This is a genomic window from Variovorax sp. GW823-FHT02B07 (genome assembly GCF_058797695.1).
In genome coordinates this window covers 389641-443353 of sequence record NZ_JBXAJX010000002.1, presented here as the reverse complement: position 1 = coordinate 443353, position 53713 = coordinate 389641, and the positions used below count along the sequence as shown (strand labels likewise).

57 protein-coding genes (2 of these 57 running past the window's edge) are annotated in these 53713 nt (G+C 70.2%); 31 read left to right on the top strand and 26 right to left on the bottom strand.

The features are described 5' to 3' along the window. Window positions 1-530, bottom strand: partial view of a helix-turn-helix transcriptional regulator gene (locus AC1RGU_RS13305; protein ID WP_492696519.1) — the 5' portion only. 343 nt of this gene lie to the left of the window's left edge; the window shows 530 of its 873 coding nt (coding positions 1-530); its start codon is at window positions 528-530; its stop codon lies beyond the left edge, outside the window. Between the two features lie 92 nt (window positions 531-622). Here AC1RGU_RS13305 and AC1RGU_RS13300 point away from each other — a divergent pair, with 92 nt between their 5' ends. Beyond that, on the top strand, window positions 623-1282 hold the full coding sequence (locus AC1RGU_RS13300; RefSeq protein ID WP_492696518.1) for a glutathione S-transferase: 660 nt from the start codon (window positions 623-625) through the stop codon (window positions 1280-1282). Here AC1RGU_RS13300 and AC1RGU_RS13295 read toward each other — a convergent pair whose 3' ends face one another. Then, the gene (locus AC1RGU_RS13295) at window positions 1283-3676 is read right to left on the bottom strand and encodes a PepSY domain-containing protein (protein ID WP_492696517.1); all 2394 of its coding nucleotides are present in this window, start codon (window positions 3674-3676) and stop codon (window positions 1283-1285) included. 55 nt (window positions 3677-3731) lie between these two features. Beyond that, a complete protein-coding gene (locus AC1RGU_RS13290) occupies window positions 3732-5852 on the bottom strand; it encodes a TonB-dependent siderophore receptor (protein WP_492696516.1) in 2121 nt (706 codons plus the stop codon). A 219-nt stretch (window positions 5853-6071) separates the two neighbouring features. On the opposite strand from AC1RGU_RS13290, the gene AC1RGU_RS13285 reads away from it, so the two are divergent. From AC1RGU_RS13285 to AC1RGU_RS13275, 3 genes are all read left to right on the top strand, one after another. Continuing rightward, window positions 6072-6389, top strand: coding sequence for a hypothetical protein (locus AC1RGU_RS13285; RefSeq protein ID WP_492696515.1), 318 nt, complete (start codon window positions 6072-6074; stop codon window positions 6387-6389). 162 nt (window positions 6390-6551) lie between these two features. After that, window positions 6552-7097 carry a hypothetical protein gene (locus AC1RGU_RS13280; protein WP_492696514.1) on the top strand — a complete coding sequence of 182 codons (546 nt, stop codon included), beginning with the start codon at window positions 6552-6554 and terminating at the stop codon, window positions 7095-7097. Then, window positions 7094-7405 (top strand): hypothetical protein, encoded by a 312-nt coding sequence (locus AC1RGU_RS13275; protein WP_492696513.1) that lies wholly within the window; start codon window positions 7094-7096, stop codon window positions 7403-7405. Before AC1RGU_RS13280 ends, AC1RGU_RS13275 begins: the two co-directional genes overlap by 4 nt. Window positions 7406-7420: 15 nt before the next feature. Here AC1RGU_RS13275 and AC1RGU_RS13270 read toward each other — a convergent pair whose 3' ends face one another. Next, entirely contained in the window at window positions 7421-8308 is an 888-nt protein-coding gene (locus AC1RGU_RS13270) for a LysR substrate-binding domain-containing protein (RefSeq protein WP_492739323.1), read from the bottom strand. 143 nt (window positions 8309-8451) lie between these two features. Here AC1RGU_RS13270 and AC1RGU_RS13265 point away from each other — a divergent pair, with 143 nt between their 5' ends. Together AC1RGU_RS13265 and AC1RGU_RS13260 are read left to right on the top strand one after the other, a co-directional pair. Beyond that, entirely contained in the window at window positions 8452-9774 is a 1323-nt protein-coding gene (locus AC1RGU_RS13265) for an MFS transporter (RefSeq protein ID WP_492696511.1), read from the top strand. A gap of 46 nt (window positions 9775-9820) precedes the next feature. Beyond that, window positions 9821-10924 (top strand): M14 family metallopeptidase, encoded by a 1104-nt coding sequence (locus AC1RGU_RS13260; protein WP_492696510.1) that lies wholly within the window; start codon window positions 9821-9823, stop codon window positions 10922-10924. 16 nt (window positions 10925-10940) lie between these two features. Here the strand turns inward: AC1RGU_RS13260 and AC1RGU_RS13255 are convergent, their stop codons facing one another. Then, window positions 10941-11738 carry an enoyl-CoA hydratase/isomerase family protein gene (locus AC1RGU_RS13255; RefSeq protein ID WP_492696509.1) on the bottom strand — a complete coding sequence of 266 codons (798 nt, stop codon included), beginning with the start codon at window positions 11736-11738 and terminating at the stop codon, window positions 10941-10943. Window positions 11739-11817: 79 nt separating this feature from the next. Beyond that, a complete protein-coding gene (locus AC1RGU_RS13250; protein WP_223301410.1) occupies window positions 11818-12252 on the bottom strand; it encodes a hypothetical protein in 435 nt (144 codons plus the stop codon). A 136-nt stretch (window positions 12253-12388) separates the two neighbouring features. Between AC1RGU_RS13250 and AC1RGU_RS13245 the strand changes: the two genes are divergently transcribed. After that, window positions 12389-12604 (top strand): hypothetical protein, encoded by a 216-nt coding sequence (locus AC1RGU_RS13245; protein ID WP_390342497.1) that lies wholly within the window; start codon window positions 12389-12391, stop codon window positions 12602-12604. A gap of 26 nt (window positions 12605-12630) precedes the next feature. Here AC1RGU_RS13245 and AC1RGU_RS13240 read toward each other — a convergent pair whose 3' ends face one another. Next, window positions 12631-13548, bottom strand: a complete 918-nt coding sequence (locus AC1RGU_RS13240; protein ID WP_062477593.1) for a DUF808 domain-containing protein — start codon at window positions 13546-13548, stop codon at window positions 12631-12633. Between the two features lie 90 nt (window positions 13549-13638). Beyond that, a complete protein-coding gene (locus tag AC1RGU_RS13235; protein ID WP_062477596.1) occupies window positions 13639-14157 on the bottom strand; it encodes a GNAT family N-acetyltransferase in 519 nt (172 codons plus the stop codon). A gap of 86 nt (window positions 14158-14243) precedes the next feature. Between AC1RGU_RS13235 and AC1RGU_RS13230 the strand changes: the two genes are divergently transcribed. From AC1RGU_RS13230 to AC1RGU_RS13220, 3 genes are read left to right on the top strand one after another with little or no spacing between them, the layout of a single operon-like run. After that, window positions 14244-14390 (top strand): hypothetical protein, encoded by a 147-nt coding sequence (locus AC1RGU_RS13230; protein ID WP_167395057.1) that lies wholly within the window; start codon window positions 14244-14246, stop codon window positions 14388-14390. Between the two features lie 4 nt (window positions 14391-14394). Next, entirely contained in the window at window positions 14395-14685 is a 291-nt protein-coding gene (locus AC1RGU_RS13225) for a VF530 family protein (RefSeq protein WP_062477599.1), read from the top strand. Next, the gene (locus AC1RGU_RS13220) at window positions 14682-14966 is read left to right on the top strand and encodes a 2Fe-2S iron-sulfur cluster-binding protein (protein ID WP_070062545.1); all 285 of its coding nucleotides are present in this window, start codon (window positions 14682-14684) and stop codon (window positions 14964-14966) included. The genes AC1RGU_RS13225 and AC1RGU_RS13220 overlap by 4 nt, the downstream gene beginning before the upstream one ends. 3 nt (window positions 14967-14969) lie before the next feature. Here the strand turns inward: AC1RGU_RS13220 and AC1RGU_RS13215 are convergent, their stop codons facing one another. Then, a complete protein-coding gene (locus tag AC1RGU_RS13215; RefSeq protein WP_492697083.1) occupies window positions 14970-16166 on the bottom strand; it encodes an MFS transporter in 1197 nt (398 codons plus the stop codon). 128 nt (window positions 16167-16294) lie between these two features. Here AC1RGU_RS13215 and AC1RGU_RS13210 point away from each other — a divergent pair, with 128 nt between their 5' ends. Continuing rightward, entirely contained in the window at window positions 16295-16966 is a 672-nt protein-coding gene (locus AC1RGU_RS13210; protein ID WP_492696508.1) for an RluA family pseudouridine synthase, read from the top strand. Here the strand turns inward: AC1RGU_RS13210 and AC1RGU_RS13205 are convergent. The 4 genes from AC1RGU_RS13205 to AC1RGU_RS13190 form a co-directional block, all read right to left on the bottom strand. Continuing rightward, window positions 16953-17393: a universal stress protein gene (locus AC1RGU_RS13205; protein ID WP_056579296.1), complete on the bottom strand. Its 441-nt coding sequence runs from the start codon at window positions 17391-17393 to the stop codon at window positions 16953-16955. The two genes, AC1RGU_RS13210 and AC1RGU_RS13205, sit on opposite strands and share 14 nt — an antisense overlap. Window positions 17394-17523: 130 nt before the next feature. Beyond that, entirely contained in the window at window positions 17524-18273 is a 750-nt protein-coding gene (locus AC1RGU_RS13200) for a 2OG-Fe dioxygenase family protein (RefSeq protein ID WP_159270900.1), read from the bottom strand. Beyond that, window positions 18270-18554, bottom strand: a complete 285-nt coding sequence (locus AC1RGU_RS13195) for a DUF427 domain-containing protein (RefSeq protein WP_056579293.1) — start codon at window positions 18552-18554, stop codon at window positions 18270-18272. The genes AC1RGU_RS13200 and AC1RGU_RS13195 overlap by 4 nt, the downstream gene beginning before the upstream one ends. A 139-nt stretch (window positions 18555-18693) precedes the next feature. Then, window positions 18694-19620, bottom strand: coding sequence for a LysR family transcriptional regulator (locus AC1RGU_RS13190; RefSeq protein ID WP_070062541.1), 927 nt, complete (start codon window positions 19618-19620; stop codon window positions 18694-18696). Window positions 19621-19827: 207 nt separating this feature from the next. Between AC1RGU_RS13190 and AC1RGU_RS13185 the strand changes: the two genes are divergently transcribed. From AC1RGU_RS13185 to AC1RGU_RS13135, 11 genes are read left to right on the top strand one after another with little or no spacing between them, the layout of a single operon-like run. Further along, window positions 19828-20631: a 5-oxoprolinase subunit PxpA gene (locus tag AC1RGU_RS13185; RefSeq protein WP_492696507.1), complete on the top strand. Its 804-nt coding sequence runs from the start codon at window positions 19828-19830 to the stop codon at window positions 20629-20631. Window positions 20632-20672: 41 nt separating this feature from the next. After that, a complete protein-coding gene (locus AC1RGU_RS13180) occupies window positions 20673-20921 on the top strand; it encodes an acetyl-CoA carboxylase (RefSeq protein ID WP_095746198.1) in 249 nt (82 codons plus the stop codon). An 11-nt stretch (window positions 20922-20932) separates the two neighbouring features. Next, a complete protein-coding gene (locus tag AC1RGU_RS13175; RefSeq protein ID WP_492696506.1) occupies window positions 20933-22327 on the top strand; it encodes an acetyl-CoA carboxylase biotin carboxylase subunit in 1395 nt (464 codons plus the stop codon). Beyond that, window positions 22324-23223: a 5-oxoprolinase subunit B family protein gene (locus tag AC1RGU_RS13170; RefSeq protein WP_369629608.1), complete on the top strand. Its 900-nt coding sequence runs from the start codon at window positions 22324-22326 to the stop codon at window positions 23221-23223. Before AC1RGU_RS13175 ends, AC1RGU_RS13170 begins: the two co-directional genes overlap by 4 nt. Next, entirely contained in the window at window positions 23213-24190 is a 978-nt protein-coding gene (locus tag AC1RGU_RS13165) for a 5-oxoprolinase subunit C family protein (protein WP_492696505.1), read from the top strand. The genes AC1RGU_RS13170 and AC1RGU_RS13165 overlap by 11 nt, the downstream gene beginning before the upstream one ends. Before the next feature lie 52 nt (window positions 24191-24242). Beyond that, complete coding sequence (gene torT, locus AC1RGU_RS13160) at window positions 24243-25325, top strand: TMAO reductase system periplasmic protein TorT (RefSeq protein ID WP_492696504.1); 1083 nt, start codon at window positions 24243-24245, stop codon at window positions 25323-25325. Between the two features lie 7 nt (window positions 25326-25332). Then, complete coding sequence (locus tag AC1RGU_RS13155; protein ID WP_492696503.1) at window positions 25333-26841, top strand: sugar ABC transporter ATP-binding protein; 1509 nt, start codon at window positions 25333-25335, stop codon at window positions 26839-26841. Further along, the gene (locus tag AC1RGU_RS13150; protein WP_070062533.1) at window positions 26838-27884 is read left to right on the top strand and encodes an ABC transporter permease; all 1047 of its coding nucleotides are present in this window, start codon (window positions 26838-26840) and stop codon (window positions 27882-27884) included. Before AC1RGU_RS13155 ends, AC1RGU_RS13150 begins: the two co-directional genes overlap by 4 nt. Window positions 27885-27919: 35 nt before the next feature. Continuing rightward, complete coding sequence (gabT, locus tag AC1RGU_RS13145; RefSeq protein WP_492696502.1) at window positions 27920-29191, top strand: 4-aminobutyrate--2-oxoglutarate transaminase; 1272 nt, start codon at window positions 27920-27922, stop codon at window positions 29189-29191. A gap of 12 nt (window positions 29192-29203) precedes the next feature. After that, window positions 29204-30667 (top strand): NAD-dependent succinate-semialdehyde dehydrogenase, encoded by a 1464-nt coding sequence (locus AC1RGU_RS13140; RefSeq protein ID WP_492696501.1) that lies wholly within the window; start codon window positions 29204-29206, stop codon window positions 30665-30667. Window positions 30668-30688: 21 nt separating this feature from the next. Next, window positions 30689-31069 (top strand): GFA family protein, encoded by a 381-nt coding sequence (locus tag AC1RGU_RS13135; protein ID WP_492696500.1) that lies wholly within the window; start codon window positions 30689-30691, stop codon window positions 31067-31069. Between the two features lie 19 nt (window positions 31070-31088). Here the strand turns inward: AC1RGU_RS13135 and egtD are convergent, their stop codons facing one another. Beyond that, window positions 31089-32087 carry an L-histidine N(alpha)-methyltransferase gene (gene egtD / locus AC1RGU_RS13130; protein WP_492696499.1) on the bottom strand — a complete coding sequence of 333 codons (999 nt, stop codon included), beginning with the start codon at window positions 32085-32087 and terminating at the stop codon, window positions 31089-31091. A gap of 26 nt (window positions 32088-32113) precedes the next feature. After that, window positions 32114-33379 carry an ergothioneine biosynthesis protein EgtB gene (gene egtB / locus AC1RGU_RS13125; RefSeq protein WP_492696498.1) on the bottom strand — a complete coding sequence of 422 codons (1266 nt, stop codon included), beginning with the start codon at window positions 33377-33379 and terminating at the stop codon, window positions 32114-32116. A 148-nt stretch (window positions 33380-33527) separates the two neighbouring features. Between egtB and AC1RGU_RS13120 the strand changes: the two genes are divergently transcribed. Beyond that, window positions 33528-34874, top strand: coding sequence for an NAD(P)/FAD-dependent oxidoreductase (locus AC1RGU_RS13120; RefSeq protein ID WP_492696497.1), 1347 nt, complete (start codon window positions 33528-33530; stop codon window positions 34872-34874). A 19-nt stretch (window positions 34875-34893) separates the two neighbouring features. Further along, window positions 34894-35145 (top strand): hypothetical protein, encoded by a 252-nt coding sequence (locus tag AC1RGU_RS13115; protein WP_095948968.1) that lies wholly within the window; start codon window positions 34894-34896, stop codon window positions 35143-35145. Window positions 35146-35184: 39 nt separating this feature from the next. Here the strand turns inward: AC1RGU_RS13115 and AC1RGU_RS13110 are convergent, their stop codons facing one another. The 3 genes from AC1RGU_RS13110 to AC1RGU_RS13100 all read right to left on the bottom strand — a co-directional run bounded on the left by AC1RGU_RS13110 (window position 35185) and on the right by AC1RGU_RS13100 (window position 38871). Continuing rightward, window positions 35185-37107: a PhoX family protein gene (locus AC1RGU_RS13110; protein WP_492696496.1), complete on the bottom strand. Its 1923-nt coding sequence runs from the start codon at window positions 37105-37107 to the stop codon at window positions 35185-35187. Window positions 37108-37167: 60 nt separating this feature from the next. Further along, the gene (locus AC1RGU_RS13105) at window positions 37168-37743 is read right to left on the bottom strand and encodes a thermonuclease family protein (RefSeq protein WP_492696495.1); all 576 of its coding nucleotides are present in this window, start codon (window positions 37741-37743) and stop codon (window positions 37168-37170) included. Between the two features lie 96 nt (window positions 37744-37839). After that, window positions 37840-38871 (bottom strand): LacI family DNA-binding transcriptional regulator, encoded by a 1032-nt coding sequence (locus AC1RGU_RS13100; RefSeq protein WP_492696494.1) that lies wholly within the window; start codon window positions 38869-38871, stop codon window positions 37840-37842. Window positions 38872-39001: 130 nt separating this feature from the next. On the opposite strand from AC1RGU_RS13100, the gene AC1RGU_RS13095 reads away from it, so the two are divergent. The 6 genes from AC1RGU_RS13095 (at window position 39002) to AC1RGU_RS13070 (ending at window position 43982) form a co-directional block, all read left to right on the top strand. Then, window positions 39002-39868, top strand: coding sequence for a dioxygenase family protein (locus tag AC1RGU_RS13095; RefSeq protein WP_354343708.1), 867 nt, complete (start codon window positions 39002-39004; stop codon window positions 39866-39868). Between the two features lie 22 nt (window positions 39869-39890). Beyond that, window positions 39891-40658, top strand: a complete 768-nt coding sequence (locus AC1RGU_RS13090; RefSeq protein ID WP_139705694.1) for an SDR family NAD(P)-dependent oxidoreductase — start codon at window positions 39891-39893, stop codon at window positions 40656-40658. Next, window positions 40655-41563 carry a beta-keto acid cleavage family enzyme gene (locus AC1RGU_RS13085; protein WP_354343710.1) on the top strand — a complete coding sequence of 303 codons (909 nt, stop codon included), beginning with the start codon at window positions 40655-40657 and terminating at the stop codon, window positions 41561-41563. Before AC1RGU_RS13090 ends, AC1RGU_RS13085 begins: the two co-directional genes overlap by 4 nt. Then, on the top strand, window positions 41560-42555 hold the full coding sequence (locus tag AC1RGU_RS13080; RefSeq protein WP_492696493.1) for a quinone oxidoreductase family protein: 996 nt from the start codon (window positions 41560-41562) through the stop codon (window positions 42553-42555). The genes AC1RGU_RS13085 and AC1RGU_RS13080 overlap by 4 nt, the downstream gene beginning before the upstream one ends. Before the next feature lie 18 nt (window positions 42556-42573). Continuing rightward, window positions 42574-42930, top strand: a complete 357-nt coding sequence (locus tag AC1RGU_RS13075) for a cupin domain-containing protein (protein WP_489058245.1) — start codon at window positions 42574-42576, stop codon at window positions 42928-42930. Between the two features lie 62 nt (window positions 42931-42992). Beyond that, window positions 42993-43982 carry a Bug family tripartite tricarboxylate transporter substrate binding protein gene (locus AC1RGU_RS13070; RefSeq protein WP_492696492.1) on the top strand — a complete coding sequence of 330 codons (990 nt, stop codon included), beginning with the start codon at window positions 42993-42995 and terminating at the stop codon, window positions 43980-43982. 2 nt (window positions 43983-43984) lie between these two features. Here AC1RGU_RS13070 and AC1RGU_RS13065 read toward each other — a convergent pair whose 3' ends face one another. The 7 genes from AC1RGU_RS13065 to AC1RGU_RS13035 all read right to left on the bottom strand — a co-directional run bounded on the left by AC1RGU_RS13065 (window position 43985) and on the right by AC1RGU_RS13035 (window position 51406). Next, a complete protein-coding gene (locus tag AC1RGU_RS13065; protein WP_354343715.1) occupies window positions 43985-44347 on the bottom strand; it encodes a DUF3325 domain-containing protein in 363 nt (120 codons plus the stop codon). Continuing rightward, a complete protein-coding gene (locus AC1RGU_RS13060) occupies window positions 44344-45963 on the bottom strand; it encodes a PepSY-associated TM helix domain-containing protein (protein ID WP_492696491.1) in 1620 nt (539 codons plus the stop codon). Before AC1RGU_RS13060 ends, AC1RGU_RS13065 begins: the two co-directional genes overlap by 4 nt. Further along, complete coding sequence (locus AC1RGU_RS13055) at window positions 45960-46262, bottom strand: DUF3649 domain-containing protein (RefSeq protein WP_139705706.1); 303 nt, start codon at window positions 46260-46262, stop codon at window positions 45960-45962. Before AC1RGU_RS13055 ends, AC1RGU_RS13060 begins: the two co-directional genes overlap by 4 nt. A gap of 91 nt (window positions 46263-46353) precedes the next feature. Further along, window positions 46354-48834 carry a ferric-rhodotorulic acid/ferric-coprogen receptor FhuE gene (fhuE, locus tag AC1RGU_RS13050; protein WP_492696490.1) on the bottom strand — a complete coding sequence of 827 codons (2481 nt, stop codon included), beginning with the start codon at window positions 48832-48834 and terminating at the stop codon, window positions 46354-46356. A 70-nt stretch (window positions 48835-48904) separates the two neighbouring features. Further along, a complete protein-coding gene (locus tag AC1RGU_RS13045; RefSeq protein ID WP_492696489.1) occupies window positions 48905-49951 on the bottom strand; it encodes a FecR domain-containing protein in 1047 nt (348 codons plus the stop codon). 61 nt (window positions 49952-50012) lie between these two features. After that, window positions 50013-50516, bottom strand: a complete 504-nt coding sequence (locus AC1RGU_RS13040) for a sigma-70 family RNA polymerase sigma factor (protein ID WP_153282851.1) — start codon at window positions 50514-50516, stop codon at window positions 50013-50015. 140 nt (window positions 50517-50656) lie between these two features. Next, window positions 50657-51406 carry an SDR family oxidoreductase gene (locus AC1RGU_RS13035; protein ID WP_492696488.1) on the bottom strand — a complete coding sequence of 250 codons (750 nt, stop codon included), beginning with the start codon at window positions 51404-51406 and terminating at the stop codon, window positions 50657-50659. A gap of 107 nt (window positions 51407-51513) precedes the next feature. On the opposite strand from AC1RGU_RS13035, the gene AC1RGU_RS13030 reads away from it, so the two are divergent. Beyond that, window positions 51514-52419, top strand: coding sequence for an AraC family transcriptional regulator (locus AC1RGU_RS13030; RefSeq protein ID WP_492696487.1), 906 nt, complete (start codon window positions 51514-51516; stop codon window positions 52417-52419). A gap of 18 nt (window positions 52420-52437) precedes the next feature. On the opposite strand, the gene AC1RGU_RS13025 is transcribed toward AC1RGU_RS13030, so the two are convergent. Beyond that, on the bottom strand, window positions 52438-53713 hold the 3' portion of the coding sequence (locus AC1RGU_RS13025; RefSeq protein ID WP_492696486.1) for a long-chain fatty acid--CoA ligase. 422 nt of this gene lie beyond the right edge of the window; the window shows 1276 of its 1698 coding nt (coding positions 423-1698); its start codon lies off the right edge, out of view; it ends in the stop codon at window positions 52438-52440.

The following is a 53713-nucleotide window of genomic DNA, read 5'->3' as shown; positions in this document are numbered from 1 at the left end:
GGCGTGCCAGTGCCGGCTTTCTGCAGGCGCTTCATCAGGGCCTGCTGCAGCAGCTGCGCGCGTGCGACATCGCCGTGCGCCTCGGCCATGCGCGCGAGCAGCGTCGAGCCCTCGCCGCCCCAGAGTTCATCGAGGTGCACCGCGCGGCCCGCGATCTCGCCGGCCGGCGCGCCCAGCAGCGCCGCCGCCGCACCGGGGCGCAGCGCCACCGACAGGCCTTCCACCGTGTCGCGCATCCGCACCACGGCCGGTGCAGCGAAGGCGCCGATGGCTTCGACCGCCTGCCCGGGTGCGTCATCGGCCGAGGGCGCGTCGCCGAAGTTGAAGACCAGCCGGATCGCGCCGTCGGGCAGCACGCGCTCGCGCACCTCGTGGCCGGGCGCGAAGGTCTCGCGGTACATCAGCAGGTGCGAGACATGCGACCGCAGGGCCGGTGCGATCGGCAGCACCTGCAGCGTGCCGTCGGGCACGCCCGATTCCGGCCCGTGCAGCGGGTCGTCGTGAAGCCGGAGGAAAAGGCGTTCGCCCATGGCGGTCGATTGTGAGGAAAAACCCGCCGCCGCGCGACCCGGCGGGCACGGGCCGACAATCGGCCGGCTCCGCTTGTCCACCTGTCGTTCGCATGCCCGATTCCGCCCTCCCCGTGCTCTATTCGTTCCGCCGCTGCCCCTATGCGATGCGGGCCCGGCTCGCGCTGGTGGCGAGCGAACAGCGCTGCGAGCTGCGCGAGGTCGAGCTGAAGCGCAAACCCGCCGAGATGCTCGCGGCCTCGCCCAAGGGCACTGTCCCCGTGCTGGTGCTCGACGGCGGCGCAGCGGTGCTGGAACAGAGCCTGGACGTGATGCTGTGGGCGCTGCGCCGCCACGATCCGCTGCGCTGGCTGACGCCGGAGCGCGGCACGCTCGACGACCTGCTCGCGCTGGTGGCGGCCTGCGACAACGATTTCAAGCCGCTGCTCGACCGCTACAAGTACCCGGCGCGCTACCCCGCATCGGAAGGCTCCGCGCGCGACGACGGCGCGCGCTTCCTGCAAGGGCTCGAAGACCGGCTCGCGATGTCGGCGCAGCTGGCCGGCGCGCACGCCACGCTGGCCGACGCGGCGCTGATGCCTTTCGTTCGCCAGTTCGCGATGGTCGATGCGGCCTGGTTCGACACGCAGCCGTGGCCGCGCCTGCAGGCCTGGCTCGCGGGCTGGACCGCATCGGACATGTTCGCGCGCATCATGACCAAGTACGCGCCATGGCAGGCGGGCGAACCGGGCGTGAGCTTTCCGCCCGCCTGATCAGTACACGTCGCGGCGGTAACGGCCTTCGGCGATGAGCGCGTCCATGCCGCTCTCGCCCAGCACCTCGGTGAGCGCCGCATCCACGCCGGGCGCCATGCCTTCGAGGCTGCCACACACGAAGACGATCGCGCCCTCTTCGTCCACCCACTGCTTCAGCACCTCGCCAGCCTCGCGCAGGCGGTCCTGCGCGTACACGCGCTGCGCCTGGTCGCGCGAGTAGACGAAATCGGCGCGCGCCACGAGGCCGCCGGCCTGCCATGCCGCGACCTCGTCCGCGCCGAAGCCGTCGTACGCCGCCTGCCGCTCGCCGAACACCAGCCAGTTGCGGCCGTGCCCTCGGCGTGCACGCTCGCGCAGCAGCGCGCGCAGCCCCGCAAAGCCCGAGCCGTTGCCGATGAAGATGCAGGGTCGCGCATCGTCGGGCAGCGCGAAGCCCGGGTTGGCGACGAGGCGCAGCGCGAGTTCCGTGCCCATCGGCGCGCCGACCGTGAGCCAGCCCGAGGCCACGCCCAGCCCGTTGTCATGCCGCGCCTGCCGCACCAGCAGCTGGATGGCGCCATCGGACGGAATCGACGCAACCGAGTAGCTGCGCGGCGCGGGCGCCGGAGCGCCGTCGTCGTGCATCTGGCGCGGCACGATCTCGACCAGTGCGCCGGGCGTCCAGTTCATCGCGCCGCCACTGGCGCGCCGCAGCTCGATCTCGAACAGCGGATCGCCCTGGCTGCCCGCATTGAGCAGCCGCCGGCCGTCGAGCCGCCAGGCCTCGAAAGCCGGCGCGGTCGACACAGGCCACGCGGCATCGCGCACCCCGAAGGTTTCGCGTAGCGCATCGTGCCAACGCGCGAGCGCTGCCGGGTCTTCGCCGTCCACCTCGACCATGGGGAACAGCGGCTGCGCACCCTGGTTGTGCAGGTCGTGGTCGAGCTTGCGGCCGAAGCCGCAGAAGGTCGCGTAGTGGCGGTCGCCGAGCGCGAGCAGGCCATAGCGCAGGTGGCGCAAGCCCGGGCCGCTCTGCCGCGCGAACGCACGGGCGAAGGCCCGCGCGCTGTCGGGCGGCTCGCCCTCGCCGAAGCTGCTCGCCACCCACAGCACCTGACGGAAGTGCAGCAAGGCGTCAGCGCTCAGTGCCGACACGGGCCGCACCACCGCCGCGACACCGGCGGCCTGCAGCGCGCCGGCCGTCTGCAGCGCGAGGCGCTCGGCATGGCCGGTCTGGCTCGCGAAGGCGATCAGCACCTGGCCCGCGTCGCCCACCGTGGCGGGCACGGCGACCGCATCGAGCCGCGCACGCTCGGCGCGCACGGCCTTCGCGGTGCGGCGGCGGCCGAGGTACATCATCCAGCCGCTGATCGCGAACAGCGCGAGCCCCCCGCTCGTGAGCATCATCACGATGCGCCCCGGCAGGCCCCAGTAGGTGCCCATGTGCAGCGGGTAGATGCTGTTCACGAAACGGCCCAGGGGCGGCTTGTCGGCATAGCGTTCGTGGCGCAGCGTCTCGCCGGTCGCGGCCTGCAGGTACAGGCGGTTGCGCGCGCGCTCATGCTCGGCGTGCGTGCGCAGGTAGACGGCCTCCACCTGCGTGCCGTTGCGCGCGGGCAGCCGCAGCGTCACCTGGGTCCAGTCGCCGCCCGTGGTGTCGACGAAGGCTTGCCAGACGCGCGCCAGGTCGAGCGTCACCGGGGCATCGGCCGGCGCGCGTTCGGCACGCACCACACGGCCCTCGCCGACCGCGCCGTCCACCACCTTGCGCAGCCCGTCGAAGGCCCAGTACATGCCGGTGGTGGTCGACACCACATACGCAAGCAGCGCGACGGTGCCGACCACCGCGTGCAGGTTCCACAGGAAGGCGCGGCCGCGCAACGCGAAGTCGATGCGCAGCCACTGGCGCCACGCGAAGGGCCGGCGCGGCCAGCGCAGGTACAGGCCCGACAGCGCCAGCAGCAGCAACAGGCCGGCCAGCGAGCCGGTGATGGGCTTGCCGTCGTCACGCGGCAGCAGCAGCCAGCGGTGCAGCTCCTCGACGAACTCGAAGAAGTGCTCGCCCACCGGATCGGGCAGCAGCGCGCCGGTGGCGGGATCGGCGAAGCGCGTCTCGCCGCGCCGCTCACCGGGCGGCGGCGCGAACCCGATGCGCGCGGCGCGCCCGGGCTCGGTCGACACAGCGACGGTCGCGATACGTCGCTCGGGCATCTCGGCCTGCACGCGCGCAACGAGCGCAGGCGGTGCCAATGCGGGTGCGGCCGAGGCCGCCGGGATCGGGTTCAGCAGGTCGGTGATCTCGGCGCGGAACGACAGCGTCGCCCCGCTCAGGCCGATGACGACCAGCACGCTGCCCGCCGTGATGCCGATGAACCAATGGATCTGGAACCAGACGCGACGCAGCAAAGCCATGAAAAACAGAAGAAAACGGGAAACAGGAAGCCCCGCCAAGGCGGGGCGCGCGGGTTCAAAGATCGATCTTGACCAGGGCCTTGATCGTACGCGGCGTGCCGACTGCAAGCCGCGTGCCTGCCGCCGACCAGTAGCGCTTGTCGCCCACGTTGTCGACGTTCAGCTGGAAGGTGGTGCGCTTGCCCATGAGCTGCGCCACGTAGCGCGCGCCGAGACCGAAGACCGTCGCACCGCCGATGAAACCCTGGTTCAGGTCGTCGACAGGACGGCGCCCCGTGAAGTACGCGCCGCCGTTGACCGACAGCCCCGGCACCGCCGCGATGTCGTACGAGACAAAGGCGCTCGCCGTGGTGCGCGCCGTGTTCTCGGGCCGCTTGCCGTCGTACTGCGCGTTGATGCGGCGGAACTCGGCATCGAGCCACTGGCCCGAGAGCTGCCACGCCAGCGCGGTCGTGAGCCGCCCCTGCGCCGACACCTCGAGGCCGCGGTAGCGCTGGCGCCCGCTGGCCACGAAGATGTTGGCGCTGTCGGTGTAGGCGCCGGGCCGTTCGATGTCGAACAGCGCACCCGACAGCAGCGTGCCACCGCCGGTCAGCCAGCGCAGGCCGACCTCCTTCTGCCGGCTCACGCCGGGCGGCATGCGTGTGTTCTGGTTGGCGGTGCCCGCCGGCGCCACCTCGCCCTCTTCCACGCCCTGCGAGTACGACACATAGGCCATGAGGTCGGGCGTGAACTTGTAGCTCAGCGCCGCCAGCGGCGTGGTCTTGCGCACGCTGTAGTCGAGGGCTGGCAGCGTGGCGATTGCGCCCTGCCAGCTCTGGTAGCGCGTGTGGCGCAGGCCGGCCACCAGCTGCCACTGCGGCGAGAAGGTGATGCGGTCGAGCGCGTACAGGCCCAGCTCCTCGCTGTCCTGCGCGCCCGAGGTGGGCCGCGACGGCATCGCGCTCAGCGCCAGCGCGCCGATGGGCACCGGGCTGTACAGGTTCTGCAGCGTGGTCGCGCCGCCGTAGTTGCGCTGGAACACGGGCGCCTGCGTCTTGTCGCTGCGTGCCGCGCCGAGCGTCAGTTCATGCTGCAGCGCGCCGGTGGCGAAGGTGCCGAACAGCTCGGCGCGCAGCAGGTCGGAGCGTTGCTCGAGGTGCTGCACGTTGCCCGTGAGGCGGCCGATGCCGGTGCGCACGTTGTAGTTGCCGAACTGCGCCAGGCGCCGGTCGCGCTCGGCCTCGGAATGGCCGGCCTCCACGCTGAGCGCCCAGTGGTCGCTCAAGGCGTAGTCGGCGCGCAGCTGCGTGTTGGTGACCTCGGCCTCGAACACGGCCCAGGGCGGTGCGATCAGCTTGTGCGGATCGGGCAGCGCCGGCAGCGCGATGACGCCGTTCACGGCCGCGAGCCGCGCGATGCCGGCCTGTTCGGTGATGCGCTTGCGGTAGTGCTCGATGTCGGCCTTCAGCGTGAGCCGCCGGTTCACGCGCCAGTCGAGCGCGGCCGAGATGAACTTGCGGTCACCGTCCACGCCGTCGATGGTCGAGCCCAGCTGGCCGCCCGCCGCGTTCAGCCGCAGCCCGAACTGGTCGTTCTCGCCGAACTGGCGGCCGATGTCGACCTGCCCCTGCAGCCCGCCCTGGTTGTCGACGCTCATCCCGAGCGAGGTCACGGGCGTGCGCCCCGCGCGCTTGGTGACGAAGTTGATCACCCCCGCTGGCGTGGTGAAGCCGTAGTACAGCGCCGACGCGCCCTTGAGCACCTCGACGCGCTCCTTGTTCTCCATCGGAATTTCCGACACGTTGGGAATCGCGAGCGCGCCGTTGAGGCGGTAGTTGGTGCGGTTCTCCACGGCAATGCCGCGGATGACGAGCTGGTCGAAAGTGTCGCCACCGTTCTGCTGGCGCGTCACGCCGGCCGTGTTGCGCAGCACGTCGTACACGCCCGCCGCGCCCTGCAGTTCGATCACCTCGCGCGTCACGGTGTTGACCGTGGCCGGCACGTCCATCACGGACGCGCCCCGGAACGTGCCCGCCTCGACCGTCTCGGCCAGGAAGCCGTTGGCGCGCGAGGCCTCGACGTTGACGGTGCTCAGCTCGCTTGCCCGCGTGTCGGACGCAGCGGACGCAGGCACGGATTGCGCCTGCGCTGCCTGCACGGCGGCGAGCGCAAGGCTCACACAAACTCTCTTCATTCAGATCCCTTGGATGTTCTGGCGGCGCGCCTCCCGGCGGCCTGGTGACACTTCCGGCGTGCGGAAGCGGGAGGGATTATGAATGAGAGGAGTTCTCATTTGACAACAGTTGCCAGACCCTGCCGATAGGATCGGACGCCAGAGCGTTCGATGTCGAAACGCCATCAAGGAGGAATTCATGACTGCCAGTGAAACATCGACCAGGCGGGAGGCCCTGCGATGAAGACGGCCGGACGCCTGGCGCTCGGCGTGCTCGCCTGGGTCACCGTGGTCCCGCTGCTGGGACTTCTGTGCATGTGGCTGGGCCCGTCGGTCCTTGACTCGCCCGAAGCCTCGCGCGTCACCATGTATGCAGTCCAGGCCATCAACCTCGGCGCGGCCGCGCTGCTCTACTGGTATGCCGTGCCGAGCGCGCCGCACTGGGGCCGACGCGTGGCCTACTTCGTCGCCTTCGTGGTGCTGATGGTGGTCGCCAGCGCCCTCGTGGCCTTCGGCGTCAAACTGCTTTTCGTGGCGCTGGTGTTGTTCTCGCGTTGAGTTGGGGCCATGGCGACTTGGCCCGGTGGCGCTTCCGGTGCGCGGAAGCGGCAGGGATCCCGGATGAGCGGAAGCCTCATTTGACAACAGTGTTTTGGCGCTCGCGCCCCTAGCATCGCCTCCAGAGCGTTCCATTTCGAAACGCCAATCAGGGAGGAATTCATGAACACCAATGAAAACTCGGTGGGGCGTGCGCAGCACTCGACACCGACGTTCACGCTGTACGGCCGGGTGGCGGCCGGTCCTGCCGGGCTTGTGGGGACCCCTTATCCCAGCCTGCACATCTCGCTGGTCATCGATGACGCCTATTCGGGCCTCACGGTGATCGATGGTCAACCGACGATGGGCGAAGCGGGGTTGCACAACGTGTTGCGGATTCGAACCAACATCTATGCCAACACGCTGCCCACCGATGTCGTCGTCAAGATTCCGCTGGCGCCGCCCGGTGGCATGAGCCCCGAGGCGTTCGCGCGCACGCTGATGAGGCGCGCCACGGATTTTTCAAGCTACGTGTCCCCCTACAGCTTCCCCGCTCGCCTGCGAGGCGACCGGATGAACCCCGGCGAATACAACAGCAGTTCGTACCTCGCAGCACTGCTGCGCAGCGTGATGGGCTCGGTCCCCGATCTCGGGGTGTCCGGCTATCAGGCGCCCGGCTGGGAAAGCCCGATGCCTCTTCACTTCTTCAAGGGCGAGGCCATCCGATGAAGGCGGCGGGGCGGCTCGCGCTCGGCGTGCTCGCCTGGACCGCCTTGATCCCGCTCGCGGGAGTTATCGGCATGTGGCTGGACCGGTCGGTCTTTCACTCTGCCGGGGCCACGCGCGTCATCGCCCATGCAATCGAGGGCATGCTGATCCTCGCGGCCGCGCTGGTCTATTGGCGCTGCGTACCGAGCGCGCCGAACTGGGGACGGCGCGTGATCTATCTCGTCGGCTTCGCGCTGCTGCTGACCGGCATTGGCTACGTGGTCCTCGGCGCGACCGTTGCCCTTGTGGTGCTGCTGTTCGGGCTTTGAGCCGCCCCGCCTCCGCTACCCCTTCATCGCCGCCGCCGACGCCCGCTGAATGCACTCGATGAAGTGCTGCGCCGCCGGCGTCGACGGCTGCCCGCGCCGGCGCACCACGCACACGTTCAGCATCGGCAGCGTCTCGCGCACGTCCACGCGCCGGATGCCGTGGCGCTTGAAGCTGAGCCCGGCCAGCGGCTCGACGAAGAGGCCGATCAGATCCATGTGGCCCACCAGCGCGAGCGCTACGGTGACCGAGTGGCCCTGCAGCACGCGCGTGGGCGGCGACAGCCCGAGCGGGGTGAACAGCGGCGCCACGGCGTTGGTTCCGCCATGGTCGTCGCCCGGCAGGACCCATTCGGCGGCATAAAGGTCGTTCAGCGAGCGCGCGTTGCGCAGCGGATGGCGCTCGCGCAGGCCGACGACCAGCTGCACCGGGAACAGCTCCAGCGCCTCGAACTGCGGATCGAGCGTGCCGGGCACGATGTGCGCCACCGCGAAGTCGAGATACCCGTCGCGCAGCCGCGCGAGCATCCACGGCAGCACGGCCTCGCTGAACTGCACGTCGACCGCCGGCAGGCGCGTGTGGAAGTCCTTGAAGGCGGCGGGCAGCACGGTGAGCGCGAACGAGGCGCTCACGGCCAGCGAGACGGAGCCGGTGGCGCCGTCGCGGATCTGTGCAATTTCGTCGCGGGCGCGTTCCATGTCGGCCAGCAGCAGCCGCGCGCGCGGCGCGAAGGCCAGGCCGAACTGCGTGAGCCGCACGCCTTTCACGCTGCGCTCCACCAGCGGCGCGCCGACCTCGCGCTCCAGCTCGCGCACGATCTTGGTCACGGCCGGCTGCGAAATGCCGAGCACGCGCGCGGCAGCGCGGATGCTGAGCTGTTCGACCACGGCCACGAAAGCATGCAACTGATTGGGTTTCATCTTTGGAGTGACAACCAAAAGTTATCGTTGACGCCCAATTATTGTCTTTTCATGACAGCGGCGAGTCTCTAGCATCCGCCGCGGTTCGGGCCCACGCGGCCTGCGCCCCCGATACACACAGGAGACACATGAACACCCCCGCTTCCCAGCCCTCGCCTTCCTCGCCGGCCCGCCGGCGCCAGACCATCGTGGCCACCACCATCGGCAACGGACTGGAATTCTTCGACTTCACGGTCTACGGCTTTCTCGCGCTGGTGATCGGCAAGTTGTTCTTCCCCACCTTCAGCTCCTACGGCCAGTTGCTGCTCACGGTGGCGAGCTTCGGCGTCGGTTTCATCATGCGGCCGCTGGGCGGCATCGTGATCGGCGCGTACGCCGACCGCGCGGGCCGCAAGAAGGCCATGACGCTCACGATCTTCCTGATGGCGCTGGGCTGCGCGCTGATCGCCTTCACGCCGACCTACGCGAGCATCGGCGTCGCGGCGCCGATCGTGATCGTGCTGGCGCGCCTGATCCAGGGCTTCTCGGCCGGCGGCGAAGTCGGCGCATCCACCACGCTGCTGGTGGAGCACGCCACGCCCGCGAACCGCGGCTACATGGCGAGCTGGCAGTTCGCGAGTCAGGGCCTGGGCGTGCTGATGGGTGCCGTGGTGGTCGGCGTACTGACCGTCTCGCTGTCCGCCGAGGCCATGCAGAGCTGGGGCTGGCGCGTGCCGTTCGTGCTCGGCATGCTGATCGCGCCGGTGGGCATGTACATCCGTCGCCACCTCGAAGAATCGCTGCACATCTCGCCGGAAGACGCCAAGGCACCGCGCGAGAGCAGCCTGAAGATCGTCTGCACGCAGCACGGCAGGACGGTGCTGGCCGCCATCCTCGCGCTGGTGGGCGGCACCACGGCGGCCTACGTGGTCACCTTCTACATGCCGACGTACGCCGTGCGCGAACTCGGCCTCACGCCCTCGGTGGCGCTGTTCGGCGCAGCGCTCACGGGCCTGCTGTCGTTCGCGCTCGCGCCCTTCGTGGGCAAGTGGTCGGACATCGTGGGCCGCAAGACGCTCATCCTGTGGAGCCGCATCGTGATGGCGATCCTGATCTACCCGGGCTTCCTGTGGCTCAACGCCTCGCCCACGCCCGTGGTGCTGTTCACCGTGCTCGGCGTGCTGAGCATCGGCCTGGTGGTGCAGACGGTGCCGGGCATCACGATGCTGCCGGAGATGTTTCCCAAGCGCGTGCGCGCCAGCGGCATGTCGCTGGTCTACAGCGTGGGCGTGGCGCTCTTCGGCGGCTTCGCGCCCTTCGTCAGCACCTGGCTGGTCAACGCGACCGGCAGCAAGCTGGCGCCGGCCTGGTACCTGGTGGGGATGACGCTGGTGTCGCTGCTGGGCCTGCTCTGGCTGCGCGACCACACGGGCCGCGACATCGATGCGGCCCACGCCCACGCGCCGGCCTGATACCGTCTTCCTCCTTCCCGCCTTCATGCACAGGAATCTTCCCGCCATGTCCCAGCCTGCCACCGCCGCCACCCGCCACTTCTCGGGCACGTACGTCGAAGCCCGCGCCAAGTTCCTCGAGGCCGCCGCCGCGCGCGGCGCCACCGTCGAGTCGTTCGTGCACCCCACGCACCGCGGGGCGCTCGGCGAAGAACTCGCCACCGACGTCGCGCTGATCGGCGCGGCCGACGCGAAGAAGGTGCTGCTCGTCACCTCGGGCACGCACGGCCCCGAGGGCTTCTGCGGCTCGGGCGCGCAGGTGGCCACGCTGAACGACGCCGACCTGCTCGCGCGCCTCGAACGCGCGGGCGTCGCACTGCTGCTGGTGCATGCGGTGAACCCGCACGGCTTCTCGCACCTGCACCGCACCAACGAAGACAACATCGACCTGAACCGCAACCACATCGACTTCAGCGCGCCGCTGCCGGTGAACGCCGAGTACGCCGACGTGGAGCCGCTGGTGCTGCCCGCCAGCTGGCCGCCGACGCCGGCCGACGACGCGGCGGTGGCGAGCTACATCGCCACGCACGGCATGACCGCCTTCCGCGCGGCCGTGACGCGCGGGCAGTACACCTCGCCCGACGGCCTCTTCTACGGCGGCACCGCGCCGTCGTGGAGCAACCGCACCATCCGCGCCATCCTGCGCGGCTATGCGGCCTCGGCCACGCACCTGGGCTGGATCGACGTGCACACGGGCCTGGGCCCCTACGGCCACGGCGAAAAGATCTACCCGGGCCGCAACACGCCCGAAGACCTCGCGCTGGCCCACGCCTGGTGGGGCGCCGACGTGTTCGCGCCCTTCGCGGGCGACTCGGCCTCGGCCGACGTGTCGGGCCCGGTGATCTCGACCGCGTACGACGAATGCCCGAACGCGCGCGTCGCGCCCATGGGCCTGGAGTTCGGCACGCTGCCCGACCTGGAAGTGCTCGACCGCCTGCGCGCCGACACCTGGCTGCGCCGCCACCCCGAGGCGCCCGAAGCGCAGAAGCGCGAGATCCGCCGCCGCCTGCGCGACGCGTTCTACTGCGACAACGACGAGTGGAAGGGCATGGTGCTGGGGCAGACGCGCGTCGTGCTCCTGCAAACCTTGCAGGGGCTGAGCAAGGCCTGATCCGGCGGAGGTCGGCTCAGCCGAAGTTCGGTGCGCGCTTCTCGCGCAGCGAGGCCACGCCCTCGCGCACGTCGGCGCCCGCGAAGCCCATGAACTCCAGCGCCAGCGAGGCGTCGAAGGTCGGCCCGGCCTGGCGCAGCCAGTTGTTCAGCGCGTACTTGGTGAAGCGGATCGCACTCTGGCTGCCAGCCGCGAGGCGGTCGGCGATCTCGTAGGCCCGCGGCAGCAGGTCGGCCTCGTCCACCGCAAGCGACACCAGGCCGATGCGCTCGGCCTCCTCGCCGCTCACCGGCTCGCACAGCAGCAGGTGGTATTTGGCCTTGGCCATGCCGCACAACAGCGGCCACACGATGGCCGCATGGTCGCCCGCCGCCACGCCCAGGCGCGTGTGCCCGTCGACGATCTTCGCGTTCTTGCTCGCGATGGAGATGTCGGCCAGCAGCCCCGCCACCAGCCCCGCGCCCACGGCCGGCCCGTGCATGGCGCTCACGATGGGCTTGTCGCAGTTGACGAGGTTGTAGACCAGGTCGCGCGCTTCCTTCCACACGCGCTGGCGCACGGTGTCGTCGGTGGTCATGTCCTGCACCATGCCCAGGTCGCCGCCGCCCGAGAAGCCCATGCCCTCGCCGCGCAGCACGGCGCAGCGCACCGTGTCGTCGGCCGCCACGTCGCGCCAGATCTCGGCCAGCTCGCGGTGGCCGTCATGGCCGGCCGTGGGCAGCTTGCCGTTGGTGGCGCGCATCTGGATGTCGAGCACCGCGCCGTTCGCGCCGCGGCGCGTGAGGGCGAGGGTCTGGTAGCGGGTGTAGTCCATGCGTGTGTCTCCGCCCCGCACGCACGGCCATGGCGCGGGGACTTCGTTCGGTGAGAGGAAAAGACGAAAGGCCGGAGGCCTATTTTTGCGCGGCCAGCTCGCGGCAGCGCTTCACGTTCGCATCGAAACGCGGCGCCAGGCCCGGCTCGCAGGCATCGTCGGCGGGGTTCAGCCTGCACATGCCGACCACCGCGTAGTCCATGACGGCCGCCGTGCACATCGGGTAGGCGGCCAGCTCGGGGTTGGCCTTGGCCTTGAAGCCCCAGCGCTCGGAGAACTGCACCATGCGCGTCATCGCGCCGAGGAAGAAGCTGCGGTCCTTCGCGGCAATGGCCGCTTCCATGCGCGGCAGCTCCTCGTTGAGGTAGCCGACCGAGTCCAGCGGAAAACCGGCGGGGTCGGGCTGCGGCTGCGCGAAGGCCGTGGCGGCCATCACGGCCAGCGAGGCGCCCACGCAGGCGCGTCGCAACGGAAGGAAGAAGGCGGAACCGGTGGGCAGGTGGCGGTATGGCATGGCCTGCGATTCTGCAACGTTTGGAAGCATTTTTGCGCGCCGAGCGATGCGCGCACGCGACGTTTTGCGGTGGCCACCGGCCTGCCCGCGCGGCGCGGGACAATGGCCGCTTCCGTTTTCCCTTGCAAAGACCCCCATGGCCCGACGCCCCCAACGACAGCTGCGCACCATCGAGCGCGGCATCCTCTGCCTCCTGATCGGCGTCGCCGTGCTGCTGGGGCCGCGCTTCCTGCAGGGCACGCGCTGGTTCGACATGGTGGCCGGCGCGTACCTGGTCGGCTGGTTCGCGCTCGCGCTGGGGGTGGCGCTGGTCGGCGTCGGCCTGTTCCAGCGCGGCAAGCCGGAGCGCTGAGGCCCGGCCGCAAGGTCAGCAGGCGCTCAGTGCGCCGCGGCCTTCTTGCCGCGCAGCTTGCCGACGAGTTCCACCACGGCCAGCACGACGGCGCCGGCCACGATGCCCACGACGGCATTGACGCCCATCGAGCCCAGCGTGCCGAACACGCCGCCCGTGGCCTTGGCCCAGTCTTCGACCGCATGGCCGAACGCCGGCACGCCGTGCACCAGGATGCCGCCGCCCACGAGGAACATGGCGGCCGTGCCGGCCACCGACAGGCCCTTCATGAGCCACGGCGCCGCCGCCAGGATGCCGCGGCCCAGGGCGCGCGCCGCCGCGCTGCTGCGCTGGCTCAGGTACAGGCCCGCGTCGTCCAGCTTCACGATGCCGGCCACGAGGCCGTAGACGCCGATCGTCATGATCAGCGCGATGCCGACCAGCACGCTGAGCTGCGTCGTGAACGGCTGGCCCTGCACGGTGCCCAGCGTGATGGCGATGATTTCGGCCGAGAGGATGAAGTCGGTGCGCACCGCGCCCTTGATCTTGTCCTTCTCGACCGCGACCACGTCGACCGTGGTGTCGGCCACGGCCTTCTGGTGGCGCGCGGTGTCGGCCTCGTGCTCCTTTTTGTGCAGGAACTTGTGGACCAGCTTCTCGGCGCCCTCGAAGCACAGGAACGCACCGCCCACCATGAGCAGCGGCGTCACCAGCCAGGGCAGCCAGGTGCCGATGGCCAGCGCGGCCGGCACCAGGATCGCCTTGTTGACGAGGGAGCCCTTGCACACGGCCCACACCACCGGCAGCTCGCGCTCGGTGCGCACGCCGGTGACCTGCTGCGCGTTCAGCGCGAGGTCGTCGCCGAGCACCCCGGCGGTCTTCTTGGCAGCAACTTTGGTGAGGACGGAGACGTCATCGAGCACGGTGGCGATGTCGTCGAGCAGCAGGAGCAGGCTGGTGGCCATGGGCGAAAGTCAGGCTGTGGAAGAAGCGGCGAGCTTATCCGCAGCCGATGGCCGCGCCGGTGAAGACCGTACGCGGCATCCGGGGGTGGATCAGTCCACCGCCCGCTTCAGGCGGATTTCTTCGACGCGGACGGTGCCCAGTGCGGTGGTCTTGGCCGTCTTCATCTCGCGCTTGAAGCCGGCGAGTTCGTGGAAGCGCATGGCACGGTCGTTGCGCAGCGGCACCCAGATGGTGACCGTGGTGCAGCCTTCTTCGGCCAGGCCTTCGCGGGCGGCGTCCCACAGGGCCACGCCGGCGCCCTTGCCCCAGTGCTCGGGCTTGACGTAGATGGCCCAGATCTCGCCCGTGGTGGGCGGCGTCTTGGGGTCGCGCGAGCGGTCGAAGCCCACGAAACCGACGATCTCGCTGCCGTGCGTCACCACGTGGACCTGGGGTTCGCTGAATTCGATGGCCTCGCGCCACTTGGCCTCGCGCGAGGCGGGGGCCAGCACGCGCAGGTCGTCTTCGGACAGGATGCCTTCGTAGGCAGCCTTGGCAGAGAGGGCATGGACTTCGGCGACGGCCTTGGCGTCGCGCATCGTGGCGGGGCGAACTTCGTAATCGGACATGAAAGCGGAAAAACGTGTGGAACCGGCTATTGTCGCCGCACCGCTAAACTCCTCCGGCATCCGCACGTATCAACTGGAGAAAGCACATGGCCAAGGGTCAGCAACGCACCAACAAGGAAGCGAAGAAACCGAAGAAGGACACCTCGCCGCCGAAGGCCCCCACCGGCGGCATCGAGCCCGTGCGCACCGTCACCACGGCGGTGATTCCGCGCGGCAAGCTCAAGAACAAGTGACCGAGTGACCGACGTCCCCGCGCCCGCCCCCAAGCCGGCGCAGCCGCGCAACCCGTTGCATGGCCTCACGCTGGAGGCCATCGTGACTGCGCTGGCCGACTACTACGGCTGGGAGCAGCTGGGGCACCTGGTGCCGATCCGCTGCTTCATCAGCGAGCCCAGCGTGGGTTCCAGCCTCAAGTTCCTGCGCAAGACGCCCTGGGCGCGCGACAAGGTCGAGAGCCTGTACCTCTTCATGCTGCGCGAGCAACGCCGCGAACAGCAGCAGCAACAGCAAGAACCTCCCGCGCGATGAAGGTCCGTCTCGAACCGTCGGGCCTCGAATTCGAGGCCGAGGCGGGCGTCACGCTGCTGCACGCAGCGGAGGCGGCCGGCATCGAGCTGCCCAGTTCGTGCCGCAACGGCACCTGCCGCACCTGCATCTGCCAGCGGCTCTCGGGCGAGAGCCGCCACCTCATCGAATGGCCGGGCCTGAGCTTCGACGAAAAGATCGACGGCTGGATTCTTCCGTGCGTGGCCGTGGCGCTGAGCGACCTCACGCTCGACGTGCCGCAGGCGCGCGCCCTCTTCGACTGACGATCAGGACCGCGCCGACGCCGGTGCAGCCACCACCAGCCGGTCGCGCTGCGCCAGCGACGGGAACAGGCGGAACCACGTCAACGCCACCAGCATCGTCCCCACGCCGCCGAGCACCACCGAGCCGACCGGCCCCAGCAGCGCCGCCGTGGCGCCCGACTCGAACTCGCCGAGCTGGTTGCTCGCGCCGATGAAGATCGAGTTGACCGCGCTCACCCGCCCGCGCATGGCGTCGGGCGTTTCCAGCTGCACCAGCGTCTGGCGGATCACGACGTTGACCATGTCGGCCCCGCCCGACACCGCCAGGGCGATGAGCGAGACGAGAAAGCTCTTCGACAGCCCGAACACCACCATGCACAGCCCGAACGCCCCCACGGCCAGCAGCAGCGTGCGCCCCACGTTGCGCTCGACCGGCCGGCGCGTGAGCGCGATCGACATCACCAGTGCGCCCACCGCTGGTGCGCTGCGCAGCAGGCCCAGGCCCCAGGGGCCGGTGTGCAGGATGTCCTTGGCATAGATCGGCAGCAGCGCCACCGCGCCGCCCAGCAGCACGGCGAACAGGTCGAGCGACACGGCGCCCAGCACCGGCTTGCGCTTCCAGATGAAATTGACGCCCGCGAACACCGTGGCCAGCGTGACCGGCTCGCGCACGGCCGGCGCGTGGTCGTAGCGCAGCCGCAGCACCAGCACGCAGGCCACCGCGAAGCACAGCACGCTCGCGCCGTACACCACCGCCATGCCCGCCACGAACAGCAGCCCGCCGAGCGCGGGCCCGCCGATGATCGCGCCCTGCATGCCTGCGGAGCTGAACGCCATCGCGCGCGACAGCAGCAGCGGCGGCACCAGCAGCGGCGTGAGCGCCTGCTGCGCCGGCATCTGGAAGGCGCGCACCGCGCCCAGCACCAGCGACAGCCCGAGCAGCAGCCCGCGCGTGTCGTTCCTGTGCAGCACCGCGAACAGCAGCGCCAGCGCCACCGTGCCCTGCACCGCGAAGCACACCGCCACGATGCGGCCCCGGTGGTGGCGGTCCACCACGTGGCCGGCCAGCAGCGCCAGCAGCAGCGCGGGCACGAACTGGTACAGCCCGACCAGGCCCAGGTCCCACGCGCTGCCGGTGAGTTCGTACATGTGCCAGCCGATGGCCACGAGCATCATCTGCGAGGCGGCGGTGCCGAACAGGCGCGCCACCCACAGCTGCATGAAGGGGCGCTCGCGCCTCAGGTCGGTGAACGTGGGAGACAAGGGAGAAGAAGCGGCGCCGGGCATATCGGTCGAGGATAGCCCAGCCTTCTTCCGGCTTTCTGAGCCTCTCTACACTCGCTGTCCCCATGACCGCTTCGCCGCCCGACCTGCTTCCCGTTCACGAAGACGCCCACCTGCTGGTGCTCGACAAGCCCGCCGGCCTGCTGTGCGTGCCCGGGCGCGGCGAGGACAAGCAGGACTGCCTGAGCGCGCGCGCCCAGCGCCAGTGGCCCGACGCGCTCATCGTGCATCGGCTCGACATGGGCACCAGCGGCCTGGTAGTGATGGCGCGCGGCCTGGAGATGCAGCGCGCCCTGAGCGCGGCCTTCGCCGACCGCGAGGTGCACAAGCGCTACGAAGCCGTGGTCGATGGCGTGATGCCGCAGCGCGATGACTGGTCGCTCATCGACGCCCCGCTGATGGCCGACTGGCCGCGCCGACCGCTGCAGAAGATCGACCCGGCGGGCAAACCCAGCCTCACGCGCTGGCGCGCGCTGGCCAGCATGTCGCCGCCCGACGGCCCAGCGGCCACGCACGTGCTGCTGGAGCCACTCACCGGCCGCTCACACCAGCTGCGCGTTCACCTGCTGTCGATCGGGCACCCGATCCTGGGCGATGCGCTGTACGGCGACGCCGCGCTGCAGGCACGCGCACCGCGCCTGCTGCTGCATGCCAGGGAACTGGGGTTCGTGCATCCCGCGACGCGGGAGCCGTTGCACTTCGAACGTGCGGCGGGCTTCGTGCTCAGCGGCCCTTGACGACGAGCACCGGCATGGTGGCGTCCTGCAGCACGCGCTGCGTCACGCTGCCCAGCAGCAGTTTCTCGATGCCGCTGCGCCCGTGCGAGCCCATCACGATCAGATCGGCCGCGATGGCGATGGCGGTGTCCACGATGCCTTCGTGCACCACGTGGCCGTCGATCACGCGCTGGTCGCTGTGCAAGCCTTCGGCCGCCAGGGCGGCCACGCCGCGTGCCAGCGCCGCGTTGGCGCTGGCGGTGGCCGCCGCGAGGTATTCGTTCTGGCCGAGCGCATAGTCCGCGCCCACGCCGATGAAGGGGTAGTTGTCGATCACGTGGATCAGCGTGATGCGGCTGCCGAAGGCCAGGGCGAGACCGCTGGCCTTGCTGACCGCGAGCATGGAAGTTTCGGAGCCGTCGATGGGGACCAGGATGTGATTGAACATGGCGGGACCTCGCTTAGCGTTCGCAGACAGACAGACTGACGGACCCGGTTCGCACCGGGTCGGGCCCCGAATTTAACCGCTATGCAGAACCCGCCCTGTAGGACTCCGACCAGCGAAGTCCGCAGGCGTCTCAATCCCCCTGGAAACCCTCAGATCGGCAGGTGACCACCAGCGTGTCGCGCCAGCCATCGCCGCCCTCTTCCATCGGCTGGATCGGCGTCGATTCATGGATCACGCGCGCATCGTCCAGCAGCAGCAGCGTCCACGGTTCGGTCATGGTGAAGCGCTCGCCGCGCCGGCCGTTGGCCTCGAACACGCGCGTCTCGCCGCCCTTGATGCCCTGGCGCCCGATCAGCACCACCGCCACCAGGTCGACACCGTCGCGGTGCGCGCCTTCGGGCGTCGGGCGGCCGATGCCGCCGGCGGTGTCGATGCGGAACTGGTGCGCTTCCACGAACCAGCGCTGCGGTGCGCCGCGCATGTCGCTGCTGACCTGGCCGAGCTGCTGCATCAGCCGCTGCCACACGGGCTGCGCCACCGTGGCGTCGAGCATCGGCGCGAACCAGCGCTGCATGCCGCCGTGCAGCGCGTTGTATTCGACCGGCTGCCAGTGCGCGCGGTGCGGCACCTGCGCCAGCGTGGCGTCGGCCTCGACCGTGAAGCAGGCATGGCGCCGCGTGCGGTAGCGCCCGCCGTCCTTCAGGTACTCGTCGGGCGGCAGGTCGTTCCAGTCGGCGTGCAGCGCCTCGAGCTGCGCCAGCGGCACGCCGAGCCAGTCGCACACGCCCTGCGGGCTGAGCACCGCGTAGCCGTGCTCGCGCAGCGCACCGGCCAGTTCGGCCGGCGGCGTGAACGGGGGAGCGAAGGCGGCGGTGCTCACTGGGCGCTGACCTTCACGTCCTTCCAGAACGCGACGCGGTCACGGATTTCCTCGGCTTCGGGCTTCGGGTCGGGGTAGTACCAGGCCGCGTCGGCGTGCAGTTCGCCGTTGACCAGCAGCGAGTAGTAGTTCGCCGAGCCCTTCCACGGGCAGGTGGTCTTGTGGTTGCTGAAGGTGACCACGTCGCGGTTGAGCGAACTCATCGGGAAGTAGTGGTTGCCTTCGACGAGCACGGTGTCGTCGCTTTCGGCGATGGTGACGCCGTTCCAGGTTGCTTTCATGGGATCGATCTCCGGGGAGGTGCAAGGTGCCGATGCCGCATTGCGCGCTCGGGACAGCGGCTATTGTGACGCTGGCGCGAGGTGCTTTCCTTGCGCCGGGTCATCCCGGCCCGATGCCGGCAGGGTTTCCCCCACAGTGTCAGCCGCGACCGCGCCCCGTGCGCCCCGACGCCGGCTCGAGAAACAGCTGCCGGAAATAGTTGCGGAACGCCGTCATCGCCGGCGAAAACTCCACGCCCTGCTTCCACCCCAGCCCGATGTTCATCGTGGGCACCGCGTCGCGCAGGTTGATGGTCTCGATGCGCTTGCCTTCCAGCGACCACGGCCGGTAGACCATGTCCGACAGCACCGTCACGCCCAGCCCGTTGGCCACCGTGCTGCGCACCGCTTCCACCGAACTCGTGCGCAGCCGGATCTGCGGCTGGTGCGGCGTCTTGCTCCAGTACTTGAGCGCGGTGGCCGCGGCCTCGTCGACGGTGAGCATGATGTAGGGCTCGGCCGCCACGTCGGCCAGCGTCACCTCGGCCTTGTCCAGCAACGGATGCTTGGCCGGCACCCACAGCCGGCGCTGCGAACCGAAGAAGGTTTCGAGCGACAGCTCGCGCAGCACCACGTTCGAGGTGAGCACCACGCCGATGTCGTAGCGCTGCGTGATCAGGCCTTCTTCGATGGCCTCGCGCGCCACCTCGTGCACCTTCACCGTCACCTGCGGGTGCAGCTGCTCGAAGCGCTGCAGGTGGTGCGGCAGGAAGTAGCCCAGCACCGTGTAGCTGGCCGCGATGGTGAGCGAGCCCTCGACGTTCTCGCCTTCGTGCGGCATGCGCACCGCCTCGTCGGCCGCCGACAGCACCGCGTAGGCGTGGCTCAGGAAGCGGCGCCCGGCCTTGGTGAGTTCCACGCCGTGCGGGTGCCGCTCGAAGAGCTGCTGCCCCATCAGCTCCTCGAGCTCGCGGATGGCGGTGGTCACGGCCGACTGCGAGATGTTGAGCTGCAGCGCCGCGTGCGAGATGCGCCCCACCTCGGCCACCGCAGAGAAGTACTTGAGCTGGCGAAGGGTCAGGGACATGGCGCCGTCTTCCTAGGGTATTTACGGATACGCGCTGCCTGCCTCGGGCGAAAACCCGATACCGCGCGATCGCTTCCCTCCAGCGTAGCGCCCAATCCGGCCGCTTGCAGCATCTGTTTTTCAGATATCGGACCGCCTGAAAACAATGCTTTTCGGCCTTTCGACTGCTGGCTAACCTTCGCGCCAACCTGCACCGCCCCCTTGGCGATGCGCACCACACAAAGGCGGGACGACGTGACGAAGACAACGCGGATCGATCTGAATTCCGACATGGGCGAAGGCTTCGGCCCCTGGACCATCGGCGACGGCGTGGACGAGCAGCTCATGCCGCTGATCAGCTCGGCCAACATCGCGACCGGCTTCCATGCCGGCGACCCGAACATCATGCGCAGGATGGTGCTGCTGGCCCGCGAACACGGCGTGGGCATCGGCGCGCACCCGGGCTTTCGCGACCTCGTGGGCTTCGGGCGCCGCCACATCACCGCGCCGGCCGACGAGCTGGTGAACGACATGGTCTACCAGCTCGGCGCGCTGCGCGAGTTCGCGCGCCTGGCCGGCATGACGCTGCAGCACATCAAGCCGCACGGCGCGCTGTACATGCATGCGGCGCGCGACGAGGCGCTGTCGCGCGCCCTCGTCACCGCGCTGCAGCAGATCGAACCCACGCTGCGCCTGTTCTGCATGGAATCGTCCGTCACCTTCCAGGTGGCGCGCGAGTTGGGCCAGCCGGTGGTGCGCGAGTTCTATGCCGACCGCGACTACGACCTGAGCGGCTCCATCGTCTTCACGCGCCGCGTCGGCGCGCTCGACCCCGAGGCCGTGGCCGCCAAGGTGCTGCGCGCCTGCACCGAGGGCGTGGTGCGCACGGTCGAAGGAGAAGACATTGCGATCGGCTTCGACTCGGTCTGCATCCACAGCGACACGCCCGGCGCGCTCGCGCTGGTGCAGGCCACGCGGCGCGTCCTTGCCGACAACGGCATCGAAGTTGCAGGCCTTGCCAAGCCCGCTTGAGTTTTTTCTCGTTTTCCCGAACTTGTTCCAGGAGTGCCCCGATGCCCGCTACCCATGAAGTCCTGAGCCCGCTGCCGGGCACCTTCTACCGCCGCTCGGCGCCCGACGCGCCGCCGTTCAAGGCCGAAGGCGACACCGTGGCCGTGGGCGACGTGCTCGGCCTCGTCGAGGTGATGAAGCAGTTCAGCGAAGTCACGGCCGACGCGGCCGGGCGCCTGGCGCGCTTCGCCGTCGAGAACGGCGAGCCGGTCGATCCGGGCCAGCTGCTGGCCGTCATCGAAACGGCCTGAGGCACCCGCCCATGACCGCCGCATTCGACACACTGCTGGTCGCCAACCGGGGCGAGATCGCGGTGCGCATCATCCGCGCCGCCAAGGAGCTGGGGCTCAAGACCGTCGCCGTCTACAGCGACGCCGACGCGCAGAGCCTCGCCGTGCGCATGGCTGACAAGGCCGTGCGCATCGGCCCGGCGCACGCCACCAAGAGCTACCTGAGCATCGACGCGATCCTGCAGGCCGCCGCCGACAGCGGCGCCGGCGCGGTGCACCCTGGCTACGGTTTTCTCTCGGAGAACGCCGCGTTCGCCGAGCGCGTCGAGGCCGCGGGCCTGGTGTTCGTGGGCCCGACGCCGCATGCGATCCGCACCATGGGCGACAAGGCCGCGGCACGCGCCGCCGCCCTGCGCGCCGGCGTGCCCACCGTGCCCGGCAGCGCGGGCGTGGTGACCGACCCCGACACCGCCGTCGAAGTGGCGAAAGACATCGGCTACCCGATCATGATCAAGGCCTCGGCCGGCGGCGGCGGGCGCGGCATCCGCGTAGCGCACGACGAAGCCGAGCTGCGCCAGCAGTTCGCCACCGCCACCGCCGAAGCGCAGGCCGCCTTCGGCAACGGCGAGGTGTACCTCGAACGCTTCATCCGCCAGGCGCGCCACATCGAAGTGCAGATCCTGGGCGACGGCCAGCGCGTGGTGCACTGCTTCGAGCGCGAATGCTCGCTGCAGCGGCGCCGCCAGAAGGTGTGGGAAGAAGCGCCCTCGGCCGCCATCAGCGAAGCCACGCGCGCCGCGCTGTGCGAATCGGCACTGCGGCTCGCACGCGCCGTGGCCTACCGCGGCGCGGGCACGCTCGAGTACCTGTACGACGACGACACGCGTGAGTTCTTCTTCATCGAGATGAACACGCGCATCCAGGTCGAGCACCCGATCACCGAGATGGTCACCGGCGTCGACCTCGTGAAGGAAATGCTGCGCATCGCGCTCGGCCAGCCGCTGCGCCTGCAGCAGGACGACATCCGCCTGACCGGCGCGGCCATCGAGGTGCGCATCAACGCCGAGAACGCCGCGAAGAACTTCATGCCGAGCCCCGGCCTCGTGTCGCAACTCGTGGTGCCGGGCGGCCCGGGCGTGCGCTTCGACACCTTCCTGTTTCCCGGCTACACCGTGCCCGCGTACTACGACTCGCTGCTCGGCAAGCTCGTCGTGCACGACACCGACCGCGCCAGTGCCCTGGCCCGCATGCGGCGTGCGCTCGAGGAGTTGCAAGTCGAAGGCATCCACACGACGATCCCGCTGCACCGTGCGCTGTGCGAGGACGCTGATGTGGCGAAGGCCGCGTTCCACACGGGATTTCTCGAAACCTGGCTCGCGGCAAATCCACTCGCCGACGCGCCTCCCATGTTGAAGGTGGCCGCATGACCGCTGCAAGCACCCTCCCCCCGCAAGCCCGCTACAGCTTCGGCGGCGACGAGCACCTGTTCGTCGAGATCAGCGAAGAGATGTCGCTGCCCGCCTTCTTCAAGGGCATGGCCATCTGCAACGAGCTGCGCCGCCGCGCACTGCCCGGCGTGACCGAGATCTGCCCGGCCAACGCCGCGTATCTCGTGCGCTTCGACCCCGATGCGATCGCGCCCGACGCGCTGCTCGCCACGCTGAAGGAGATCGAAGCGGGCCTGGGCGACGCCGACCTGCAGATGCAGACGCGCATCGTCGAGATCCCCGTGCTCTACAACGACCCGTGGACGCACGAGACGCTGATGCGTTTTCGCGAGCGCCACCAGGACCCGTCGAGCACCGACATCGAGTACGCCGCACGCATCAACGGCCACGCCTCGGTCGAGGCCTTCATCGAGGCGCACTCGTCGGCGCCGTGGTTCGTGTCGATGGTCGGTTTCGTGGCCGGCCTGCCCTTCCTGTTCCAGATGGTCGAGCGCCAGCGCCAGATCCAGGTGCCCAAGTACCTGAGCCCGCGCACCGACACGCCCAAGCTCACGCTGGGCCACGGCGGCTGCTTCAGCTGCATCTACTCGGTGCGCGGCGCGGGCGGCTACCAGATGTTCGGCGTCACGCCCGCACCGATCTTCGACCCGGCGCAGCGGCTGTCGTACCTCAAGGACCTGATGGTGTTCTTCCAGCCCGGCGACATCGTCAAGTGGAAGCCCATCGACCGCGCCGAGTACGACCGCCAGGTGGCGCAGGTCGAGGCCGGCACCTACGCGCTGCGCATCGCGCCGGTGTCGTTCTCGCTCAACGATTTCCTGGCCGACCCCGACGGCTACAACCAACAACTGCTGAAGGTGCTCCATGGCGATTGACGTGCTCAAGCCCGGCCTCGCGACCAGCGTGCAGGACGCCGGCCGCCCCGGCTACTACCACCTGGGCATTCCGCTGTCGGGCGCGCTCGACCAGCAAAGCCTGGTGCTCGCGAACCTGCTGGTGGGCAACGACGAAGGCGCGGCCGTCATCGAAAGCACGCTGCTCGGTCCCGAGCTGCAGTTCGACGCACCCGCGCTGGTGGCGGTGACCGGCGCCGACGCGAAGATCAAGCTCAACGGCAACGAAGCGCCGCGCAACACCTCGTTCACGGTGCAGGCCGGCGACAAGCTGAGCTTCGACTTCATGAAGCTCGGCGCACGCATGTGCATCGCCGTGGCCGGCGGCATCGACGTGCCGGTGGTGCTGGGCAGCCGCTCGACCTACGGCCTGGGCGCGTTCGGCGGCTTCAACGGCCGCAAGCTGCTGGCCGGCGACAAGTTGCCCGTGGGCACGCCGGCTGCCGGCGCCCGCGCGGGCCGCACGGTCGATGCCGCGCTGCTGCCGGTGCTCGAAAAAGAAGTGGCCCTGCGCGTGCTGCCGGGCATCTACTTCCATCGCCTGCAGGAGGTGTCGGTGCAAAGCTTCTTCGCCGACACCTGGACCGTCGGCTCCGAGGCCGACCGCATCGGCTACCGCTACAAGCACGGCACGCCGCTGAAGTTCCAGGAGCGCACGCCGCCCTTCGGCGCGGGCGACGACCCGTCGAACATCGTCGATGCGGGCTACCCCTACGGCTCCATCCAGGTGCCGGGCGGACGCGAGCCGATCATCCTGCACCGCGACGCGGTGTCGGGCGGCGGCTACGCGATGGTCGGCACCGTCATCAGCGCCGACATGGACCTCATCGCCCAGATGCAGCCCAACCACAAGGCGCGCTTCGTCGAGGTCGACATGGCGCAGGCGCTCGAAGCCCGCGCCGAACGCCGACGACGGCTCGACCGCCTGCGGGCCGCACTCGCGGCCTGACGCGCGCCCGTCCTTCCCTTTTTCTTCACCGCTGTCACCCAAGGAGTTCTTCATGAACAGCTCACCCCTGCGCGTTTCATTGATCGCCGCTTCGCTCGCCGCCGCCCTGGCGTGGCACGCCCCGGCCTCGGCCGCCGATTGGTTTCCCTACAAGGCCGAGGCCACTGAACCCGCCTTCTCGGCCGAGGGCACGAAGAAACCCATCGACTACACGCCGCTGGCCAAGGCGTCGAAGAAGTGGGACATCTGCGTGTCGTTCCCGCACATGAAGGACGCCTACTGGCTCGGCGTGGACTACGGCGTGATCGAAGAGGCGCGCCGCCTGGGCGTGAAGCTGCAGGTTGTCGACGCGGGCGGCTACACCAACCTGAGCAAGCAGGTCTCGCAGATCGAGGACTGCGTGGCGCGCGGCGCCAACGCGGTGGTCATCGGCGCGATCTCGGGCGATGGGCTGAACAACGTCATCAAGGCCACGGCCGCCAAGAAGGTGCCGGTGATCGACCTGGTGAACGGCATCAGCTCGCCCGACCTGTCGGCCAAGTCGCTGGTGTCGTTCTACACGATGGGCCAGTCGACCGGCGAGTACCTCGCGAAGAAGCACCCTGCCGGCTCGCCGCCGGTGAAGGTCGGCTGGTTCCCGGGCCCGGCCGGCGCGGGCTGGGTCGAGGCCGCGCACAAGGGCTTCATGGAAGCGATCAAGGGCAGCGCCGTGACGGTGCTCGACCCCAAGTACGGCGACACCGGCAAGGAGGCGCAGGCCAAGCTGGTCGAAGACGTGCTGCAGGGCAATCCCGACCTCGCCTACGTGGCCGGCACGGCAGTGACCGCCGAGGCCGCCACCGGCATCCTTCGCGCGCGCAACCTCGACAAGAAGGTGCAGGTGCTCTCGTTCTACATGACGCCGGGCGTGTACGAAGGCATCCAGAAGGGCCGCATCGTGGCCGCGCCGGCCGACTCGATGGTGATCCAGGGCCGCATCGCGGTCGACCAGGCCGTGCGCCTGCTCGAGAACAAGGACGTGGTGAAGCACGTCGGCCCGAAGATCTTCGTGGTCGACAGCGGCAACATCAAGACCGTGAAGCAGGCCGACATCCTGCCGCCGACCGGCTTCAAGCCGGTGTTCGAGGTCAAGTAAGCCGGCCATGGCTCCCGTGCTGCTGCAGACCCTCGGCCTGGGCAAACGCTACCCCGGCGTGCTCGCGCTCGATGCGATGGACTTCGAGCTGCGCGCCGGCGAGGTGCACGTGCTGTTCGGCGAGAACGGCGCCGGCAAGTCGACGCTGATCTCGCTGCTGGCCGGCGCCAACGTGCCGACGGCGGGCGAGATCCGCATGCACGGCGCGCCGGTGAAGTTCGCCAACGTGCACGACGCGCGGCGCCACGGCATCAGCGCGGTGTTCCAGGAGTTCTCGCTGATCCCCACGTTGTCGGTGGCGCAGAACCTGAGCCTGGGCGGGGAGCCGTGCCAGCGCGGCCTGCTCGACCGCGCGGCGGTGCGCGAGCGCGCCCGCACGATGCTGGCCGACCTGGGCTTCGAGATCGACGTCGACGCGCCCGTGGCGGGCCTCACGCGCGCGCAGCAGCAGATGGTGGAGATCGCCAAGGGCCTGCGCGGCGAGGTGTCGGTGCTGATCCTCGACGAACCCACGGCCTCGCTCACCGACACCGAGACGCAGCGCCTGTTCGAGCTGGTGGCGCGGCTGAAGGCGCGCGGCGTGGGCATCGTCTACATCTCGCACCGCATGCAGGAGATCGCGCAGATCGCCGATCGCATCACGGTGCTGCGCGACGGGCGCAAGGTCACGACCGTGGAAGCGAACGCCACGAGCGCCGACCGGCTCATCGAGCTGATGAGCGGGCGCGCCATCGACAACATCTACCCGCGCATCACGGCCAACCCCGGCGAGGTCGTGCTGCAGGTCGAAGGGCTGGCCTCGCCCAACGGCGTGCGCCACGCCAGCCTCATGGTGCGGCGCGGCGAAGTGGTCGGGCTGGCCGGACTGGTCGGCTGCGGCAAGTCGGAGCTGTTCCGCGCGATCTACGGCCTCGACCCCGTGAGCGAAGGGCGCGTGCTGTTCAAGGGCCGCCCGCGCACCGGCGCGACGGTGCGCCAGCTGCTCGACGAGGGCCTGTTCTACCTGCCGCCCGACCGCAAGGGCGAAGGGCTGGTGCTCGGCTTCACGTCGCGCGCCAACATCACCTTGCCGCTGGTGCACGGGCCGCTGCGCGGGCGCGGCGGCTGGCTGCGCAAGCGCCTCGGGCGGCGGCTTTCGACGACGGCCGCCGAGCGCGTCGAACTCGCGCCGCGCAACCTCGAACGGCCCGTGGGCCTGCTCTCGGGCGGCAACCAGCAGAAGGTGCTGTTCGGCAAGGGCATGACGCGCGACGCCGCGCTCTACGTGTTCGACGAGCCCACGGTCGGCGTGGACGTCGGCACGCGCAGCGCGCTGTACGAGGTGATCCGCAAGCTCTGCGAAGGCGGCGCGGCGGTGGTCGTGATCTCGTCCGACCTGCCCGAGGTGCTGCACCTGAGCCACCGCGTGTACGTGATGTGCCGCGGCGAGATCGCCGGCGAGCTGCATGGCGACGCCATCCAGGAAACCGCCGTGCTCAACCTGTTTTTCGGCCCCAGCGAGAACCCCTCCTCATGACTTCGCCTTCCCTCACCGCCGCCCCCGCGGCTCCCACGCCCGGCCTGGCCGGGCGCGCCCTCGGCCTGCTGCGCAGTCTCTTTTTGCGCCTGGGCGTGCTGCCCTTCATGCTGGTGATCGCCTGCGTGGTGTTCGCCACGCTGTCCGACCAGTTCCTCACGGTGCAGAACCTGGTGAACCTGCTGCGCCAGTCGGTCTACCTGATCCTCGTGTCGCTGGGCCAGATGCTGGCGCTGGTCACCGGCGGCTTCGATCTCTCGGTGGGCACGGTGATGGCGATCACCTCGGTGGTCTCGGCGCTCGCCATGCAGGCGCTGGGCGCGGCCTTTCCCGACGCGGCCTGGATGGTGGTGCTCGTGGGCTGCGCCTGCGGGATGCTCGCCGGGCTGGTGGTGGGCCTGGTCAATGGCTTCGGCGTGGCGGTGATCGGCGTGTCGCCCTTCATCGTGACGCTGGGCGTGCAGTCGATCGGCTTCGGCTTTGCGCTGTTCCTCACGGGCGGCGTGCCGGTGTCGGGCATGCCGGCGCAGTTCAGCGAGCTGTTCGGCTTCGGCACCGTGCTCGGCGTGCCGGTGCCGATCCTCGTCACGGCCGTGTGCGTGGCCGGCATGGGCGTGCTCATGGGCCGCCTGCCGACCGGCACGCACCTGCTCGCGGTGGGCGGCAACGCCAAGGCCGCGGCGCTGTCGGGCATCGACACGCGCCGCGTGCTGCTCATGGCCTACCTGCTGTGCGCGGGCCTGGCGGCCGTGAGCGGCCTGCTGCTCACGGCGCGCGTGGAAACCGGCGAGGCCAACCTCGGCGGCACCGTGGCGCTCGAATCGATTGCGGCCTGCGTGATCGCCGGCGTGAGCCTGCGCGGCGGCATCGGCCGCGTGCCCAACGTGGTGATGGGCGCCATCTTCATCGGCCTGGTGCAGAACGGCATGAACCTGGCCAGCGTGGGCTCGTACCTGCAGATGGTGGTGCTGGGCGCCCTGCTGATCGTGGCCGTGGTCGCCGACCAGATCCGCCATCGCATGGTGGCGCCGGGCAGCCACTGAGCCTCCAACCAACACAAGCAACGAAGGAATCTCGCATGACAACCAAGACCAACGCCGCCATCGACGCGCGCCGCATCGCCGCCACGCCGCGCGGCGTCGGCATCGGCTTTCCGATCTACGCAGAGCGCGCGCTCAACGCCGAGCTGTGGGACGTCGAAGGCCGGCGCTACATCGACTTCGGCTCGGGCATCGCCGTGCTCAACACCGGCCACCGGCATCCGCGCGTGGTGGAGGCCATTCGCGCGCAGCTCGAGCGCTTCACCCACACGGCCTACCAGGTGGTGCCGTACGAAAGCGTGGTGTCGCTGGCCGAGCGCCTGAACCGCCTCACGCCCGGCACCCACGCCAAGAAGACCGCCTTCTTCACGACCGGCGCCGAGGCGGTCGAGAACGCCATCAAGATCGCGCGCGCCGCCACGCGCCGGCCCGGCGTGATCGCGCTGGGCGGCGGCTTTCACGGCCGCACCTTCATGGGCATGGCGCTCACGGGCAAGGTGGTGCCGTACAAGACCGGCTTCGGGCCCTTTCCCGGCAGCATCTTCCACGTGCCCGCGCCGATCGCGCTGCACGGCGTGTCGGTGGACGATTCGCTGCGCGCCATCGACAAGCTGTTCAAGGCCGACATCGAGCCCGAGCAGGTGGCCGCCATCATCCTCGAGCCCGTGCAGGGCGAAGGCGGTTTCTACGCCGCGCCGCCCGCCTTCATGCGCGCGCTGCGCGAGATCTGCGACCGCCACGGCATCCTGCTGATCGCCGACGAGATCCAGACCGGCTTCGCGCGCACCGGCAAGTGGTTCGCCATGGACCACCACGACGTGGTGCCCGACCTCATGACGATGGCCAAGAGCCTGGCCGGCGGCACGCCGCTGTCGGCCGTGTGCGGGCGCGCGGAGATCATGGACGCGCCCGCCCCCGGCGGCCTCGGCGGCACCTACGCCGCCAACGCGCTGGCCATCGCGGCGGCGCATGCGGTGCTCGACGTGATCGAGGACGAACGCCTGTGCGAGCGCGCGCAAATACTGGGCGACCGGCTCAAGGCGCGCCTCGAAGGCCTGCGCGCCAAGGTGCCGCAGATCGCGGACGTGCGCGGCCTGGGCGCGATGGTAGCGGTCGAGTTCGCGGGCGCCGATGGCGCGCCCGACCCCGCGTTCACGAAGCAGGTGCAAACCCGAGCGCGCGACGCGGGTTTGCTGCTGCTGACTTGCGGCGTGCACGCCAATGTGGTCCGCTTCCTGTTCCCCCTGACCATCGAAGACGCGGTGCTCGGCGAAGGCCTCGACATCCTCGCCGCCGCCCTGCAAGCCTGAGACAAACCACCCATGCCACTGAAACTCCAAGACCCGACCCTGCTGCGCCAGCAGGCCTGCATCGCCGGCGCCTGGGTGAATGCCGACAACGGCACCACCGTCGCCGTCACCAACCCCGCCACCGGCGAGCAGATCGGCACCGTGCCCATGTGCGGCACCGAGGAGACCGTGCGCGCCATCGCCGCCGCCGAAAAGGCGCAAAAGGCCTGGGCCAAGGTGCCCGCCAAGGAACGCTCGGCCATCCTGCGCAAGCTCAACGACCTGATGCTGGCGAACGTGGACGACCTCGCGCTCATCATGACCACCGAGCAGGGCAAGCCCCTGGCCGAGAGCCGCGGCGAGATCGCCTACGCCGCCTCGTTCATCGAGTGGTTCGCCGAAGAAGCGCGCCGCGTGTACGGCGACACCATTCCCGCGCCGCAGGCCGACCGCCGCATCCTGGCGCTGAAGCAACCCGTGGGCGTCACCGCCGCCATCACGCCCTGGAACTTTCCCACCGCCATGCTCACGCGCAAGGCCGGGCCCGCGCTCGCGGCCGGCTGCGCGATGGTCGTGAAGCCGGCCACGCAGACGCCGTTCTCGGCGCTGGCCTTTGCCGTGCTGGCCGAACGCGCGGGCGTGCCCAAGGGCCTGCTGTCAGTGCTCACCGGCTCGGCCAGCCAGATCGGCGGCGAGATGACGCGCAGCCCCATCGTGCGCAAGCTCACCTTCACGGGTTCGACCGAGGTGGGCCGCACGCTCATGAAGCAGTCGGCCGACACGATCAAGAAGCTGTCGCTCGAACTCGGCGGCAACGCGCCCTTCATCGTGTTCGACGATGCGGATGTGGATGCCGCCGTCGAAGGCGCAATGGTCTCCAAGTACCGCAACACCGGCCAGACCTGCGTGTGCGCGAACCGCTTGTACGTGCAGCGCGGCGTGCTCGAAGCCTTCACGCAGAAGCTGGTGGCCAAGGTCAACGCACTGAAGGTCGGCAACGGCACCGAGGCCGGCGTCAACCAGGGACCGCTGATCGACGCCAAGGCGGTCGAGAAGATCGAGGAGCACGTGGCCGACGCCGTCGCCAAGGGCGGCACCGTGCTCGCGGGCGGCAAGCGTCATGCGCTGGGCGGCCTGTTCTACGAGCCGACCGTGATCGGCGGCGCCACGCCCGACATGCTGTTCGCGCGCGAGGAAACCTTCGGCCCGCTGGCGCCGATCTTCGCGTTCGACACCGAGGCCGAAGCCATCGCCGCGGCCAACGACACCGAGTTCGGCCTGGCCGCGTACTTCTACAGCCGCGACATCGGCCGCATCATGCGCGTGGCCGAAGCGCTCGAATCGGGCATCGTGGGCGTGAACACCGGGCTGGTGTCCACGGCCGAGGCGCCGTTCGGCGGCGTCAAGCAGTCGGGGCTGGGGCGCGAGGGCTCGAAGTACGGGCTCGATGATTTCCTCGAGATCAAGTACGTCTGTCTCGCGGGGCTGGACACTTAGGGCTGCGAAAATTCGCAGCCTATGAGAACGTACCGAGGGTCTTGCCATTGCGGCGCGTGCCGCTTCGAAGTCGACACCGACCTCGACCATGTCCGCAGCTGCAACTGCTCCGTGTGCCGGCGCCGCGGCGCGCTGATTCACCGCGTGCCCGCATCGGCGCTTCGCCTGTTCACGCCGCTGGAAGACCTCACGGTCTATGAATGGCACACGCGGACCGCACGGGACTACTTCTGCCCCACCTGCGGAATCATGCCGTTCCGGATTCCCAGCGCGCCGACCGCGCAAGAGGCAGCCGAAGGCAAGCTGCCGTTCACGGGATGGGCCATCAATGCGCGCTGTCTTGAAGGCGTGGACCTGGCCAGCATCCCGGTCCGGCTCGTGAACGGCGCCGATCTGTCTTGAGCGCCGAGGGCGGTTGCGTTCAGCTCAGCAGCCAGTGCACGCTGAACAGCCGCTCGGGGTCGGTCCACACCGCCCCGACGCGGAAGCCCGCGCGCACCGCCAGGGCCTGCAGGCCCTCGACGGTGAACTTGTGCGAGTACTCGGTGTGCAGGGTCTCGCCTTCCTCGAACGAGAAGCGCTCGCCGCGCAGTTGCACGCTCTGCGCGCGCCGGCTCACGAGGTGCATCTCGATGCGGCGCATCGGCGCGTTGTAGAAGGCCGCGTGCGAGAAGCCGTCGAGGTCGAAGTCGGCCGACAGCTCCGCGTTCGCCCGCCGCAGCAGGTTGAGGTTGAACGCCGCCGTCACGCCCTGCGCGTCGTTGTAGGCCGCGTGCAGCCGGTCGGGGTCTTTCACCAGGTCGACGCCGATCAGCAGGCCGCCGCCGCGCAGCATGCGCGCCGCGAGCTGCAGGAACGCCAGCGCCTCGTCGGGCTCGAAGTTGCCGATGGTCGAGCCCGGAAAGAAGCCCACGCGCCGGCCCGCCCCGGCCAGGGGCGCGGGCAGCACGAGCGGCATGGTGTAGTCGGCCGCGATGGGCTGCACCGCGAGCGACGGGTAGTCGGCCTTCAGGCGCGCCGCCGCAGCCTCGAGGTGCTCGCCCGAGATGTCGATCGGCAGGTAGCGCTTGGGCGATTCGAGCGCGTCGAGCAGCAAGCGCACCTTGGTGAGCGAGCCGGCGCCGAACTCGACGATCTCGGCGTTCGGCCCGATCTGCGCGGCGATCTCACCGGCGCAGGCGCCCAGGATGCCCAGCTCGGTGCGCGTGGGGTAGTACTCGGGCAGTTCGCAGATGCGATCGAACAGCTGCGAGCCGGCCACGTCATAGAAGAACTTGGGCGAGATGTGGCGCGGCGTGCGCGCCAGGCCGGCCTGCATGGCGCGGCCGAACTCGGACCACGGGGCGGTGTCGGGCGGGGTCGCTGCCTCCTGTCGCTGCAGGTGGCTGGCGAGGGCGAACGGGGCGGTCGGATTGCGCATGGTGCTCGGCTCCATCGAGGTGTCGGTCAAAGGTCTTTCGCGAGCCGCAGCCCCGAGAACTGCCAGCGTGCCGCCGGCGGAAAGAAATTGCGGTAGCTTGGCCGCGTGTGGCCGGCCGGCGTGGCCACGCTGCCGCCGCGCAGCACCAGCTGGCCCACCATGAACTTGCCGTTGTATTCGGCCGCGATGCCGGGCAGCGGACGAAAGCCCGGGTACGGGTCGTACGAGGAACGCGTCCATTGCCAGACATGGCCGCTCATCTGCGCGATGCCGGGCGCGTCGAAGGCGGCCTCCCATTCGAACTCGGTGGGCAGCCGCGCGCCGGCCCATTCGGCGTACGCGGCGGCCTCGTAGAAGCTCAGCTGGGACACGGGCGCGTCGGCCTCCATCGGCCGCACGCCGTGCAGGCCGAACACCTGCCAACCGCCGGGCGCGGCAGGGCCGCCGCCCGCGCCGAGGGTGGCGATGCGCGGGTCGTCGGCTTCGAGCCAGTAGGCCGGGTGGCGCCAGCCCTGGGCCTGCACCGTGGCCCAGCCGTCGGACAGCCACAGCTCGGGCCGCCGGTAGCCGCCGTCGGCGATGAACTGCGCGTAGTCGCCGCAGTTCACCAGCCGGTCGGCGATGGCATAGGGGTGCAGCAAGGCGGCGTGGCGCGGCGTCTCGTTGTCGAAGCAAAAGCCCTCGCCCGCATGCCCGACCTCGACCGTGCCGCCCGGCTGTTCCAGCCAGCGCACCTCGGCCGGCACGGCAGCCAGCCGCCGCGCGGGGCCGCTCGCGGGCTTGTACGCCGGCAGCAGCGGGTTGCACGACAGCGCATGCAGGATGTCGGTGAGCAGCAGCTCCTGATGCTGCTGCTCGTGGTTCAGCCCGAGCGCGACGATGGCCTCGATGGCCGCCCAGTCGAGCGCCTCCGGCGCCGCGAGCAGCGCGAGCACCGCCTCGTCGACATGGCGGCGGTAGGCATGCACTTCGTCGAGCGACGGCCGCGTCAGCAGGCCGCGCTGCGGCCGCGGGTGGCGCGGCCCGAGCGCCTCGTAGTAGGAGTTGAAGAGGTAATGAAAACGCGCATCGAAGGGTTGGTACCCCGCCGCATGCGGCTGCAGCAGCACGGTCTCGAAGAACCACGTCGTGTGCGCCAGATGCCACTTGGTCGGGCTGGCGTCGGGCATCGACTGGATGCACTGGTCCTCGGCGGACAGCGGCGCGGCCAGCGCCAGGCTGGCGGCGCGCACCGTGCGGAATTGCTCGCGCAAGGCGCTCGCCACGGGGGCGATCGGCCGGGAAAACGTCATGGTGTCTCCAGTCGGGTGAGCCGGAAGTTTTAGCCCATACCGGCGACAAAAGCACGTAGGACAAGACGCCGCCGCCGCGCCGCCGCAGGAGCCCGTCCTGCGCGCAAGCGGCCCGGAACGCCCCGGCCCGCTGCGTATGATTCGGGCGATGCAAACCCCCTCTCCTTCGGCCAGGCCCCACGTTGTCATCATCGGCTGCGGTTTCGGCGGACTCGAGGCAGCGCGCAAGCTGCAGCGGGCCGACGTCGATGTGACGGTGATCGACAAGACCAACCACCACCTGTTCCAGCCCCTGCTGTACCAGGTGGCGACCGCCGGGCTCGCGGCGCCATCGATCGCGGCGCCGGTGCGCGCGCTGTTCCGCAAGCAGGCCAACGTGACCACGCTGCTGGCCGAGGTGACGGGCATCGACCCGGCCGCGCGCACGGTGCAGCTGGCCGACGGCAGCCGGGTGGCCTACGACCACCTGATCGTGGCGGCCGGCGCCACGCACAGCTACTTCGGGCACGACGAGTGGGCGCCCGCCGCGCCGGGCCTGAAGACGCTGGCCGACGCCTTCGAGATCCGCCGCCGCGTGCTGATGTCTTTCGAAACGGCCGAGACCACCGCCGACCCCGAGCGGCGCCGCGCCCTGCTCACCTTCGTGGTGATCGGCGCCGGACCGACCGGTGTCGAGATGGCCGGCACGCTGGCCGAGATCGCCAAGCACACGCTCGCGGGCGAGTTCCGCCGCATCGACCCCGGCAGCGCGCAGGTGCTGCTGGTCGAGGGCGGCCCGCGCGTGCTGCAGGCCATGCCCGAAAGCCTGAGCCAGAAGGCGCTCGAACAACTGGAACGGCTCGGCGTGGAGGTGCGGCTGAACGCGCGCGTCACCGCCATCGACAACGCCGGCCTCGAAGTGCAGACCGGCGGCGGCCCCGACGGCGCGCCGCTGCAGAGCTACCGCATTCCCAGCAGCTGCGTGGTGTGGGCGGCCGGTGTCGCGGCCTCGCCGCTGGGCCGGCTGCTCGGCAGCGCCACGGGCGTCGAGTGCGACCGCGCGGGCCGCATCAAGGTCGAGCCCGACCTGAGCCTGGCCGGCCACCCCGAGATCAGCGTGGTGGGCGACCTGGCCGCCGCCATGAGCCACGCGCCCGGCAAGCCGCCCAAGCCGGTGCCCGGCGTGTCGCCCGGCGCCAAGCAGGCGGGCCGCGCAGCGGCGGCGAACATCCTGCGCCGCCTGGCGGGCCAGCCCTCGGTGCCGTTCCGCTACGCCGACTATGGCAACCTGGCCACCATCGGGCGCAACTCGGCCGTGGTCGACCTGGGCACGCCCTTCGGCCCGCTGCGCTTCAGCGGCCGGCCCGCGTGGCTGTTCTGGCTGTTCGCGCACGCGTACTTCCTCATCGGCTTCCGCAACCGCGTGGTCGTGATGTGGGACTGGGCCAGCGCCTACTGGAGCTTCCAGCGCAACGCGCGCGTGGTGGCCGACGTGCAGGGCCGCAGCGAGTCGTAAGCACGCCCCACGCCGCGCGATGACGTTGCTCTGGTGGGTCGTCTTTCATGCGCTCGATGCGCTGTTCTGGCTCTGGATCCTGCGCTGGGGTGGCGCGGCCTGGCTCGAAGGCACGTTTCTCTCGGGCTTTCTCGTGAGCATCTTCGCGCCGCGCTGGGGCGCCGAGGGCCTGCGCATGTTCGCGCTGCTGATGCTGATCGTGTGCGCGATCAGCTTCGTCTGGGGCCTGCTCATGCCCGAGATGCGCTGCTGGTACTCGGGCCACTGCTGAAGCCCCGAGGGCGCCCCCGCAAGGCGCCCCCTGGCCGCGTCAGCTGCCGATCACCCCACCGTCGATCTTCGTGATGACCACGGTCGCCGAGCGCGGCCGGCCCGCGCCGTCGGGCCACTTCGACACGGCGAGCGGGCGCTCGGGGTCGCTGCGCTCGTTGGCCGGCTCGCCCGGGTGCTGGATGTTGATGAACAGCGTGCGCAGGTCGGGCGTGGCCGTGAGGCCGGTGATCTCGCAGCCGGCCGGGCCGAGCAGAAAGCGGCGGATCTCGCCCTTGGTCGGGTCGCAGGCCAGCATCTGGTTGTTGGGCAGGTTCGTGTACTCGCCCTTGCCGAGCGTGGAGGTCGACACGTCGGTCTGGATCCACAGCACGCCGCGCGCATCGACCATCAGGCCGTCGGGGCTGCCGAAGGCGTCGCCCTTGACGTTGCCCTGCGCCTCGTAGCGCGTCTGCTTCGGGTCGCCCGCGAGCACGAGGTGGTTCCAGGCGAACTTCGTGGCGTCGAGGTCGCCGCTTTCCTTCCAGCGGATGATCTGGCCCATCGTGTTGTTGGAACGCGGGTTGGCCGCGTCCATGAAGGGCTGGCCCGGCGCGCCGCGGTTGCTGTTGTTGGTGAGCGTGCAGTAGACCTCCTTCGTCAGCGGATCGACGGTGGTCCACTCGGGGCGGTCCATCTTCGTGGCGCCGAGGATGTCGCTGGCCTGGCGCGACTTGATGAGCACGTCGCCCTGCGTGGTGAAGCCCTTGTCGGCCACCAGCCCGCCCTTGCCCTGCACCAGCGGCAGCCATTCGCCCGTGCCGTCGACGTCGAAGCGGCCCACGTAGAGCGTGCCGTGGTCGAGCAGGTCGCGGTTGGCGGCGGCGCCACCGGGGCGCACTTTGTCGCGGCTCACGAACTTGTAGATGTACTCGAAGCGCGAGTCCTCGCCCATGTAGACCACGGCGCGGCCGTCGTCGGTGAGCGCCACGGCGGCGCCTTCGTGCGCGGCGCGGCCCAGTGCGGTGCGCTTGCGCGGCGTGGAGTTCGGGTCTTGCGGATCGATCTCGACCACCCAGCCGTAGCGGTTCGATTCATTCGGGTGCTTGGCCACATCGAAGCGTTCTTCGTGCTCGTGCCAGCGGTACTTGGCGCCGTTGCCCTTCTTGAGGCCCCAGCGCTTCTGGTGCGCATCGGGCGTGGCGGTGCCCTCGAAGTAGTCGGCGAAGTTTTCCTCGCAGGTCAGGTAGGTGCCCCACGGCGTCTGGCCGTTGGCGCAGTTGTTGAAGGTGCCGAGCACCTGCGTACCCGAGGGGTCGCCCGCGGTGCGCAGCATCGGGTGGCCGGCCGCGGGGCCGGTGAGCGTCATCGGCGTGAGCGCGGTGATGCGGCGCGCGAAACGCGAGGGCAGCACCTGCTGCCAGGCCGCGCCGTCGCGCTGCAGCTCGATCACCGACACGCCGTGCGCGTGCATCGACTTGCGCACCTTCGCGGCGCTCCAGGTCTTCATGCCGTCGGTGTGCAGCAGGCCATCGTCCACGTACTCGTGGTTCAGCACCAGCAGGCCGCGGTTCGATCCGTCCAGCGGAAAGAAGGCCATGCCGTCGTGGTGCATGCCGGCCTGCAGCGCCTGGTCGTCGGCGGAGTCGGAAGCGTCGGTCTTGAAGGCGGGCATGCGGCCCGCGATGCCGGTGGGGTCGCCCCAGCGGTACAGCACCTGCGTACGGTAGCCCTCGGGCACGACCACCTGGTCGACCGCCGCCATGGGCACGCTCTTGAAACCGATGGCGCGGCCCAGGCCGCTCACGGCACTGCTGCTACCGGCGCCCGTGCTGGCACAGCCGGCCAGCGGACCGAACAGGCCCGCCACGGCCGCCGCCAGGCCGCCGCGCACGAAGACCCGTCGCTGCGGATCGGACACGTCGTGGATGGTGGGATTGCCGGAGGGGTTCGAGTCCTCCATGCGCGCGAAGTCTTTGGCCATGTCCTGGGGGTCCGTGGGAATCGTGGGAACCCGCGATGCTCCCGCACGCCCATGAAGCCGTCATGACAGGGGTTCGAAGCGCACGTCGCCCCAGGGCTGCGAGCCGCCGTGGTTGCTGTTGTTGTTGCGTGGCTGCTCCCGCCGTTCGCGGCGCCAGTCCCAGGGCGGCGTCGGCGCGGTGTCGGCCCACAGGCCGATGTGCTGCGCACGCGCCGCGGCCTCGAGGCGGAACAGGTCGCCACCGCGCTTCTTCGCGATGCCGTGGTAGTCGTACACCCAGGCCCAGCCTTCGGCCACCAGGCGGCGGCCGGCGTCTTCGCCGTTGCAGCGCACGTCGGCCACGGTGCGGCCGTAGCGGTCGGTGTCGCGCTCGGTGATGACGGCCTTCTCGGCGTAGCACAGGCGGCTCAGCGCCTGGCGGCTGCGCTGGCCGTAGGGCTGCGCTTTCTCGGGCGCGTCGATGGCGGCGATGCGCACCTTGACCTGCTCGTAAGCGCCGATGCGGCCGCAGCGCGCGGTGAGCGTGTCGCCGTCGCTCACGCCCACGACGAGGCAGGTGCGCGACGACGCGGCGTGGGTCAGCAGCGGGAGGGAAAGGCCGAGGGAAAGAAGCAGGAAGACGGGACGAAAGCGCATGCGGAAAGGAAGCGGAACACGGGGCCAAGAATGGCCGACGATTCTCGGCGCGAAGTGTGCGCGCCGCCCTTCGGATGCATTTGTTTTCGTCTTCGCTCAGCGTGCGGCCGGCGCGGCCGTCGACTTGCGCACCACCAGCTCCGGGCGCAGCACCACGGTGGACGCGGACAGCGCCTGTCCGTCGATCTCCTCGAACAGCATCTCGGCCGCGCGCCAGCCGAGTTCGCGGTGCGGCAAGCGGATGGTGGTGAGCGGCGGATCGACCATGTCGACCAGCGGCATGTCGTTGTGGCCGGTGATGGAGATGTCTTTCGGCACGCGCAGGCCGACCTCACGCAGCGCGTCGTAGGCGCCCAGTGCCACGAGGTCGTTGCAGCAGACCACGGCTTGCGGCGCGGCGCCGGCCGCGAGCATCTGCTTCATCGCGGCCGCGCCCGCCTCGCGGCTGTAGCTCGCGCACTCGACGATGCGCGCCGGCTTCATGCGGTGGTCGCGCAGCGCCTGCTCCACGCCCAGCAGGCGGCCCACGCCGGTGGGGATGGTCTGCGGCCCCGCCAGGTGCGCGATGCGCTTGTGGCCCAGGCCCACGAGGTGGTCGACCGCGAGCTTCATCGCCAGCCGGTCGTCGCTCACCACGGCGGGCAGGCGACCGGTCTCGTCGGCGCGGTTGACCAGCACCGCCGTCATGCCGGCCTTGGCGACGAAGTCGACCAGCGGGTCGTCGCGCGTGGCGGTGGCCAGGATCACGCCATCCACGCGCTGCGCCAGCATGCGCTCGAGCACCGGCCGCGCCAGCGCCGGATCGACCACGTTGGTGACGAACACGAAGTAGCCGCGCGCGGCCGCGCTGGCCTCGATGCCTTGCAGGATCGGCGGGAACACCGCGTTGGTGATGTCGGGCACCAGCACGCCGATGGTGTGGGTGCGGCCCGTGCGCAGCGCCGAGGCCGCGCGGTTGGGCCGGTAGCCCAGGCGCTGCGCGGCCTCCTCGACCACGCGCAGCACCTCGTCGCTGATCAGCGAGCGCTTCTCGGGGCTGAGCGCGCGCGACACGGTCGACACATGCACCCCGGCGGCACGGGCGACGTCGCGGATGGTGACGGGGCTGGAGGGGGGATGGGTGCTCATTTGTGCAAACGATTGTTGGTCATCCGGTGCGCCATGGTCGGCGAATTCCCATTCTGACATCCCGGATACCCTCCATTTTACTTTTCCGGAATCTGCCTTAAGATCATGCAAACGATTGCAAGGATTGCAGATGAACATCGCCACCTCCCCCGATTCGGTGCTCGGCTTTGCGCTCGACGCCATGCAACGCACCCCCGATCCGCGCCTGCGCACCGTGATGGACGCGCTCACGCGCCACCTGCACGCCTTCGTCCAGGAGGTGAAGCTGACCGAGGAAGAGTTCGAGCAGGCGCTCGAATTCATCGTCGCCATCGGCCACGCCACGGGCGAGACCAAGAACGAGGTGGTGCTGGCGGCCGACATCCTGGGCGTGTCCACCGTGGTGGCGCTGCAGAACAACCAGGACCCGCACGGCGAATCGCCGGCCGCGCTGCTCGGCCCCTTCTGGCGCGCCAACTCGCCGGCCTGCGCAGCGGGCGAGAGCATCGCGCGCTCGGGCACGCCCGGCACGCCGCTGGAGGTGACGGGCACGGTGCGCGACGTGGGCGGGCAGCCGATGGCCGATGTCACGGTCGACGTGTGGCAGGCCTCGCCGGTCGGGCTCTACGAGAACCAGGACCCCGAACAGGACGACATGAACCTGCGCGGGCGCTTCACCACCGACGCGCAAGGCCGCTTCCATTTCCGCAGCGTGCGCCCTGCCGGCTACCCCGTGCCCACCGACGGGCCGTGCGGCGTGCTGCTGCGCGCGCAGCAACGCCACCCGAACCGTCCCGCGCACCTGCACTTCATGCTGAGCAAGCCGGGCCACAAGGTGCTGGTCACGCAGGTGTTCGCCGACGACGACGAGAACCTGGAGAGCGACCCGACCTTCGGCGTGACGCGGCAACTCATCGGCCGCTTCGCGCTCGCGCCCGACGGCGGTAGCGCCACGCTGCAGTACGACTTCCAGCTGGAGCCGGGAGAAATGAAGTTCCCCCGCCCACCGATCCCCTGATTCCGCAACTTTCCTTCATCCCATGAGCTTCGATCCCCAATCCCGACTCCACGGCAAGATCGCCGTCATCACCGGCGGCCTCGGCGCCATCGGCTACGCCACGGCCACGCGGCTGGCCGCGCTGGGCGCCACCTGCGTGCTGCTGCACCGCGGTGGCGACGACAACGCCGCCGCGCGCGCCGCCGCCCTGCCCTCGGACAGCGGCCAGCGCCACGGCGCGATCCGCGCCGACATCGTCGACACGCCGAGCCTGCAGGCCGCCGCCGCCGAGGTGAAGGCCGCGCACGGGCGCTGCGACATCCTGGTCAACAGCGCGGGCCACACGCAGCCCGTGCCGGCCGGCGACCTCGACGCGCTGACCGACGACCTCATCGACGACCTGCTGCGCGCCAACTTCCGCGGCGTGTTCGCCACCATCCGCGCCTTCGCGCCGATGCTCAAGGCCACCGGCGACGGGCTGGTGGTCAACATCTCGTCCATCGCCGGCTTCACGGGCGTGGGCAGCAACCTCGCGTACGTCGCGGCCAAGGCCGGGCTCGACGTGGTGGGCGATGCGCTGGCCAAGGCGCTGGCGCCGGCGGTGCGCGTGGTGTCGGTGTCGCCGGGCGCGGTCGAGTCGGGCTTCGTGCCCGGGCGCGGCGCCGAGTTCGCCGACAAGATGGCCAGCACCACGCCGCTGGGGCGCATCGGCAAGCCCGACGACGTGGCGGCCACCGTGGAAGCGCTGGCCACCACGCTGCGCTTCGTCACCGGCACGCGCATCGTGGTCGACGGAGGGCGCCACCTGTGAACAACGCGAAGACGCTCATCACCTGCGCCGTCACGGGCAACCTCGTGAAGCCCGAGCAGACGCCGCACCTGCCGATCACGCCGGTGCAGATCGCCGACGAATGCCTGGCCGCGGCCGAAGCCGGCGCGGCGCAGGTGCACATCCACGTGCGCCACCCCGAAACGGGCAAGCCCTCGATGGAGGTCGAGCTGTACCGCGAGGTGGTCGATCGCATCCGCCGCGAGAACCGCGAGCTGATCGTGAACCTCACGACCGGGCCGGGCGGGCGCTTCATTCCCAGCGAGGACGATCCGAAGATCGCCGCGCCCGGCACCACGCTGCTGCCGCCCGAAAAGCGCGTGGAACACATCGCGCTGATCCGGCCCGACGTGTGCTCGCTCGACCTCAACACCATGAACTCCGGCCCCGACGTGGTGATCAACACGCCGAAGAACGTGCGCCGCATGGCGAAGGTGATGCGCGAGGCCGGCGTGAAGCCCGAGCTGGAGATCTTCGACTCGGGCGACATCCACCTGGCGCTGGACCTCATCGCCGACGGCACGCTCGACGGGCCCGCGATGTGGACCTTCGTGCTCGGCGTGAAGTACGGCTTCGCGCCCACACCCGAAACGCTGCTCTATGCGCGCAACCTGCTGCCGCGCGGCGCCTTTTGGAGCGCCTTCGGCATCGGCCGCACGGAGTTCCCGATCGTCGCGCAATCGTGGCTGCTGGGCGGCCACGTGCGCGTGGGCATGGAAGACAACATCTACCTCGAGAAAGGCGTGCTGGCCGAAAGCAACGCGCAGCTCGTGGCGAAGGCGCGCGACATCCTGCGCAGCCTGGGCGGCGAGGTCGCCAACCCGCGCGAGGCCCGCGCGATGCTGGGGCTGGCCGACACCCGCGCCGTTCAGGGAGCCGCACGATGAGCGCCATCCTTCATGAACCGCGCGCCCTGCGCGTGAACGGCAAGGCCGCCAACCTCGAGGCGCTGCGCCTGGACGCCGCGCCGCAGCCCGAACCCGCGGTACCGCCCGGCCATGCCGTGGTGCGCGTGATGGCCGCCGCAGTGAACCCGAGCGACGTGAAGGCTGCGCTGGGCCTCATGCCGCAGGCCGTCTGGCCGCGCACGCCGGGGCGCGACTTCGCGGGCACCGTGGTGAGCGGCCCTTCGGAATGGATCGACCGCGAGGTCTACGGCTCGGGCGGCGACGTCGGCATCACGCGCGACGGCTCGCATGCACGCTACCTCGTGCTGCCCGAGGCGGCCCTGCGCGCCAAGCCCCAGGGCATCTCGATGGACGAGGCCGGCGCGGTGGGCGTGCCCTTCGTCACGGCCTACGAGGGCTTCCGGCGCAGCGGCATGCCGCAGGCGGGCCAGACGGTGCTGGTGCTGGGTGCCAACGGCAAGGTCGGGCAGGCGGCGGTGCAGCTGGCCGCGCAGGCCGGCGCGCGCGTGATCGCGGTGCAGCGCGGCCCCGGGCCCTTCGCAGGGTTCGCGAGCGCGCCGGTCGACGTGGTCGATGCGCGCCACCACGCCGACGTGGGCGCGCAGGTGCGCGAACTCACCGACGGGCGCGGCGCGCACATCGTCTACAACACCGTGGGCAGTGCCTACTTCGAGGCCGCCAACAAGGCGATGGCCAAGGGGGCCACGCAGATCTTCATCGCCACGCACGACCGCGCGGTGCCCTTCGACATCTTCGCGTTCTACCGCGGCATGCACACCTACGTGGGCATCGACTCGCTGGCGATGGACTGCGTGGCCTCCACCGCGCAGCTGGACGCGATGCGCGAAGGCTTCGAGCGCGGCACGCTGAAGCCCTTTCCCGTGGCACGCCACTTCGCGCTCGACGAAGCGATCGACGCCTACCGGCTGGTGCTGTCGGGCAGCACCGACCGCGTCGTGCTGCGCCCCTGACCCCCGAGGACACCCACCATGCATGTGACCCGTTTCAGCGAGGCGCCGCACTACGAGGCGCCCAACCACTTCGACATGCGCTGCCTGCGCCTGCAGGGCAAGGAGGCCGGCCCCTCGACGCAGATGTGGATGGGCATGAGCCAGATCCTGCCCGGCGGCCGCACCGGGCTGGACGGCTCGCCGATGGAAAAGCTCTACCTCGTGCTCGAGGGCGAGCTGCACATCGTCGGCGAACTCGACGGCGCGCACCAGGAAGACGTGCTGCTGCCCTACGACAGCTGCCGCTTCGCGCCCGGCGAGAAGCGCCAGCTCGAGAACCGAAGCAACCGCCCGGTGCTGGTGGCGCTGGTGATGGCCAACGCACCGCCCGCCTGACGCGCTCCTTTCCCAGTCAGTCATTCATCGCTCGCACCAACAAATCAACGGAGACAAGACGCATGAAGAAGACATTCCCATGGAGCCGCCGACAGGCGCTCACGGTCGTTGCGGCGCTGGCGGCCTGCACGCTCGGCGGCGCCCATGCACAGGGCCCCTGGCCGGGCACGCAGCCCATCAAGCTGGTCGTGCCCTTCACGGCGGGCAGCGGCACCGACATCGTCGCGCGCCTGGTCGCCGAGAAGCTGGGGCCCGCGCTGGGCACCAGCGTGATCGTCGACAACCGCCCCGGCGCGGGCGGCACGCTGGGCGCGGCCATCGCCGCCAAGGCGCCGGCCGACGGCTACACGCTGCTGGTGCATTCGGCCGGCCATCTCGTGAACCCGTGGATCTACAAGGGGCTGTCGTACGACACGCTGAAAGACTTCACGGGCGTGACGCCGATGGCCAGCCTGCCCAACGTGCTGGTGACCGCGCCTTCGCACTTCACCGACGTGAAAGACCTCGTGGCCAAGGCGAAGGCCAAGCCCGGCGGGCTGAACTACGGCTCCGCGGGCAACGGCTCGGCCACGCACATGAATGCCGAGGTGTTCCGCCTCGCGGCCGGCGTCGATGCGCAGCATGTGCCCTTTCGCGGCACGCCCGAAGCCATGACCGAGGTGATGGCCGGGCGCGTCGACTGGTTCTTCGCGCCGATGGTGTCGGCGCTGCCGCTGATCAAGAGCGGCAAGCTCAAGGCACTGGCCGTGGGCACCGCCGGCCGCTCGTCCGCCCTGCCCGACGCACCCACCACCGTGGAAGCCGGCGTGCCGGGCTCGGCCTACCTGTTCTGGGTCGGCCTGTTCGCGCCCGCCAAAACGCCGCAGCCTGTGGTGGAGCGGCTGCAGGCCGAGGTCGCGAAGATCATGGGCTCGCCCGAGCTGAAGGAACGGCTGGAGAAGCTCGGCGCCGAGCCTTTCACCATGCCCTCCGCGCAGTTCAACAAGTTCATCGCCGACGAGACCGCGAAGGCACAGCAGGTGGTCAAGGCCGCAGCCATCAAGGTGGACTGACCTCAGCGCAGCAGCGCCGCCAGCACCGGCGCCAGCCCCGCACCACCGGCCACGGCGGCAGCACCGGCGCCCCACGCCACAGCGCGCGGGCGGTACGGCAACAGCAAGGCCACCGGCAACGCCCCCGCCGACAGGAAGCCGAGCCACGCGACCGTCCCGACCGTGGGGCCCCACGCCATCACGCAGGGCACGATGGCCGCGGCCAGCAGCACCATGCCGATCACGCGCAAGCCCGTGCGCCGGCGCGCGGGCACTTCGCGTCCGCGCGTCAGCTGCTCATGGTGCCGGTCCATGGCAAAGCTCAGGCACGACATGCCCGCATACGCCAGCGCAAGGCCAAGCAACGAAGCCCATGCCGTCGTCATCGCACCACCTTCTTCAGCAGATGGCGCAGCGCGCCCAGCGCCGCAAGACCGAAAGCCACCACGCCCAGTTCGACCCCGAGGCTTTCCCAATCACTGCGCGACAGCTGCGCCAGCAGGTGATCACCCGTGGTCACGAAGTTCAGCACCGGCAGCAGCAGGCACAACGCGGCCAGCGCACCGAGCTGCTCGCGCCACGCGCGCGCCGGCTGGCGCACGAAGGCGTGCACCAGCGCCAGCGTCCACAGCGCGAAGAAGACCTGCAGTTCGCGGTCCGCGCGGTGCCCGATGCCGACCGGCACCAGCCGGTTGGCCCACAGGTAACCCACGCAGGCGATGGCCAGCCCGGCGATGGCCGCGACGTTCAGCGCCTCGATCAGCCGGTAGACCCGCGCCGTCGCGCCGCCGAACTCGCCCAGGTGCTTCTGCCGACGCTTCACGATGAACAGCACGGCCCCCGAACCCATCATCGCGGTGCCCGCGAGCCCGCACAGGAAGTAGAGCCACTTCATCGGCCAGCCGCCGAAGGTGACCATGTGCAGCCCGCCCATGGCCGACTGCGCAAGCATGGCTGCGCCGCCATCCGCGGCGCCCGGCAGGCGCACGCGCTGCACCTCGCCGCTGGCGGCCGAGAACTGCACCATGCCGGTGGTGGCGCTGAGCCGGCGCGCGGATTCGTCCTCGCCATTCCATCCGTAAACGCCGATGCGCGCCCCCGCGTCGCCCGGGTGGTCGATGACGACCGCGCGCACCGGCTGGCCCATGCGTTCCTGGCCGCGCGCAGCGAACGGTTCGAGCACGGGCACGGGCATCGCGCGACCGGTGGCGGCGGGCTTGTCGCTGTCGCCCAGCTCGGACACGAAGCGCACCTGCGCCTGCGGGCCCGTGCCGTAGTGCAAGACCTTGGGGGCCGGCATGAAGCTGGTGCCCGAGATCACAAGACCGGTGTAGGCGATCATGAACTGGAAGGGCAAGGTCAGCACCGCCACCGCGTTGTGCGCGTCGAGCCAGCTGCGCTGGCCTTTCTTGGGACGGAAGGTGAAGAAGTCCTTGAAGATGCGCTTGTGCGTGATCACGCCCGACACCAGCGCCACCAGCATCGCCATCGCGGCGATGCCGACGATCCACAGGCCGACGGTGCCGGCGTGCAGCTCGTAGTGGAAGTCGACGAAGTGGTGGCCGCCGAGCGTGGCGCGGGTCGCGTGGCCGCCGTCTTCCTTCAACGGCTTGCCGGTGGCGGGGTCGAGCGCGACGCCCGCGTACTGCCGGTTGGCGTCGAACCAGAACACGCGCAGCTCGCCGCCGCCCTGCGCATCCGAAGGCCACAGCTCCCACATCGAGGCGCCCGGGTGGTGCTCGGCCATGTAGGCCATGCCCCAGGCCAAGCGCTGCGCGCGGTCGGCCGTGGGTTCGCCTTTCTTTGCAGCGGCGGCGGCTTCCTCGGCGTGGTGCTCCGGCGTCATCCAGTGGGTGATGGGCTCGTCGAACACGGCCAGCGTGCCGGTGAGGAACACCGCGAACAGCAGCCACGAGAACCACAGGCCGCACCAGGTGTGCAGCCAGGCCTGGGCCTGGCGGAAGCCGCCCTGCGACGGCGCCTTGGTTTTCTTCGTGCTCATGCCCCGCCTCCCGCGCCGCGCAAGGCCAGGCCGAGCCCGGCCAGCACCACGGCCGGCAGCAGCAGGCCGGCCCAGGCGCGCGGCAGCGACACGGGCGCAAAGGCCCAGATCACGGCGACGGTGTAGACCGCGAAGCTGAACTGCATGCCCCCGAGCGCAGCCTCGGCGGGGCCGGCCGGCAGCACGGCGGCCAGGAAGACGGCGGCGGCCGAGGCCAGCGCGTAGCCGCCGAGCACGGCGGCCGCGACGCGGGACAGCAGCCGCAGGGCGGGAGAAAAGGAGGAGGTGCGGGTGTTCATCGGGGACCGGAAAACGGGGCGCGGACATGCGCCCCTCCCCTACATGACAAACGAGAACGAAAAAAGGGTCATGCCCCCCGCTCTTTCCCGGTCAGAACGCGTAGCTCAGCGTCGCCACCGCGTTGCGCGGCGTGCCGAAGTAGGCCTGCCCGTCGATGTTGCTGTAGTACTTCTTGTCGAACAGGTTCTCGATGTTCAGCTGCAGCGCCAGCCTGGGCGTGAAGGCGTAGCGCGCCATCAGGCTCACGACCGCGCGCGAGCCCTGCTGGTAGCGCAGGTCGACATCGCCCACGCTGTACGCGTAGTAGGTGCGGTTCTGCCAGTTGACGCCGCCGCCCAGCGTGAGCCGGTGCCACGCGCCGGGCAGCCGATAGGTGGTGAACAGCGTGGCCTGCGTAGTCGGCATGGCGGTGTTGATGCGGTTGCCGTTGCCTTCGCGGCCCAGCGTGCGTGCGATGCCCGCGTTGAGCTGCCAGCCGGGGGCCAGTTCGCCCGACACCTGCAGCTCGATGCCCTTGCTGGTCACGCCACGCGCGCCGTAATAGGCGCCTTCGCTCGAGTTGGGCACGAGCTTGGTGCCGTCGCGTTGCGCCACGTTCTCCTGCTCGGCGCGGAAGACGGCGATGGAGGTGTTGAGCTTGCCGTTCAGGTGCTCGCCCTTGAGGCCGATCTCGTAGCTCTTGCCGGTCACCGGGTCGAGGTAGGCGCCGCTGGCGTCGCGGTAGTTCTGCGGCTGGAAGATGTCGGTGTAGCTCGCGTACACCGAGTAGTTCTCGCTCAGGTCGTACACCAGGCCCGCGTAGGGCGTGAACACCTCGTGCTTGCGCGTGGCCGGCGCGTCGGCGGTCAGGCGCGTGGAACGCCAGCTGTTCTGACGCCCGCCCACGATGAGCTTGAGCGAATCGGCCAGCGACAGGCGCGCGGCGCCGTAGTAGCCGGTCTGGCGCGTCTTGGTGATGGCCGAGACCTTCAGCGGGTCCCAGCCCGGCTCGGGGTACGACGCGGCGTTCCAGTCGTAGAAGTTACCGGTGTCGGGCAACGCGCTGGTGCGTGGATGGCTCGCCTCCACGTAGCGCGACTGGCTGTTGCTGACACCCACCACGAGTTCGTGCGTGCGCCCCAGCAGCTTGAACGGGCCGGTGGCCTGCAGGTCGAGGCTGTTCTGGCGGAACTGGTGCTCGAAGTAGCCGGGCAGCGAGCCCAGGCCGGTGCCGGTGAGGCGGTCGAGGTCGCCGTACAGGTACAGCAGCTTGGCGTTCTGCTTGCTCTGCCGGTGCGAGCCGTTGGCCTTGAGCTTCCAGCCGTTGTCGAACTGGTGCGTGAGGTTCGCGAAGGCGGTGGTGGTGGTCGTGTCCCAGTGGGTCCACGGCGTGCCGACGGTCTTGGAGCGGTCCCAGCGCGTGGCTGTGCCGTCGCTGAAGGTCAGCGGCAGCCCGCCCCAGGTCGACGAGGTGGGCCGCGTGGCCTGCGACTCGATGCCCACGCTCAGCGTGGTGCTGGGCGTGAGGTCGGCATCGACCACGCCGTACAGCACATGCTTGCGGCCGTGGTACATGTCGATGAAGGAGTCGCGGTCTTCCGTCATGCCGATGAGGCGGGCGCGCACGCGGCCGTCTTTCGTCACCGGCGTCTGCAGGTCGACCGTGCCGCGGCGCAGGTTCCACGAACCCAGCGCGAGCGACGCGTTGCCGGCGAACACCTTGCTGTCGGCGTGCTTGCGCACCAGGTTCACCGAGGCCGAGGGGTTGCCCGCGCCGGTGAGCAGCCCCGTCGAGCCGCGCACGACCTCGATGCGGTCGTACAGCACCGGGTCGTTGGTGGAGGCGCCGAAGAAGTCGGTGGTGACCGTGGTCGGCACGCCGTCGTACTGGTAGTTGTCGATGTAGAAGCCGCGCGCGTACAGGTCGGTGCGGTCGCTGTCGGAGCTCACCGAGAACACGCCGGGCACGCTCTGCATGGCCTGGCCGAGCGACAGCAGGTTCTGGTCGTCGATCTGCTGGCGCGTGATGACGGTGACCGACTGCGGCGTCTCGCGCGGCGAGAGCGCGAGCCCGGTGGCCGCCGCCGTGGCGCGCGTGGTGTAGGCGCCGGTGCCTTCGGTGGTGCCGCTGCGGTCGGCCTCGGCCGTGACGGTGACGGGCGAGAGCGTGTCGATGCCGCCCTGCCCTGCGACAGGTGCGCCGGCCTCGCGACGGTTCAGCGTGTAGCTGCCGTCGGTGCGCGCCACCACCTGCAGGCCGCTGCCCGCGAGCAGGCGCTCGATGGCTTCGCGCGCGGTGTAGCGGCCCGCCACCGCGGGGCTGCTGCGCCCCTGCGTCAGCGCGGGGTCGAACGACAGCGCGATGCCGTTGCCGGCCGCGAAGGCGGCGAGCGTGCGGCCCAGCGGGCCGGCGGGAATGTCGTAGGCGCGGGATGCGGCGGCGTCGAGCGAGGACGGCGACGCCTGCGCGAAGGCCGGCCCTCCCGCGCCGGCCAGGCCGCCGAGGGCGAGCGCCACCAGGGCATGGCGAAGGACGGTGTTCAGGCGGCGCTCTGCGAACGGGCGCAAGGCGGACGGGCGGGATGCGGACATGGAGACGGGCCTTTCGGTTGGGCAACGGTGGGTTCTTCACCCTCCTTGCCAGCCGAAACGAAAAAAAGTCTCACCCCCGGATCGATATATTTTTCGAAGCGCCCACCGCGCCTTCTTCGGGTGCCGCCCGCGGCACGAGCGTGACCCAGTAGCCGCGCAGGCGCGTGGCCGCATCCACCGGATAGGTCGACACCAGCATGCGCAGCACGCCGTCGGTGTCGGCCAGCGGAAAGGCGCCCGAGACACGCAAGTCGGCCACCGCCGCGTCGCACTGCAGCAGGCCGGGGCGGTAGCGCGACAGCTCGGCGGCAAAGTCGGCCAGCCGCATGCCGTCGGCCAGCAGCATGCCTTGGGTCCAGGCCAGCACCGAGGCGTCCGCCGGGCGGAAGTCGTCGATGCCGTCGGCCGTGAAGCGGGCCTGCTGCCCCGCCGGCAGCACGCGCGCGGCGGCGCGCTCGGGCGTGATGCGCACCGCGCCTTCGAGCACGGCGATGTGGGTGGCGCCGCCCGCCTCCTTGCGCACGCTGAAGCGCGTGCCCAGGGCCTCCAGCGCGCCACCGGCGCTGGCCACGCGGAACGGGCGGTGCGCGGCAGCGGGGTAGGGCGCGGTGGCGATGAAGATCTCGCCCGCCTGCAGCACCACGCGGCGCTGCGTGCCGTCGAAGTGCACATCGACCGCGCTGGCGGTGTTGAGCGTGAGGCGGCTGCCGTCGGCCAGCCGCAGTTCGCGGCGCTCGCCGGTGGCGGTGCGGTGCCCGGCCATCCAGCCGCGCTCGTCCGCCATCTCGACCGCCTGCCAGCCGAGCCAGCCGGCGGGCACGGCCGCCAGCAGCGCGGCCAGCCGGCCGAGGGTGGCGCGGCGGTTGTTCGCGTTGCCGCGCGCGGGCCGCGCGAGCGACGACATCGCCAGCGCCGGCGGCAGGCCGCCGAGCTTGTTCATCAGCTGCTCGGCGCGCGCCCAGGCGCGGGCGTGGTCGGGGTGGCTCTGGCGCCAGCGCTCGCAGGCGCGGCGGTCTTCGTCGGTGACGGCGCTGTCGTGCAGCCGCATCAGCCATTCGGCGGCTTCGTCGAGCACGCGCGGGGCGAGTGCCGACGTTTCGAAATTCATGGCGCTCATCAGAATGCCTTCGTGCTTCGCACTTCGGCGCGAGCTTGCTTGGGGCGGCCCGGCGCGGCGCTCATGCCATCACCGCCAGGCAGCCCCGAAAGCCCTGCTGCATGTAGCGCTTGACCGTGACCAGCGACACGCCCAGCTCGCGCGCGATGTCCTCGTACTTCATGCCGTCGAGCTGCGACAGCAGGAAGGCCCGGCGTGCGAGCGGCTTGAGGGCGTCGAGCATGGCGTCGATCTCGTGCAGCGTCTGCAGGATCACCAGCCGCTGCTCGGGCGACGGCGCCTCGGGCTCGGGCATGACGGCCAGCGCCTCGAGGTAGGCCCGCTCCAGCGCCTGGCGCTGGTACCAGTTCACGAGGATGTTCTTGGCCACGCTCGTGAGGTAGGCGCGCGGCTGCGCGATGACCTCGGGATTGCGCGCCGTCAGCAGCCGCGCGAAGGTGTCCTGCGCCAGGTCGGCCGCGTCGCACGAGTTGCCGAGCTTCTTGCGCAGCCACGACTGCAGCCAGCCGTGGTGGTCGCTGTAGAGGGTGTGGACTTGCTGGAAGGCGGCTTCGGCAGCGGACATGGCGGGCGGCACGGCGGCGGGGGCTCCGCCTACAAATAAGAATTATTCTCATTTTAAGCAAAAAGGCCGCAGTACCGCCCTGCCCGCCCTGCCCGTCCTGTCCGTCCTGTCCGTCCTGTCCGCACTGCGGACAGCGTGGCTCAGGCCGGCCGGGCTGCCGCGAGCGCCACCGCGTCCGTGCCCGCCGGATAGCGCAGCGTCGCATCCGAGTCGTTCGCGGCGCGCCAGACGGCCTCGGCCACCTCGGCCGCCGTGGTCACGGCCGTGGGGTTGCCCAGGGCCGCGAAGACGCCCTGCGCCAGCGGCGCGTAGTCCGGCGGGATCAGGCCCTGCATGCGCTGCGCCCCGTTCTCGGTGAACCGCGTGCCGGGCCCGTAGCCCGGCTCGACCAGCTTCACGCGCACGTCGAACGCCGCCAGCTCGAAGGCGAGCGAGGCGGTGAAGCCCTCGATGGCGGTCTTGCTCGCGGTGTACGCGGCCACCAGCGGCATCGGCGCGAGCGTGACGCTCGAGGTGACGTTGACCAGCAGCCCCGAGCGCCGCGCCCGGAACTGCGGCAGCACGGCCTGCGCCATGGCCATCATGCCGAAGGTGTTGGTCTCGAACACCTCGCGCACGGTGGCCATGGGCGTGGCTTCGAAGGCGCCGAAGAGACCGACGCCCGCGTTGTTCACGAGCACGTCGATCGGGCCCGCGTTCTCGATGGCGGCGGCGATGCTGTCGGGTTGCGTCACGTCGAGCGGCAGCACGCGCAGGTTCGGCGCGTCGGGAAAGAGGTCGTCGCGCGGCGTGCGCATGGTGGCGACAACGCGCCAGCCCTGGGCGTGGAAGTGGCGGGCGGTTGCCAGGCCGTAGCCGGAGGAGCAGCCGGTGATGAATGCGGTTTTCAATGAGGTTCCTTGGAAGTGGGTGATGAAGAGAAGAGCCCCAACGATAGGGACGACCAGCCGGACTTGCTACCATCGAACGTCGCCATTTCTTTTGCAGGAGTCCAGCCATGGCCGATCCCCTGGCCGAGGTCATCGCGCTGCTTCGCCCGCGCGCCGTGTATTCCAAGGTGATCGCGGGCGCCGGCGCCTGGGCCGTGCGCTACACGGCCTTTGGCCAGCCCAGCTTCTGCACCATGCTCGAGGGCGAGTGCGTGCTGGCGGTCGACGGCCAGCCGCCGCTGGCGCTGGCCGCCGGCGACTTCCTGCTGATGCCGGCCACGCCCGGCTTCACGCTGTCGGGGCGCACGCCGGCACCGCCGGTGTTTCTCGATTCGCATGAACAGGCGGCGCGCGAGGACGCGCACGGCGAGGTCCGCCACGGCGACCGGAACGGCCCGCCCGACGTGCGCATGCTCGGCGGCTATTTCGCCTTCGATTCGCCCGACGCCGCCCTGATGGTGTCGCTGCTGCCCTCGGTGCTGCACATGCGCGGCGTCGCGCGGCTGTCGCTGCTGGTGCAGCTCGTGCGCGAAGAGTCGATGGCGCAGCGGCCGGGGCGCGACCTCGTGCTCGGGCGGCTGGTCGAGGTGCTGCTGATCGAGGCGTTGCGCTCGGCGCCCGGCGAAGGCGCGCCGCCGGGGCTGCTGCGCGCGCTGGCAGACAGCCGGCTCGCCGCCGCCGTGCGGCACATGCACGCGGACCCCGCGCGCTCATGGACGGTGGAAGAACTCGCCGGCAAGGCCGCGCTCTCGCGCTCGGCCTTCTTCGAGCGCTTCTCGCGCGCCGTGGGCCTGCCGCCGATGGAATACCTGCTGGCGTGGCGCATGGCGCTCGCCAAGGACCTGCTGCGCCGCGGCGGCTGCGCGCCGGCGGAGGTGGCCGCGCGTATCGGCTACAGCTCGGCCAGCACCTTCAGCACGGCGTTCAGCCGCCATGTGGGCCAGGCGCCCGGGCGCTACGCGCGCCAGCCCTAGCAAGGACAAAGGCGGCGATCAGGCCGCCGTGCCTTCCTTCTCCTGCAGCAGGCGCCACATCACCTTGCCGCTGCCGCTCTTGGGCAGTGCATCCACAAACTCCACCTTGCGCGGAATCTTGTAGACCGCCATGTTCTCGCGGCACCAGTCGATGATCTGCTGCTCGGTCGTTTCCTTGTGCGTGGCGCGCAGCACCACCACGGCCTTGACCGATTCGCCGCGGTAGTCGTCCTTGGTCGAGATGACGCAGGCCTCCTGGATCGCGGGGTGGCGGAACATCAGCAGCTCGACCTCGGCCGGCCACACCTTGAAGCCGCTCGCGTTGATCATGCGTTTCAAGCGGTCGGTGATGAAGAAGTAGCCCTCCTCGTCCATGCGGCCCATGTCGCCCGAGCGGAAGAAGCGCTTGCCCTCGAACTCGACGAAGGCGGACTTGGTGGCGTCGGGGCGCTTCCAGTAGCCCTGGAACACCTCGGGGCCGTGGATGATGATCTCGCCCGATTCGCCGATGGGCATCTCCTGCAGCGTGTCGGGGTCGACCACGCGCGCGTCGGTGCTCATGAACGGAATGCCCAGGCACTGCTGCTTGGGGTGGTCCGAGGGGTTGGTGTGCGAGGGCGCGGCGGTCTCGGTGAGGCCGTAGCCTTCCTGGTACTTCAGGCCGTACTGCTCGAACAGGCGCTGCGCCACGGCCTGCGGCATGGCGGCGCCGCCACCGCCGATGTGGGTCATGCTCGTGAGGTCGTAGCTCGCGAAGTTGGGGCTGGCCATGAGGTCGATGACCATGGTGGGGATGTTGGTCCAGCTCGTGACCTTCCAGCGCGAGATGAGCCGGCCCGCCACGTCACGGTCCCAGCGCGGCATGATGACCAGCGTGGCCGCCGCGAGGATCGAGGTGTGCATCATGCTCACCACGCCGGTGATGTGGAACATCGGCACCACGGCCAGCACCACCGCCTCCGACGTGGCCTGGCCCCAGAGCTGGCCGGCCATCGCGTTGTGCATGAGGCTCGAATGGTGGTGCACGCAGCCCTTGGGCAGGCCGGTGGTACCGCTGGTGTAGGGCAGCAGCGCCATGTCGTTGGCGCCCACCACGTGCGCAGGGGCCGGGTGGCCGGCCGCGAGCGCGTCGGTCCACGCCATGACCTGGCCGTCGGCCAGTGCGGGCAGCGGGTGGCGCGTGCCGAGCCAGTCGGCCCAGGCCGGCGCGGGGGCGTCGTCGCCGGTCACGCCGGCATCGAAGGCGTCGGTGAACTGGCTCACGATGAGGTGCGACAGGCGCTGCTCGGGCGGC

Excerpts from the sequence above, each read along its gene's own strand:
- AC1RGU_RS13300 (WP_492696518.1), top strand. The coding sequence starts at position 623 with ATGCCCGATTCCGCCCTCCCCGTGCTCTATTCGTTCCGCCGCTGCCCC.
- AC1RGU_RS13295 (WP_492696517.1), bottom strand. The coding sequence starts at position 3,676 with ATGGCTTTGCTGCGTCGCGTCTGGTTCCAGATCCATTGGTTCATCGGC.
- egtD (WP_492696499.1), bottom strand. The coding sequence starts at position 32,087 with ATGCGCAATCCGACCGCCCCGTTCGCCCTCGCCAGCCACCTGCAGCGA.
- AC1RGU_RS13165 (WP_492696505.1), top strand. The coding sequence starts at position 23,213 with ATGGCGATTGACGTGCTCAAGCCCGGCCTCGCGACCAGCGTGCAGGAC.
- AC1RGU_RS13250 (WP_223301410.1), bottom strand. The coding sequence starts at position 12,252 with ATGCCATACCGCCACCTGCCCACCGGTTCCGCCTTCTTCCTTCCGTTG.
- AC1RGU_RS13080 (WP_492696493.1), top strand. The coding sequence starts at position 41,560 with ATGAGCGCCATCCTTCATGAACCGCGCGCCCTGCGCGTGAACGGCAAG.
- AC1RGU_RS13065 (WP_354343715.1), bottom strand. The coding sequence starts at position 44,347 with ATGACGACGGCATGGGCTTCGTTGCTTGGCCTTGCGCTGGCGTATGCG.
- AC1RGU_RS13210 (WP_492696508.1), top strand. The coding sequence starts at position 16,295 with ATGACCGCTTCGCCGCCCGACCTGCTTCCCGTTCACGAAGACGCCCAC.
- AC1RGU_RS13280 (WP_492696514.1), top strand. The coding sequence starts at position 6,552 with ATGAACACCAATGAAAACTCGGTGGGGCGTGCGCAGCACTCGACACCG.
- egtB (WP_492696498.1), bottom strand. The coding sequence starts at position 33,379 with ATGACGTTTTCCCGGCCGATCGCCCCCGTGGCGAGCGCCTTGCGCGAG.
- AC1RGU_RS13110 (WP_492696496.1), bottom strand. The coding sequence starts at position 37,107 with ATGGCCAAAGACTTCGCGCGCATGGAGGACTCGAACCCCTCCGGCAAT.
- AC1RGU_RS13135 (WP_492696500.1), top strand. The coding sequence starts at position 30,689 with ATGAGAACGTACCGAGGGTCTTGCCATTGCGGCGCGTGCCGCTTCGAA.
- AC1RGU_RS13190 (WP_070062541.1), bottom strand. The coding sequence starts at position 19,620 with ATGTCCCTGACCCTTCGCCAGCTCAAGTACTTCTCTGCGGTGGCCGAG.
- AC1RGU_RS13260 (WP_492696510.1), top strand. The coding sequence starts at position 9,821 with ATGTCCCAGCCTGCCACCGCCGCCACCCGCCACTTCTCGGGCACGTAC.
- AC1RGU_RS13255 (WP_492696509.1), bottom strand. The coding sequence starts at position 11,738 with ATGGACTACACCCGCTACCAGACCCTCGCCCTCACGCGCCGCGGCGCG.
- AC1RGU_RS13040 (WP_153282851.1), bottom strand. The coding sequence starts at position 50,516 with ATGTCCGCTGCCGAAGCCGCCTTCCAGCAAGTCCACACCCTCTACAGC.
- AC1RGU_RS13075 (WP_489058245.1), top strand. The coding sequence starts at position 42,574 with ATGCATGTGACCCGTTTCAGCGAGGCGCCGCACTACGAGGCGCCCAAC.
- AC1RGU_RS13205 (WP_056579296.1), bottom strand. The coding sequence starts at position 17,393 with ATGTTCAATCACATCCTGGTCCCCATCGACGGCTCCGAAACTTCCATG.
- AC1RGU_RS13275 (WP_492696513.1), top strand. The coding sequence starts at position 7,094 with ATGAAGGCGGCGGGGCGGCTCGCGCTCGGCGTGCTCGCCTGGACCGCC.
- AC1RGU_RS13230 (WP_167395057.1), top strand. The coding sequence starts at position 14,244 with ATGGCCAAGGGTCAGCAACGCACCAACAAGGAAGCGAAGAAACCGAAG.
- AC1RGU_RS13290 (WP_492696516.1), bottom strand. The coding sequence starts at position 5,852 with ATGAAGAGAGTTTGTGTGAGCCTTGCGCTCGCCGCCGTGCAGGCAGCG.
- fhuE (WP_492696490.1), bottom strand. The coding sequence starts at position 48,834 with ATGTCCGCATCCCGCCCGTCCGCCTTGCGCCCGTTCGCAGAGCGCCGC.
- AC1RGU_RS13170 (WP_369629608.1), top strand. The coding sequence starts at position 22,324 with ATGACCGCTGCAAGCACCCTCCCCCCGCAAGCCCGCTACAGCTTCGGC.
- AC1RGU_RS13105 (WP_492696495.1), bottom strand. The coding sequence starts at position 37,743 with ATGCGCTTTCGTCCCGTCTTCCTGCTTCTTTCCCTCGGCCTTTCCCTC.
- AC1RGU_RS13245 (WP_390342497.1), top strand. The coding sequence starts at position 12,389 with ATGGCCCGACGCCCCCAACGACAGCTGCGCACCATCGAGCGCGGCATC.
- AC1RGU_RS13070 (WP_492696492.1), top strand. The coding sequence starts at position 42,993 with ATGAAGAAGACATTCCCATGGAGCCGCCGACAGGCGCTCACGGTCGTT.
- AC1RGU_RS13045 (WP_492696489.1), bottom strand. The coding sequence starts at position 49,951 with ATGAGCGCCATGAATTTCGAAACGTCGGCACTCGCCCCGCGCGTGCTC.
- AC1RGU_RS13100 (WP_492696494.1), bottom strand. The coding sequence starts at position 38,871 with ATGAGCACCCATCCCCCCTCCAGCCCCGTCACCATCCGCGACGTCGCC.
- torT (WP_492696504.1), top strand. The coding sequence starts at position 24,243 with ATGAACAGCTCACCCCTGCGCGTTTCATTGATCGCCGCTTCGCTCGCC.
- AC1RGU_RS13185 (WP_492696507.1), top strand. The coding sequence starts at position 19,828 with ATGCGCACCACACAAAGGCGGGACGACGTGACGAAGACAACGCGGATC.
- AC1RGU_RS13060 (WP_492696491.1), bottom strand. The coding sequence starts at position 45,963 with ATGAGCACGAAGAAAACCAAGGCGCCGTCGCAGGGCGGCTTCCGCCAG.
- AC1RGU_RS13095 (WP_354343708.1), top strand. The coding sequence starts at position 39,002 with ATGAACATCGCCACCTCCCCCGATTCGGTGCTCGGCTTTGCGCTCGAC.
- AC1RGU_RS13220 (WP_070062545.1), top strand. The coding sequence starts at position 14,682 with ATGAAGGTCCGTCTCGAACCGTCGGGCCTCGAATTCGAGGCCGAGGCG.
- AC1RGU_RS13150 (WP_070062533.1), top strand. The coding sequence starts at position 26,838 with ATGACTTCGCCTTCCCTCACCGCCGCCCCCGCGGCTCCCACGCCCGGC.
- AC1RGU_RS13055 (WP_139705706.1), bottom strand. The coding sequence starts at position 46,262 with ATGAACACCCGCACCTCCTCCTTTTCTCCCGCCCTGCGGCTGCTGTCC.
- AC1RGU_RS13120 (WP_492696497.1), top strand. The coding sequence starts at position 33,528 with ATGCAAACCCCCTCTCCTTCGGCCAGGCCCCACGTTGTCATCATCGGC.
- AC1RGU_RS13030 (WP_492696487.1), top strand. The coding sequence starts at position 51,514 with ATGGCCGATCCCCTGGCCGAGGTCATCGCGCTGCTTCGCCCGCGCGCC.
- AC1RGU_RS13180 (WP_095746198.1), top strand. The coding sequence starts at position 20,673 with ATGCCCGCTACCCATGAAGTCCTGAGCCCGCTGCCGGGCACCTTCTAC.
- AC1RGU_RS13235 (WP_062477596.1), bottom strand. The coding sequence starts at position 14,157 with ATGTCCGATTACGAAGTTCGCCCCGCCACGATGCGCGACGCCAAGGCC.
- AC1RGU_RS13115 (WP_095948968.1), top strand. The coding sequence starts at position 34,894 with ATGACGTTGCTCTGGTGGGTCGTCTTTCATGCGCTCGATGCGCTGTTC.
- AC1RGU_RS13175 (WP_492696506.1), top strand. The coding sequence starts at position 20,933 with ATGACCGCCGCATTCGACACACTGCTGGTCGCCAACCGGGGCGAGATC.
- AC1RGU_RS13240 (WP_062477593.1), bottom strand. The coding sequence starts at position 13,548 with ATGGCCACCAGCCTGCTCCTGCTGCTCGACGACATCGCCACCGTGCTC.
- gabT (WP_492696502.1), top strand. The coding sequence starts at position 27,920 with ATGACAACCAAGACCAACGCCGCCATCGACGCGCGCCGCATCGCCGCC.
- AC1RGU_RS13155 (WP_492696503.1), top strand. The coding sequence starts at position 25,333 with ATGGCTCCCGTGCTGCTGCAGACCCTCGGCCTGGGCAAACGCTACCCC.
- AC1RGU_RS13285 (WP_492696515.1), top strand. The coding sequence starts at position 6,072 with ATGAAGACGGCCGGACGCCTGGCGCTCGGCGTGCTCGCCTGGGTCACC.
- AC1RGU_RS13265 (WP_492696511.1), top strand. The coding sequence starts at position 8,452 with ATGAACACCCCCGCTTCCCAGCCCTCGCCTTCCTCGCCGGCCCGCCGG.
- AC1RGU_RS13195 (WP_056579293.1), bottom strand. The coding sequence starts at position 18,554 with ATGAAAGCAACCTGGAACGGCGTCACCATCGCCGAAAGCGACGACACC.
- AC1RGU_RS13215 (WP_492697083.1), bottom strand. The coding sequence starts at position 16,166 with ATGCAGCTGTGGGTGGCGCGCCTGTTCGGCACCGCCGCCTCGCAGATG.
- AC1RGU_RS13090 (WP_139705694.1), top strand. The coding sequence starts at position 39,891 with ATGAGCTTCGATCCCCAATCCCGACTCCACGGCAAGATCGCCGTCATC.
- AC1RGU_RS13140 (WP_492696501.1), top strand. The coding sequence starts at position 29,204 with ATGCCACTGAAACTCCAAGACCCGACCCTGCTGCGCCAGCAGGCCTGC.